The 57,671-nt window shown below is 36.3% G+C and carries 54 protein-coding genes, 2 tRNA genes and 1 riboswitch (2 of these 57 cut by a window edge); of the genes, 33 read left to right on the forward strand and 23 right to left on the reverse strand.

From position 1 onward, the window contains the following. On the forward strand, nt 1-406 hold the 3' portion of the coding sequence (gene greA, locus AC3IS6_RS08015) for a transcription elongation factor GreA (RefSeq protein WP_017497969.1). Its footprint begins 71 nt before the window's first position; the window shows 406 of its 477 coding nt (coding positions 72-477); the start codon falls outside the window, past its left edge; it ends in the stop codon at nt 404-406. A 41-nt stretch (nt 407-447) separates the two neighbouring features. Further along, nucleotides 448-858, forward strand: a complete 411-nt coding sequence (locus AC3IS6_RS08020) for an HIT family protein (RefSeq protein WP_489164415.1) — start codon at nt 448-450, stop codon at nt 856-858. A gap of 70 nt (nt 859-928) precedes the next feature. Here the strand turns inward: AC3IS6_RS08020 and AC3IS6_RS08025 are convergent, their stop codons facing one another. Next, nucleotides 929-2,080, reverse strand: a complete 1,152-nt coding sequence (locus AC3IS6_RS08025; RefSeq protein ID WP_489164416.1) for a sensor histidine kinase — start codon at nt 2,078-2,080, stop codon at nt 929-931. A 159-nt stretch (nt 2,081-2,239) separates the two neighbouring features. Here AC3IS6_RS08025 and AC3IS6_RS08030 point away from each other — a divergent pair, with 159 nt between their 5' ends. From AC3IS6_RS08030 to AC3IS6_RS08045, 4 genes are all read left to right on the forward strand, one after another. Further along, on the forward strand, nt 2,240-3,115 hold the full coding sequence (locus AC3IS6_RS08030) for a flavin reductase family protein (protein ID WP_264526286.1): 876 nt from the start codon (nt 2,240-2,242) through the stop codon (nt 3,113-3,115). A gap of 31 nt (nt 3,116-3,146) precedes the next feature. Next, nucleotides 3,147-3,518: a DUF3127 domain-containing protein gene (locus AC3IS6_RS08035; RefSeq protein ID WP_041516416.1), complete on the forward strand. Its 372-nt coding sequence runs from the start codon at nt 3,147-3,149 to the stop codon at nt 3,516-3,518. Nucleotides 3,519-3,876: 358 nt separating this feature from the next. Beyond that, complete coding sequence (gene aat / locus AC3IS6_RS08040) at nt 3,877-4,515, forward strand: leucyl/phenylalanyl-tRNA--protein transferase (RefSeq protein ID WP_489164417.1); 639 nt, start codon at nt 3,877-3,879, stop codon at nt 4,513-4,515. A 1-nt stretch (nt 4,516) separates the two neighbouring features. Then, entirely contained in the window at nt 4,517-5,311 is a 795-nt protein-coding gene (locus tag AC3IS6_RS08045; protein ID WP_489164418.1) for an MOSC domain-containing protein, read from the forward strand. Here the strand turns inward: AC3IS6_RS08045 and AC3IS6_RS08050 are convergent. From AC3IS6_RS08050 to AC3IS6_RS08095, 10 genes are all read right to left on the reverse strand, one after another. Further along, nucleotides 5,308-6,018 carry a HesA/MoeB/ThiF family protein gene (locus tag AC3IS6_RS08050; RefSeq protein ID WP_489164419.1) on the reverse strand — a complete coding sequence of 237 codons (711 nt, stop codon included), beginning with the start codon at nt 6,016-6,018 and terminating at the stop codon, nt 5,308-5,310. The genes AC3IS6_RS08045 and AC3IS6_RS08050 overlap by 4 nt on opposite strands. A gap of 69 nt (nt 6,019-6,087) precedes the next feature. Then, entirely contained in the window at nt 6,088-7,209 is a 1,122-nt protein-coding gene (gene thiH, locus AC3IS6_RS08055) for a 2-iminoacetate synthase ThiH (RefSeq protein WP_489164420.1), read from the reverse strand. 99 nt (nt 7,210-7,308) lie between these two features. After that, nucleotides 7,309-8,085, reverse strand: coding sequence for a thiazole synthase (locus AC3IS6_RS08060; RefSeq protein WP_489164421.1), 777 nt, complete (start codon nt 8,083-8,085; stop codon nt 7,309-7,311). Then, on the reverse strand, nt 8,066-8,704 hold the full coding sequence (locus AC3IS6_RS08065; RefSeq protein WP_489164422.1) for a thiamine phosphate synthase: 639 nt from the start codon (nt 8,702-8,704) through the stop codon (nt 8,066-8,068). The genes AC3IS6_RS08060 and AC3IS6_RS08065 overlap by 20 nt, the downstream gene beginning before the upstream one ends. Beyond that, on the reverse strand, nt 8,694-9,449 hold the full coding sequence (locus AC3IS6_RS08070) for a hydroxymethylpyrimidine/phosphomethylpyrimidine kinase (protein WP_489164423.1): 756 nt from the start codon (nt 9,447-9,449) through the stop codon (nt 8,694-8,696). The genes AC3IS6_RS08065 and AC3IS6_RS08070 overlap by 11 nt, the downstream gene beginning before the upstream one ends. Next, nucleotides 9,416-10,006 carry a thiamine phosphate synthase gene (locus AC3IS6_RS08075; RefSeq protein WP_489164424.1) on the reverse strand — a complete coding sequence of 197 codons (591 nt, stop codon included), beginning with the start codon at nt 10,004-10,006 and terminating at the stop codon, nt 9,416-9,418. Before AC3IS6_RS08075 ends, AC3IS6_RS08070 begins: the two co-directional genes overlap by 34 nt. Before the next feature lie 112 nt (nt 10,007-10,118). Continuing rightward, nucleotides 10,119-11,942, reverse strand: a complete 1,824-nt coding sequence (gene thiC, locus AC3IS6_RS08080) for a phosphomethylpyrimidine synthase ThiC (RefSeq protein ID WP_489164425.1) — start codon at nt 11,940-11,942, stop codon at nt 10,119-10,121. Between the two features lie 117 nt (nt 11,943-12,059). Next, nucleotides 12,060-12,266 (reverse strand): sulfur carrier protein ThiS, encoded by a 207-nt coding sequence (thiS, locus tag AC3IS6_RS08085; RefSeq protein WP_489164426.1) that lies wholly within the window; start codon nt 12,264-12,266, stop codon nt 12,060-12,062. A gap of 65 nt (nt 12,267-12,331) precedes the next feature. After that, nucleotides 12,332-12,428: riboswitch (TPP riboswitch) on the reverse strand. An 85-nt stretch (nt 12,429-12,513) separates the two neighbouring features. Further along, on the reverse strand, nt 12,514-13,086 hold the full coding sequence (locus AC3IS6_RS08090) for a DNA-3-methyladenine glycosylase I (protein ID WP_489164427.1): 573 nt from the start codon (nt 13,084-13,086) through the stop codon (nt 12,514-12,516). Next, on the reverse strand, nt 13,086-13,763 hold the full coding sequence (locus AC3IS6_RS08095) for a queuosine precursor transporter (protein ID WP_173964138.1): 678 nt from the start codon (nt 13,761-13,763) through the stop codon (nt 13,086-13,088). Before AC3IS6_RS08095 ends, AC3IS6_RS08090 begins: the two co-directional genes overlap by 1 nt. A gap of 169 nt (nt 13,764-13,932) precedes the next feature. Between AC3IS6_RS08095 and AC3IS6_RS08100 the strand changes: the two genes are divergently transcribed. Beyond that, the gene (locus AC3IS6_RS08100) at nt 13,933-16,044 is read left to right on the forward strand and encodes a M3 family metallopeptidase (protein WP_489164428.1); all 2,112 of its coding nucleotides are present in this window, start codon (nt 13,933-13,935) and stop codon (nt 16,042-16,044) included. 218 nt (nt 16,045-16,262) lie between these two features. Here the strand turns inward: AC3IS6_RS08100 and tsf are convergent, their stop codons facing one another. The 6 genes from tsf to AC3IS6_RS08130 form a co-directional block, all read right to left on the reverse strand. Continuing rightward, complete coding sequence (tsf, locus tag AC3IS6_RS08105; protein ID WP_489164429.1) at nt 16,263-17,225, reverse strand: translation elongation factor Ts; 963 nt, start codon at nt 17,223-17,225, stop codon at nt 16,263-16,265. A 137-nt stretch (nt 17,226-17,362) separates the two neighbouring features. After that, nucleotides 17,363-18,145: a 30S ribosomal protein S2 gene (rpsB, locus tag AC3IS6_RS08110; protein WP_173964135.1), complete on the reverse strand. Its 783-nt coding sequence runs from the start codon at nt 18,143-18,145 to the stop codon at nt 17,363-17,365. Between the two features lie 235 nt (nt 18,146-18,380). Next, complete coding sequence (rpsI, locus tag AC3IS6_RS08115; protein WP_017497947.1) at nt 18,381-18,767, reverse strand: 30S ribosomal protein S9; 387 nt, start codon at nt 18,765-18,767, stop codon at nt 18,381-18,383. Continuing rightward, entirely contained in the window at nt 18,767-19,222 is a 456-nt protein-coding gene (gene rplM, locus AC3IS6_RS08120; protein ID WP_026983738.1) for a 50S ribosomal protein L13, read from the reverse strand. The genes rpsI and rplM overlap by 1 nt, the downstream gene beginning before the upstream one ends. A gap of 193 nt (nt 19,223-19,415) precedes the next feature. Then, complete coding sequence (locus AC3IS6_RS08125) at nt 19,416-20,228, reverse strand: ferritin-like domain-containing protein (protein ID WP_173964134.1); 813 nt, start codon at nt 20,226-20,228, stop codon at nt 19,416-19,418. 26 nt (nt 20,229-20,254) lie between these two features. Beyond that, entirely contained in the window at nt 20,255-21,001 is a 747-nt protein-coding gene (locus tag AC3IS6_RS08130) for a ferritin-like domain-containing protein (protein ID WP_489164430.1), read from the reverse strand. A gap of 195 nt (nt 21,002-21,196) precedes the next feature. Between AC3IS6_RS08130 and AC3IS6_RS08135 the strand changes: the two genes are divergently transcribed. Then, a complete protein-coding gene (locus AC3IS6_RS08135) occupies nt 21,197-22,222 on the forward strand; it encodes a LacI family DNA-binding transcriptional regulator (RefSeq protein WP_489164431.1) in 1,026 nt (341 codons plus the stop codon). A 46-nt stretch (nt 22,223-22,268) separates the two neighbouring features. On the opposite strand, the gene AC3IS6_RS08140 is transcribed toward AC3IS6_RS08135, so the two are convergent. Both AC3IS6_RS08140 and polA read right to left on the reverse strand, forming a co-directional pair. Further along, nucleotides 22,269-22,775: a DUF2004 domain-containing protein gene (locus AC3IS6_RS08140; protein WP_489164432.1), complete on the reverse strand. Its 507-nt coding sequence runs from the start codon at nt 22,773-22,775 to the stop codon at nt 22,269-22,271. 23 nt (nt 22,776-22,798) lie between these two features. Next, nucleotides 22,799-25,645 carry a DNA polymerase I gene (gene polA, locus AC3IS6_RS08145; RefSeq protein WP_489164433.1) on the reverse strand — a complete coding sequence of 949 codons (2,847 nt, stop codon included), beginning with the start codon at nt 25,643-25,645 and terminating at the stop codon, nt 22,799-22,801. A 183-nt stretch (nt 25,646-25,828) separates the two neighbouring features. On the opposite strand from polA, the gene AC3IS6_RS08150 reads away from it, so the two are divergent. The 8 genes from AC3IS6_RS08150 (at nt 25,829) to AC3IS6_RS08185 (ending at nt 32,224) form a co-directional block, all read left to right on the forward strand. Beyond that, nucleotides 25,829-27,364 (forward strand): DUF4394 domain-containing protein, encoded by a 1,536-nt coding sequence (locus AC3IS6_RS08150; RefSeq protein WP_489164434.1) that lies wholly within the window; start codon nt 25,829-25,831, stop codon nt 27,362-27,364. A gap of 162 nt (nt 27,365-27,526) precedes the next feature. Continuing rightward, nucleotides 27,527-27,709 (forward strand): hypothetical protein, encoded by a 183-nt coding sequence (locus tag AC3IS6_RS08155; protein WP_489164435.1) that lies wholly within the window; start codon nt 27,527-27,529, stop codon nt 27,707-27,709. A 44-nt stretch (nt 27,710-27,753) separates the two neighbouring features. After that, nucleotides 27,754-27,945, forward strand: coding sequence for a hypothetical protein (locus AC3IS6_RS08160; protein WP_489164436.1), 192 nt, complete (start codon nt 27,754-27,756; stop codon nt 27,943-27,945). Between the two features lie 190 nt (nt 27,946-28,135). Continuing rightward, on the forward strand, nt 28,136-28,810 hold the full coding sequence (locus tag AC3IS6_RS08165) for a response regulator transcription factor (protein ID WP_489164437.1): 675 nt from the start codon (nt 28,136-28,138) through the stop codon (nt 28,808-28,810). 12 nt (nt 28,811-28,822) lie between these two features. Beyond that, nucleotides 28,823-30,160, forward strand: coding sequence for a sensor histidine kinase (locus AC3IS6_RS08170; protein WP_489164438.1), 1,338 nt, complete (start codon nt 28,823-28,825; stop codon nt 30,158-30,160). Nucleotides 30,161-30,266: 106 nt separating this feature from the next. Continuing rightward, nucleotides 30,267-30,434 (forward strand): hypothetical protein, encoded by a 168-nt coding sequence (locus AC3IS6_RS08175; protein ID WP_489164439.1) that lies wholly within the window; start codon nt 30,267-30,269, stop codon nt 30,432-30,434. Nucleotides 30,435-30,611: 177 nt separating this feature from the next. After that, complete coding sequence (locus AC3IS6_RS08180; RefSeq protein WP_489164440.1) at nt 30,612-31,847, forward strand: metallophosphoesterase; 1,236 nt, start codon at nt 30,612-30,614, stop codon at nt 31,845-31,847. Between the two features lie 74 nt (nt 31,848-31,921). Beyond that, nucleotides 31,922-32,224: a thioredoxin family protein gene (locus AC3IS6_RS08185; protein ID WP_068844990.1), complete on the forward strand. Its 303-nt coding sequence runs from the start codon at nt 31,922-31,924 to the stop codon at nt 32,222-32,224. Nucleotides 32,225-32,248: 24 nt separating this feature from the next. Here the strand turns inward: AC3IS6_RS08185 and AC3IS6_RS08190 are convergent, their stop codons facing one another. Further along, a complete protein-coding gene (locus AC3IS6_RS08190) occupies nt 32,249-32,884 on the reverse strand; it encodes a polysaccharide deacetylase family protein (protein ID WP_489164441.1) in 636 nt (211 codons plus the stop codon). A 92-nt stretch (nt 32,885-32,976) separates the two neighbouring features. Beyond that, entirely contained in the window at nt 32,977-36,255 is a 3,279-nt protein-coding gene (locus tag AC3IS6_RS08195; RefSeq protein ID WP_489164442.1) for a glycosyltransferase family 117 protein, read from the reverse strand. A 246-nt stretch (nt 36,256-36,501) separates the two neighbouring features. On the opposite strand from AC3IS6_RS08195, the gene AC3IS6_RS08200 reads away from it, so the two are divergent. Further along, nucleotides 36,502-36,572 (forward strand) — tRNA-Gln (locus AC3IS6_RS08200). A gap of 312 nt (nt 36,573-36,884) precedes the next feature. Continuing rightward, nucleotides 36,885-36,955, forward strand: a tRNA-Gln gene (locus AC3IS6_RS08205). An 87-nt stretch (nt 36,956-37,042) separates the two neighbouring features. On the opposite strand, the gene AC3IS6_RS08210 is transcribed toward AC3IS6_RS08205, so the two are convergent. Beyond that, entirely contained in the window at nt 37,043-37,867 is an 825-nt protein-coding gene (locus AC3IS6_RS08210) for a universal stress protein (RefSeq protein ID WP_489164443.1), read from the reverse strand. A gap of 175 nt (nt 37,868-38,042) precedes the next feature. Between AC3IS6_RS08210 and rimP the strand changes: the two genes are divergently transcribed. From rimP to AC3IS6_RS08240, 6 genes are all read left to right on the forward strand, one after another. Further along, nucleotides 38,043-38,507, forward strand: coding sequence for a ribosome assembly cofactor RimP (gene rimP / locus AC3IS6_RS08215; RefSeq protein ID WP_489164444.1), 465 nt, complete (start codon nt 38,043-38,045; stop codon nt 38,505-38,507). Nucleotides 38,508-38,520: 13 nt separating this feature from the next. Beyond that, on the forward strand, nt 38,521-39,768 hold the full coding sequence (gene nusA / locus AC3IS6_RS08220) for a transcription termination factor NusA (protein WP_099710734.1): 1,248 nt from the start codon (nt 38,521-38,523) through the stop codon (nt 39,766-39,768). 48 nt (nt 39,769-39,816) lie between these two features. After that, nucleotides 39,817-42,696 carry a translation initiation factor IF-2 gene (gene infB / locus AC3IS6_RS08225; RefSeq protein ID WP_489164445.1) on the forward strand — a complete coding sequence of 960 codons (2,880 nt, stop codon included), beginning with the start codon at nt 39,817-39,819 and terminating at the stop codon, nt 42,694-42,696. Nucleotides 42,697-42,840: 144 nt separating this feature from the next. After that, nucleotides 42,841-43,350, forward strand: coding sequence for a DUF4920 domain-containing protein (locus tag AC3IS6_RS08230; RefSeq protein WP_489164446.1), 510 nt, complete (start codon nt 42,841-42,843; stop codon nt 43,348-43,350). A 343-nt stretch (nt 43,351-43,693) separates the two neighbouring features. Continuing rightward, a complete protein-coding gene (locus AC3IS6_RS08235; RefSeq protein ID WP_489164447.1) occupies nt 43,694-44,122 on the forward strand; it encodes a phosphatase PAP2 family protein in 429 nt (142 codons plus the stop codon). A 3-nt stretch (nt 44,123-44,125) separates the two neighbouring features. Continuing rightward, the gene (locus tag AC3IS6_RS08240) at nt 44,126-44,401 is read left to right on the forward strand and encodes a phosphatase PAP2 family protein (protein WP_489164448.1); all 276 of its coding nucleotides are present in this window, start codon (nt 44,126-44,128) and stop codon (nt 44,399-44,401) included. A 127-nt stretch (nt 44,402-44,528) separates the two neighbouring features. Here the strand turns inward: AC3IS6_RS08240 and AC3IS6_RS08245 are convergent, their stop codons facing one another. Next, nucleotides 44,529-44,918, reverse strand: a complete 390-nt coding sequence (locus AC3IS6_RS08245) for an SPOR domain-containing protein (protein ID WP_173964117.1) — start codon at nt 44,916-44,918, stop codon at nt 44,529-44,531. A gap of 219 nt (nt 44,919-45,137) precedes the next feature. Here AC3IS6_RS08245 and AC3IS6_RS08250 point away from each other — a divergent pair, with 219 nt between their 5' ends. The 9 genes from AC3IS6_RS08250 to mprF all read left to right on the forward strand — a co-directional run. Next, complete coding sequence (locus tag AC3IS6_RS08250; protein WP_489164449.1) at nt 45,138-46,466, forward strand: cytochrome c3 family protein; 1,329 nt, start codon at nt 45,138-45,140, stop codon at nt 46,464-46,466. A 32-nt stretch (nt 46,467-46,498) separates the two neighbouring features. Next, on the forward strand, nt 46,499-49,558 hold the full coding sequence (locus AC3IS6_RS08255; RefSeq protein ID WP_489164450.1) for a TAT-variant-translocated molybdopterin oxidoreductase: 3,060 nt from the start codon (nt 46,499-46,501) through the stop codon (nt 49,556-49,558). Between the two features lie 33 nt (nt 49,559-49,591). Continuing rightward, complete coding sequence (nrfD, locus tag AC3IS6_RS08260) at nt 49,592-50,995, forward strand: NrfD/PsrC family molybdoenzyme membrane anchor subunit (protein WP_173964114.1); 1,404 nt, start codon at nt 49,592-49,594, stop codon at nt 50,993-50,995. Beyond that, nucleotides 50,988-51,512: a DUF3341 domain-containing protein gene (locus AC3IS6_RS08265; RefSeq protein ID WP_056245298.1), complete on the forward strand. Its 525-nt coding sequence runs from the start codon at nt 50,988-50,990 to the stop codon at nt 51,510-51,512. Before nrfD ends, AC3IS6_RS08265 begins: the two co-directional genes overlap by 8 nt. A gap of 8 nt (nt 51,513-51,520) precedes the next feature. Beyond that, nucleotides 51,521-52,066 carry a c-type cytochrome gene (locus tag AC3IS6_RS08270; protein WP_173964113.1) on the forward strand — a complete coding sequence of 182 codons (546 nt, stop codon included), beginning with the start codon at nt 51,521-51,523 and terminating at the stop codon, nt 52,064-52,066. A gap of 27 nt (nt 52,067-52,093) precedes the next feature. Further along, the gene (locus AC3IS6_RS08275; RefSeq protein ID WP_489164451.1) at nt 52,094-53,614 is read left to right on the forward strand and encodes a quinol:cytochrome C oxidoreductase; all 1,521 of its coding nucleotides are present in this window, start codon (nt 52,094-52,096) and stop codon (nt 53,612-53,614) included. 19 nt (nt 53,615-53,633) lie between these two features. After that, nucleotides 53,634-54,827, forward strand: coding sequence for a cytochrome c oxidase subunit II (locus AC3IS6_RS08280; RefSeq protein WP_489164452.1), 1,194 nt, complete (start codon nt 53,634-53,636; stop codon nt 54,825-54,827). Nucleotides 54,828-54,858: 31 nt separating this feature from the next. Then, entirely contained in the window at nt 54,859-56,661 is a 1,803-nt protein-coding gene (locus AC3IS6_RS08285; RefSeq protein WP_281923629.1) for a cytochrome c oxidase subunit I, read from the forward strand. Between the two features lie 344 nt (nt 56,662-57,005). Next, on the forward strand, nt 57,006-57,671 hold the 5' portion of the coding sequence (gene mprF, locus AC3IS6_RS08290; protein ID WP_489164453.1) for a bifunctional lysylphosphatidylglycerol flippase/synthetase MprF. 1,962 nt of this gene lie beyond the right edge of the window; 666 of the gene's 2,628 nt are visible here — the first part of the coding sequence; its start codon is at nt 57,006-57,008; its stop codon lies off the right edge, out of view.

Consider the following 57,671-nt stretch of genomic DNA (forward strand, 5'->3'; position numbering starts at 1 on the left):
TGTAATGCGTCCAAAGGCATCTCAAGATATAGCGGAAGCAAGAGATAAAGGTGATTTATCTGAAAACGCCGAGTATGATGCCGCAAAGGAAGCACAAGGTCTACTAGAAATGAGAATTGCTAAATTGGAAGAAGTGTATTCTAATGCGAGATTAATTGACGAATCACAACTGGATGTTTCGAAAGCACTGGTTCTTTCTAATGTGAAAATTAAGAATCAAAGCAACGGAATGGAAATGAAATATACGCTTGTTGCCGAAAGTGAAGCAGATTTAAAGACGGGAAAAATTTCTGTAACCTCTCCTATTGGAAAAGGTTTATTAGGGAAGTCTGTTGGAGAAGTAGCTGAAATCACAGTTCCAAACGGAGTTTTGAAATTCGAAATTCTTGAAATTACCAGAGACTAATTTTTTAAGTTTAACTGTTTGATCGTTAAAACGGTTGAACGATGAACCCAATAAACGAACAAACAATGTCAATATTTACCAAAATAGTAAACGGAGAAATTTCTGCTTATAAAATTGCTGAGGACGATAATTATTTGGCTTTTTTAGATGTGAACCCAAATGCAAAAGGACATACGCTTTGTATTCCAAAAAAAGAAATCGACAAGATTTTCGAGATCGAAGATGAGTTGTATTTAGGGCTAATGAAGTTTTCTAAAAAAATTGCAATTGCTTTAGAAAAAACCGTTCCCTGCAAAAGAGTCGGAATGGCAGTTGTTGGTTTAGAAGTACCTCACGCGCATGTACATTTGATTCCGTTAAATGAAATGGATGAAATGCGATTCCAGAATAAGGTTTCACTTTCTAAAGAAGAATTTGAAGCTCTGGCTAAAAGTATTCAGGCAAATCTTTAAATTTAAAGAGCAGTATAAAATATCGACTTTGTTCGATTTTACATTCAAAAAAAAATGCAGTAAGATTTCCTTACTGCATTTTTTTATTTAGTGAAATCTGGAATGTAGTTCCTTTTCCAATTTCAGAATGTAAAACCTTTATTTTTCCGCCATGATATTCCTCAACGATTCTCTTGGTCAAAGAAAGTCCCAGACCCCAACCACGTTTTTTGGTCGTAAAACCGGGTTCGAAAATAGTTTTGAACTGCTTTTTAGAAATTCCTGTTCCGGAGTCTTTTACATTAATTTTTACATGCTGTGAATCTTCTTCAATTTGAAGGTCCAGAGTTCCTTTTCCTTTCATGGCGTCGATCGCGTTTTTAATTAAATTCTCAATCGTCCAGCTGTGCAGCGTTGGATTTATCATTGCCAAAATACTTTGTTGGGGCGCATGATAAGAGAACGTAACTTGTTTTGAAAAACGGGATTGCAGATATTTATAGGTATTCAGCGTTTCGGCAACAATATCTTTCTCTTCCAAAACAGGAACTGATCCAATTTTAGAAAAACGATCTGTAATGGTCTGCAAACGTTCAATGTCTTTTTCGATCTCAAGGGTAATAGAGGAGTCGATTTCTTCCGTTTTCAAGATCTCAACCCAGCCAATTAAGGATGATAGAGGTGTCCCGATCTGATGCGCTGTTTCTTTTGCCATTCCAGCCCAAAGTTTATTTTGAGTTGCCATTTTGGTACTCCTGTAAAAGTTATAAATCAAAGCACCAAACAAAAAGATAATCAATAATAAGGCAATGGGGTAATACTTCAACTTGTTGATCAATGCCGAATTTCCGTAATACAATTCCTGATGTTTTCCGGGAGCATATTCAATAACGATTGGCTCATTTTCATTTTTTAAATTATTGAGATAGGATAATGTGCTTTTGTCATTTTGAAGAACTTCTTCCGGGACATTTACAGAGCTAATTACCTTATCATACATCGTAAGCATAACAGGAACCGAGGTGTTGTTGTTGATGATTTCAAGTGGTAAATCTAAATCTGTATTTTCATCTGCATTGACGAGTGTCTTTTGTGCATTGGCCCAAAGATTCATTTTCAGGCGTTCTTCGTTTTTAAAGATTTGGAAAAAAGTATAAGTGTTCCAGAGAATCAAAGAAATGATTAAAAAGGAAATAAAAATAATGATCCAACGGGTTGTATTTCTTCTCTCAGAAAAAGACATAAATATTTTTTTGTGGTATAAATATAACGAAATATACACATTTAATATTTTGTGGAGCGTTAAAGATTTTTTGTTTTTAAGTCTGAAACTATTTCTTTGGATTAAACGATTTTTCTATTTTTGTAGCTACGGAAATGAGATTCCATTAAAAAGAAAAATATGATTAGTATTGATCCAAAAGAAATACCGACGGCAAAATTACAAGGATATTTACAAAGCGCTGTAGGGCCGAGGCCAATTGCATTTGCAAGTACAATCAGTGCTAAGGGAATACCAAATTTGTCGCCTTTTAGTTTCTTTAACGTGTTCAGTGCCAATCCGCCAATTTTGGTTTTTTCACCCGCCAGACGTGTACGCGATAATACCGTTAAACACACTTTGATCAATGCTGAGGAAACTCGTGAAGTCGTTATTAATGTTGTGAATTACGATTTGGTGCAGCAAACATCACTAGCAAGTACGGAATATGGCGAGGGTGTAAATGAATTTATAAAAGCCGGATTGACGCAAATTCCGTCTGATTTCGTGAAACCTTATCGTGTAAAGGAGTCTCCGGTACAGTTTGAATGCAAAGTAACTCAGATTATTCCGTTAGGAGATCAGGGTGGTGCAGGAAATTTAATTCTTTGTGAAGTCGTTAAAATTCATATTCACGAAGCAATTTTAGATGAAAACGGAGCCATTGATCAACACAAAATAGATTTGGTTTCGAGATTGGGAAGTAATTGGTATTCCAGATCGAATCAGGGACTTTTTGAAGTGCCGAAACCACTAACGACTTTAGGGGTTGGAGTAGATGTGATTCCGGATTTTATCAAAGAAAGCCCCGTTTTTGACGGAAATGACCTTGGGAAATTAGGCAACATCGAAGCCTTGCCTACCACAGAAGAAGTTAGTATATTTGTGAAAGAAAATTTTTCGGTTAAAGGAGTTTTAAGCTCAGACGATCTCGAAAAAGTACACTTGGAAGCTAAAAAATATCTTAATAAAGACGATATTTCATCGGCCTGGAAAGTACTTTTAGCAAAGCAATAAGAATAGAAACAATAATTAATATAGAAAGAAGATGGAAGTTACAGGAAAAGTAAAAGTGGTGAACCCAGAGCAACAAGTTAGTGCTGCATTCAAAAAAAGAGAGTTGGTTGTTACCACAGATGAGCAGTATCCACAGCATATTTTGATCGAATTTACACAAGATAAATGCGATTTATTAAGTAGCTACAAACAAGGTGAGGCGGTAAAAGTTTCTATCAATTTAAGAGGAAGAGAATGGGTTAATCCACAGGGAGAAACCAGATATTTCAATAGTATTCAAGGTTGGAGAATCGAGAGACTGGCACCGGAAGGTCCTGGACAAACGGCTCCAATGCCAGCTGCAGAAGCTTTTGCACCGGCAACTAATTTGAACGAAGACGAACCGGACGATTTACCGTTCTAAGAGAGTTAACATTTCAATAAAGTAAATTCCAAATTCCAATTCATGAAAGATGTAATTGGGGTTTGGAATTTTGTTTTTAGCCTCGATTTTTGTCAAAGTTCAAGGCTGCAATAAACTTTAATATTACACAGAATAATCCTAATAATTGTCATTTCGACGAAGGAGAAATCCTCGCGAGAAGCTCGACAAAGATTGGGTTTTCGTTGCGGAGTTTCTTACGGAGATTTCTCCTTCGTCGAAATGACAACATTGCGGGAATCTGGAATTTAAGTCTTAGCGATAGCGGAGAGGCGAAGCCATTTCAGTATTGAAATTTCCCAATGGGAATTTGGAATTTAAAAATTTTGGAATTTAAAAAATGTATTACGTAGTTAACGATTTATTTTTCCCACCCGTTTCAGAAGCTGATGAAGAGGGAATTTTGGCTATTGGCGGAGACTTACACCCGGAAAGACTGAAACTGGCCTATAAAAGCGGGATTTTTCCTTGGTTCAATGAAGGAGAACCAATTTTATGGTGGTCACCCGATCCCAGAATGGTTTTGTTTCTGGATGAATTGATCGTATCAAAAAGTATGCGTAATATTTTGAATAGAAAGCAGTTTAAAGTTACTTTTAATCAAAATTTTGTGGATGTGATTTCGAATTGCCAAAATATAAAACGTGATGGTCAGAACGGAACCTGGATTTCAAATGAAATGATTGATTCTTATTGTAAACTAAATGAACAGGGTATTGCAAAATCTGTTGAGGTCTGGCAGGATGAGGTTTTGGTAGGAGGTTTGTACGGTATCGATTTAGGTTATGTTTTTTGCGGAGAAAGCATGTTTTCAAAAGTATCAAATGCTTCAAAAGTAGCTTTCATAGCTTTGGTGAATTATTTAAAAGAAGGAAACTACAAACTTCTGGATTGTCAGGTTCATAATCCTCATTTAGAAAGTTTAGGTTGTCGTGAGATTGATCGTGAAGAGTTTATATCCATTTTAAAAAAGGAATAAAATGAGTGCAGTTCATATTGTAAAAGAGCTTTATATCTATCCTGTAAAAAGTCTGGCAGGAATAAGCTGTCAAAGCGCTTATGCTGAAGAAATGGGTTTTGAAAACGACCGCAGATGGATGCTTGTTGATGCTGAAAACAAGATGCTGACACAAAGAGAATATCCCATCATGAGTCAGTTTTATCCTCAGATTTCAGAAGGTAGAATCAGTATTACATTTAAAGATCAGAATCATGATTTTTTAATCGGAGAACAGTTAAATCAGCCCATTGCCGTTAAAGTGTGGGAGGATGACAGTGATGTCGTTGAGGTAAATAAAAACACTTCTACCTGGTTTAGCGAACATTTGGGTTTCGAATGTAAACTGGTTAAAATTATTAGAAACGGAGATCGTAAACACGAAAGTTCAAAGCTAAAAGAAACCTTTAATGTAAGTTTGGCCGACGGTTATCCGTATTTAATGATCGGAACTGAAAGTTTGGATTTTCTAAATGAAAAACTGGAAGACAAAATTACCGTTTTGCGCTTCCGTCCGAACATTGTAATCAGCAGCCAAAATGCTCATGAGGAAGATGATTTTGTTGCTTTTAAAATCGGAGAAGTACAATTTAGAAACATTAAACCCTGCGGAAGATGCATTATGGTGAATAATGATCCGCAAAAAGGCGTTGTAAAAAAAGAACCTTTAAAGACTTTAAGTAAATATCGAAATGTAAATAATTCGGTCTTATTCGGGACTAATATTGTAAGTCTAAATTCAGGGCTTATCAATGTCGGCGATGAGATTGTTTTTTAAAAGTTAAGTTTTATAAAATCCCAGTTTTTCGTATTAAAAAGCACTAACTCATTGTTTAAAGTTGGTAAATCCAAAATCAATTTAAGAGTTTCATGCGCCATCATTGTACCAATAATTCCGGGTAGAGTCCCTAAAACGCCATTTAGGTTGCAATTCGGGACATCTTTTGGATCCGGCATTTCGGGGAATAAATCGCGTAGATTTTTACTGCCCTCATGATTGAAAACGGCTATTTGTCCTTCAAATTTTAAAATACTGCCATAGACTAGAGGTTTTTGTAGCGCCACGCAAGTATCGTTAACCAGATAGCGGGTTGTAAAATTGTCTGAACCATCGACTATAATGTCGTATTGCTCAATAAAATGTGTTGCATTTTCAGGAGTTAATTTTTCAACAATAGCTTCTGCTTTTATTAATGGATTTAGTTCCGAGACCACTTCTTTTGCAACAAGAGCTTTGAGTTTACCAATTTCATTTTCGGTATATAAAATTTGTCGGTGAAGATTATGAATTTCGATAGTATCAAAATCCATGATGCCAATACAGCCTACACCGGCCGTGGAAATGTATTGTAAAATTGGACAGCCTAAACCACCGGCACCAATGACTAAAACTCTGGCTTTTTTGAGTTTTTCCTGACCTTCGTCCCCAATTTCGGGAAGAATGGTTTGTCTGTTGTAGCGGAGAAATTCTTGTATAATACTCATTTATTGTGAATTGTGATTTGTAAAATGTGAAATGTGGTTTGTGAAACCTGGAACCTGAAACCTGAAACTTTAAATTTGTTGACTAAAACTTTTGTCCCAGTCCTTCCAAACAGGTTCATAGCCTGAATTGGTTATAATTTGTGCAATTTCTTTGGCAGATCGTTCATCGCTAATTTCAAATTGTTCCAGAGATTGCGGATCCACAACATAACCACCGGGATTGGTTTTCGATCCTGCACTCATGCTTGTAACGCCAATTGGTATAATATTATTTCTGAACTTCTCATTTTCACGTGTAGAAATCGAAATTTCCAGATCTTCATTCCACAAACGATAGGCACAAATCAACTGTGTGAGATCTTTATCATCCATAATAAAATTTGGCTCTATAATGCCTTCTGCCGGTCGAAGTCTTGGAAAGGAAACCGAATATTTGGTCTGCCAGTATTTCTTTTGCAGATAATCCAGATGCAATGCATTGAAAAAACTATCGGTTCGCCAATCTTCCAAGCCCAGCAAAACACCTAGTCCCATCTTATGAATTCCTGCAGTTCCAATTCGGTCAGGAGTTTCCAGTCTATAGTCGAAGTTTGATTTTTTACCTTTTGTATGGTATTTTTTATAGACATCCTGATGATAGGTTTCCTGATATACCAAAACAGAATAAACACCAGCCTGATGTAAACGTTCATAATCTTCAGTGGAAAGCGGCTGGACTTCTACGGAGATAATTGAAAATTCTTTTCTGATTAAGGCAATGGCATTTAAAAAATAATTAATGTTTACCGTATAATTTGCTTCGCCGGTAACCAGTAAGACGTGGTCAAAACCAATGTCTTTTAAAGCTTCTACTTCAAGTCTGATCTCAGCATCAGAAAGGGTTTTCCGTTTGATTTTATTGTCTAAACTAAATCCGCAGTAGGTACAAATGTTCTGGCATTCGTTGCTTAGATACAGCGGCGCGTACATTTGAATGGTTTTACCAAAGCGTTTTTTGGTGATTTCATGACATTGCTGTGCCATTTGCTCCAGATAATTTTGTGCAACAGGAGAAATTAGAACCAAAAAATCGTCGAGATTTCGTTTGGTTTTAGACAAAGCGCGTTCCACCTCTTTTGATGTGGTTTGATATATTTTAGATTGAATAGTATCCCAATCATAATTCTCAAAAACCGATTTGAATGTTTTCATAGTTTTTAACCGCAAAGTGCGCGGAGATTTACGCAAGGTTTGCAAAGCTTTGCGTTCTTAGCGCTTTTCTTTGCGAACTTTGCGGTTAAATTGTTTAGTCTACTCATATAAAAAAGAGGTCAAAGGACTGGAAGCCAAAGCATGATTTTGCTGAGGAGCAATTTTAGCTTCAAAGGCTTTTCGGCCAGCAATAACAGCTTCTTTAAAGGCTTCTGCCATTAATCTGGGATTTCCGGCAACCGCAATTGCAGTATTCACCAAAACGGCATCAGCGCCAATTTCCATCGCTTTTGCAGCGTCAGATGGTGATCCAATTCCAGCGTCGACTATTACGGGAACATTACTCTGTTCGATAATAATTTCCAGAAAATCTATAGTTTTTAAGCCTTTATTGCTTCCAATAGGAGAGCCTAAAGGCATAACTGCTGTTGTTCCTGCATTCTCCAGATGTTTGCATAAAACGGGATCGGCATGAATGTAGGGCAGAATAAAAAAGCCAAGTTTGGCCAGTTCCTCTGTTGCTTTTAAAGTTTCTATCGGATCAGGCATCAGGTATTTCGGATCCGGGTGAATCTCGAGTTTCAGCCAATTCGTTTCTAGTGCTTCTCTCGCTAATTGTGCTGCAAAAACGGCTTCTTTAGCATTACGTGCTCCTGATGTGTTGGGTAATAAATGAATGTTCGGATGATTTAAATGTGTTAAAATAGCATCCGTTTCGGTTTCGAGATCGATACGTTTTAGAGCCACGGTTACCAACTCGCTTCCCGATGTCAAAATAGCCTCTTCCATTTCCAGGTTTGAACCAAATTTCCCTGTTCCTAAAAACAGGCGTGAGGTTAAAGTTTTATCTCCTATGTTAAACAATGACGTTTGCATATAACTTTTCGTTTAGTTGTTGAATAAGTTTTCCCTTTTGATCACTTTTTGTAATCATGCCCGAGACTGCAATTCCATGAATCCCGGTTTCCATTAAAGGAGCAATATCGTTTGGCGTGATTCCTCCAATGGCGTAGACAGGGATTTCAAGTTTATTCCTTTTTAGATCCTGTATAATTTTAAAATAACCCGATAAGCCTAGAATTGGACTTAGTTTTTCTTTGGTTGTTGTAAAACGAAAGGGGCCCAAACCAATATAATCGCAGCCATTTTTAATATGGTTTTCAATGTCTTCAAAAGTGTTGGCTGTTGCTCCGATGATTTTGGTATTGCCCAGTATGGCTCTTGCTTCGTCAATTTTCATGTCCGAAAGTCCTAAATGAACCCCGTCTGCGGCGATTTGCTGAGCGAGATACAGATTGTCGTTCACAATAAAATTCGCCAGATACTCTTCGCATAAAAATTTTACGGCTTCAGCCAGAGCAAAAGTGTCTTTTTCAGTTTGATTTTTAAAACGCATCTGTACCCAATCGCATCCGGCATCTAACGCCTCGTGGATATTATACAGTTGCTCTTCTATAGTTTGTCCTTGTGAGATGTATTGCAATTTATGATACATAATGATGTCCAATTAAAGTTGAAGTGGAATTCAAATATTTTTCTATGTAGACCTTAGCATTTCTGCAAGCTTCTTCCAAAGATTGATTCCGTGCAAGATTTGCGGCAATTGCGGCTGATAATACACAGCCTGAACCGTGTTTTTCGAAGCATTTTTTATCAGAAGGCAACAGATCGGTAATTTTGTTTTTCAGAAACAAACGATCAGTTCCGGTTGCCGAAGGATGATGTCCGCCTTTTAATAAAATGGCCGTAGGGATCTTATTTTGAAACCCAGGCTGATTAGTGGTAAAACCCGGAAATAATAATCCGATTTCGTTGTAATTAGGCGTAATCAAATCAATTTTGGATAGAATTTTGTTTAAATCGAAACGATCGTCAATGTTTGTGAATTCAAATTCAGTAGTTGATTTTAAAACCGGATCCCAAACAATTAAAGTATCGGGCGATATTTGCTTTATTACCGAAAGAATCTGGTTCAGATAATTTAAAGATGGAACAATCCCGATTTTAACAGCGTTGATTTTATACCGTTTGAAAAAGGTTTCGACAGAACGAATTATAAAATTCAAATGGGTCCATTGAATTTCAAGAAATTCATTCTCAGTTTGAATGGTATTCGCGGTTAAAATCGCAAAACCGGTTACCTGATGCTGTTCAAATGTTTTGATATCTGCCAAAACACCGGCACCACCCGAGGGATCAAAGCCGGCTATTGAAAGTGTGATTGGACGATTTGCTGACATAATTTGAATTGTTTTACGGGGTTTTCATTTTTCCAAATACTTCCTAAAAGAGCGACATCATCAAAGCCACTTCCGAGCGTTTTTTGGATGTTTTCGGCATCCATTCCGCCTAAAGCGACCACTTTTGTTTTGTGTTTTGTTCTTGACTTTAAAGCTTCAAACAGGTTTGTTCTTGGGTGATAATCTTCTTTGGAAATACTTTTAAAAACAGGACTTAAGAAAGCATAGTCAAACACTGAAGATAAGGAGTTGAAATCTTCGATTGAATGGGTTGATGTCGAAAATGTCCTTTGATCCATATCAATTAAAAAACTGTTTTTCCTTTCTTTTTCTGAAAAGTGAATTTTAGTAATTTCAAAGTCTTCCGCCAAAACGTGATGACTGTGTAAGACTAAATGGCTTCGATATTCAGGTTTTATCTGATGAATGAACCGAGCTATTTCAATTTCAGAAAAATCAGGCTTCCGAATATGAAGTAAAGCCAATCCTTCTTCAAATAGAGAATGAACGATATCTGTTTCATTTTTAATTGGGGAAGGATTGGTAATTACGATCATATTTTTTTTGTAAAATGTTTTTTGTAAAATGTTTTTTGTGAAATGTAAAATGTTAAATGTTTTCTGTGAGATAGGTAATCATCATCTCACATTTCACATTTTACTTCACACACTAGATGTAGATCTCTTTCCCTTGCTCAATAAACTCTTCTGATTTTTCCTGCATGCCTTTTTCAGCAGCAGCTACATCACGAATTTCCTGAGAAATCTTCATAGAACAGAATTTAGGACCACACATCGAACAGAAATGAGCCACTTTTGCACCGTCAGCAGGAAGGGTTTCATCATGAAACTCTCTTGCAGTATCGGGATCAAGTGATAAGTTGAACTGATCTTCCCAGCGGAATTCAAAACGCGCCTTGCTTAGTGCATTGTCACGGTATTGTGCCCCTGGATGCCCTTTGGCCAGATCGGCAGCATGCGCAGAAATTTTATAGGTGATTACACCGTCTTTTACATCTTTTTTATTGGGTAATCCAAGGTGCTCTTTTGGAGTAACATAGCACAGCATTGCACAGCCGTACCAACCAATCATTGCAGCTCCAATAGCAGAGGTGATATGATCGTAACCTGGTGCAATGTCTGTAGTTAGAGGTCCCAAAGTATAAAAAGGAGCTTCGTGACAGTGTTCCAGTTGTTTGTCCATATTTTCCTTGATCATGTGCATAGGAACGTGACCCGGACCTTCGATGAAAACCTGAACATCATGTTTCCATGCAATTTTAGTTAATTCTCCTAAGGTTTCTAACTCGGCAAATTGGGCCGCATCATTGGCATCTGCAATAGAACCTGGACGTAAACCATCCCCCAGAGAAAAAGCGACATCATATTGTTTCATGATTTCACAGATCTCTTCAAAATGAGTGTACAGAAAGTTTTCTTTATGGTGAAACAAACACCATTTTGCCATGATAGATCCGCCACGCGAAACAATTCCGGTAACCCTGTCGGCAGTTAAATGGATGTAACGCAGTAGTACTCCGGCATGAATCGTAAAATAAGAAACGCCTTGTTCTGCCTGTTCGATTAAAGTATCACGGAAAACTTCCCAGGTTAGGTCTTCGGCAATTCCTTTTACTTTTTCCAGAGCCTGGTAGATTGGTACAGTACCAATGGGTACAGGAGAGTTGCGAATGATCCATTCTCTGGTTTCATGAATGTTTTTGCCTGTTGATAAATCCATAATGGTATCGGCGCCCCAACGGCAAGCCCAGACTGCTTTTTCGACCTCTTCTTCAATGCTCGAAGTCACAGCACTATTACCAATGTTGGCATTTATTTTTACCAAAAAGTTCCGTCCGACAATCATCGGTTCACTTTCAGGGTGATTAATGTTGTTAGGGATAATGGCTCTTCCGCAAGCTACTTCGCTGCGAACGAATTCGGGAGTGATTTTGCTTTTGGGAGTATTGGCTCCAAAACTATGACCACCATGCTGGCATTGCATGGCTTTGGTTTGTTCGTTTAGAAGTTCTATTCGTTGATTTTCACGAATAGCAATATATTCCATTTCAGGGGTGATAATACCTTGTTTAGCGTAATACAATTGTGTAACATTTGCTCCGTTTTTGGCTCTTTTAGGCTGATGCAAATATTCAAATCGAAGATGATTTAAGCTTTCGTCTTTCAATCGGCTTTGTCCATAATCAGAAGTGATTTCACTTAGAATTTCGACATCATCACGATCTAAAATCCATTGCTCTCTTAATCTCGGGAGTCCTTTTCGAATGTCAATTTCAATATTGGGATCGGTATATGGACCGGAAGTGTCATAAATCGTTACGGGAGGATTTTTTTCGATTCCGCCGTTTGAAAGTTTAGTGTCGCTCAGCAGAACCTCGCGCATGGCCACCTTGATAGGATGGATTTCACCACTTATATACACTTTTTGGGAGTTAGGAAATGGAGTTCTGGAAATTTGTTCTTCTGTAGTCATAGATTGTAAGTTGTATATTGTAAAATGTTAGATGTAAAAATGTAATTGTAAATTGTAGAGGTGCACGGCAGTGCGTCTACTTCTTGCTAGCCAATTGGAATTATAAAAATTGGAATTTTATCCTCCTTGTGTGGCAGAAATAATTAGAATTTCGTCAGTTTCGGATACAAGCTGTTGGTTCCAGTTGGTTCTTGGAACAACATTATTGTTAATGGCAACGGCAATTCCGTTTTGTTTGTTGGGAATTTCGAGATCGAGCAATGACTGAATGCTTAACGATTCAGTATTGAATTGTTTGATTTGTTGGTTGATTTTTAGTTCCATTCCTTTTGAGTTTAGTATGTAGTTATACTTTAGGAATGGCTACAATTGCGCATAAAAATGCGCGCAGAAGTCATCTTACTTTTCCCTACGCTAGTGTGAGCTAGATCAGGTTCAGAGGGTAAAATCTCAGCCTACAAGTTGTAGACACCCCTAAAGTGTGAAGCAAATATATGTAATTTTTGTTTAAAAGTTTTAGATTTCAAGTTTCAGGTTCAAAAAAACTGAAAACGGTGACTGAAAACTGCGACTATTTCCTTTTTCGGGTAAAGCAATCTTCTACATGATCGTTAACCATTCCGGTGGCCTGCATATGGGCATAAATCACAGTTGAGCCAACGAATTTGAAGCCGCGTTTTTTCAAATCTTTGCTAATTTCGTCTGAAAGAGGAGTAGTGGCAGGAACATCTTTTAAGGTTTTCGGATTGTTGTCGATCGGATTTCCGTTGGTAAACTTCCAAATATAGTCAGAGAAAGTGCCGAACTCTTCCTGTACTTTCAGGAATGCCTGTGCGTTTGAAATGGTAGCACGAATTTTAAGTTTGTTGCGAATAATTCCGGTATCCTGTAATAGAGATTCTATTTTTTCTTCCGGATACTGAGCTATTTTTTTATAATCGAAATGATCGAAGGCAGCTCTGAAATTTTCTCTTTTATTCAAAATTGTAATCCAGCTTAGACCAGCCTGAAAGGTTTCCAGAATTAAAAATTCGAATATAGACGGATCATCATAAATGGGAACACCCCATTCTTCGTCATGGTATTTTTTATATAAATCGCTGGAAGAACACCAGCCGCATCGTATCAGATTTTCGTTCTCCATTATTTTTTATGTTTGGGATTTTTGTGCGCCGGATCTTCGTCTAAGTATTTCTTAATCAAATGATGTCCTGCATAAATCGCCGGAGTTAGTAAAACAGCAACTGACAGTTTAAAAATGTAACCCGTCAAACCTGATGAGATGAATGTATCAAAATCAATTTTTCCGGGTAACCAGAAAGCAATTCCTAGTACAATAAAAGAATCGAATAATTGTGAGATTACAGTTGATCCCGTTGTTCTAAGCCATATTTTTCTTTCTCCGGTGCGTCTTTTGAAAAACCAAAAGATCCAGACATCAATTAGTTGAGAGGCCATGAAAGCGATTAAACTACCGACAATGATCCACATACTTTGTCCAAAAACGGCCCGAAACTGTTCGTCGTTAACAGGACTGATTCCTTTGGCTGCTGGAATTACAATAGCCATAAATAAGATCAGAAAGGCGTAAGCAATCAAACAAGCTGTTATAAAGGATAACTTTTTTACCCCTTTTTCACCAAAATACTCATTGATCAAATCGGTTGTTAAAAAGACAATAGGCCATGGTAAAATACCAATGCTCATGACAAACGGTCCAATCTGAATTAATTTTCCTCCAATAAGTTCGGCCACAACAGCATTTGTTATAAAGATGCCGGCCAGAATTACAAAAACAATTTCTCTGCGGGTTTTAAACATGTGATTTGGTTAATGATGTTTCAAATTTAAACTATTTCTCTATAACTTTTTAGACGAATATTTAAATTAAAGGGTAGTTTTTAGAGGGCTTCAAAGTTAAAATTTTTAAATGAATACTGATTTTTAGTTACATTTGGAACAATAAACTATTTAAAACAAATCAACGATAATGAAAAAATTAATGACAATTTTTCTCATGGGAACAACCTTATTTGCGGCTAACGCACAGACTAATCCGGATAATCCGTTGGTGCAACAATGGACAGGTCCTTATGGTGGGGTTCCTGCTTTTAATGAGTATAAGGTTTCGCAGTTTAAACCTGCTTTTCAATTTGCAATTCAGGAAAAACTAAGCGAAATTGATGCTATTACGAACAATCCGAAAGCACCAACTTTTGAAAATACAATTGCAGCTTTAGAGCGTTCGGGTAAAACAATTTCCAGAATTTATAGTGTTTATGGAATTTATGGTTCTACTTTAAGTACACCTGAATTTAACACTGTTGAAACAGAAATGTCTCCGAAATTATCTGAATTTGCAGATCAGATTGTTCAGAACAAAAAATTATTCGCAAGAATTGAAGCTTTGTACAATTCAAAAGAAAGCAAGAAACTTACCAGTGAACAACAGCGTTTGATTTGGTTATATTATACTGATTTTGTTCGTGAAGGTGCGAAACTGAATGATATTGATAAAGGGAAAGTAGCGAAAATCAACCAGGAACTGGCTAGTCTTTTCACTAAATTCAGTCAGAATTTATTGGCTGAGGAGCGCAATCAATACGTAGCTTTAAAAACGGAAAGTGATTTTGACGGTTTACCGACCGAAGTAAAAAATGCCGCTATTGCCGAAGCAAAAAACAGAAAGTTAGATGTATTGGGCTGTGTGGCCAATACACGTTCGTCTATTGAACCGTTTTTGACTTTCTCGACTCGTAGGGATTTAAGAGAAAAAGCATTTGATATTTTTGTAAAACGCGGAGATAACGGTAATGCAAATGACAACAATGCTACTTTGGTTTCTATTTTGCAATTGCGTACAAAGAAAGCCAATTTGTTAGGATTCCCAACTTTTGCTGATTGGAGTTTGTCTAATAAAATGGCAAAAGATCCTAAGAAGACATTAGCTTTAATGGAGTCTGTGTGGAAACCTGCTGTAGAGAAAGTGCATCAGGATGTCGCTGAAATGCAGAAAATTGTTGACGCAGAAGGAGGTAAATTTAAAATTCAGCCTTGGGATTATCGTTATTATGCTGAAAAAGTTAGAAAGGCAAAATACGATTTAGATCAAAATGAAGTTAAACCGTATTTACAATTAGAGAACTTACGTGAAGGAATGTTCTGGGTCGCCGGAGAATTATTCAATTTAAGTTTCAAGCAAATTACGAATGTTCCTGTTTATCACCCTGATGTACGTGTTTGGGAGGTAAGTAATAAAGTTACGGGTAAAGTGGTTGGTTTGTGGTATTTTGATCCTTATGCACGTGCAGGAAAGCGTTCAGGAGCATGGATGAATGCGTATCGTGATCAGCAGAGAATGGATGGAGAAGTTTTAACCATTGTATCTAACAACTGTAACTTCATTAAAGGAGGTGAAAATGAACCGATTTTAATCTCATGGGAAGATGCTACGACTTTGTTTCATGAATTTGGACACGCGCTTCACGGATTGTGTTCTAATGTAACCTATCCAAGTTTATCAGGTACAAATGTAGCTAGGGATTATGTAGAGTTCCCGTCTCAATTATTAGAGCACTGGTTGGCTACTCCGGAAGTGTTGAATAAGTTTGCTTTGCATTATAAAACAAATCAGCCATTGCCTCAGGCTCTTGTAGAAAGAATCGAGAAAGCGGCTAATTTTAATGAAGGTTTTTCAACTGTAGAAACAATTTCGAGTTCTTTAATTGATATGAAACTTCATTTGTCAACCACTACTATTGATCCTCATAAATTTGAAAAAGAGACTTTGGATGCTCTTCACATGCCGTCAGAAATTGTAATGCGTCATAGAATTCCTCAATTCGGGCATATTTTCTCAGGTGACGGGTATTCGGCAGGATATTACAGTTATTTGTGGGCCGATGTGATCAATGCAGATGCTTATGAGGCTTTTACAGAAGGAAAAGGACCTTATGATAAAGTAGTAGCAAAACGTTTGTATGATACTATTTTCAGTGTTGGAAATACAATCGATCAGGAGAAAGCGTATGAGAACTTTAGAGGAAGAGCTCCTAAATCTGATGCTTTAATGCGTGCCAGAAATTTTCCGATCAAGAAGTAAATAGTTAGATGTGAAATGTGAAATGTGAGATGGAATTAGAAGAAAACTTGAGATTTGCGAAATAATCGAGTTGCTCTGAAGATGAAATAGATTCAGGGCACTATTCTAACTTCTTCATATTTTACATCTCACAAATAACATTTCACAAATAAATATTCCGCATAAAAAAAAGCCCGAATAAATTAATATTCGGGCTTTTTAAATATTGAAATAATATATTAACCTAAAGTAACTCTTTTGAAACCTGTGATTTCAACGTTGAATCCTGTAACGTAATCACCAACTTTTTTACTATCATCTTTGATAAAGTTTTGATCTAACAAAGCTTTTTCCTGATCTAAAGTAGTGTTGTCAGAGATGAAACGTTGAACTTTTCCTGGGATAATTTTGTCCCAAATTTGCTCTGGTTTACCTTCAGCTTTTAATTCAGCTTTAGCATCTTCTTCAGCTTGTTTTAAAACTTCTTCAGTTAATTGAGAGAAAGAAATATATTTAGGAACATTTTTTAAAGTTTTTCCTAAACGTTTTGCTTCTTCATTATCTTTTTCGATTACAGCAATACGAGCAGCAAGTTCAGATTCAACGAAAGCAGGATCAAAATCTTTGTAAGATAATGTATCAGCTCCCATAGAAGCAACTTGCATAGAAACATCTTTAGTTAAAACGTCAGCGTTAGGAATTGCAGCAGAAATTGCAGTTAATGCAGCAATTTTGTTAACGTGAACATAAGATCCAACAAAAGCACCTTCTAAAATTTCAAAACCACCGATTTCGATTTTTTCTCCAATAACTCCAGTTTGCTCGATTAATTTTTCAGCAACAGTAATTCCGTTGAAATCTGAAGCTAAAAATTCTTCTTTAGAAGAGAAGTTAATAGCTTTTTCAACTAATTCTTTAGCTAAAGTTACGAAAGCCTCATTTTTACCTACGAAATCAGTTTCGCAGTTTAAAGTGATGATAGCTCCTTTAGTATTGTCAGCATTGATAAAAGAAACAGCAGCTCCTTCAGAAGACTCACGGTCAGAACGGTTAGCAGCAACTTTTTGTCCTTTTTCTCTAAGGACTTGTATAGCTTTATCGAAATCTCCGTCAGCCTCAACTAAAGCTTTTTTACAGTCCATCATTCCGGCACCTGTAGATTGTCTTAATTTATTTACGTCTGCAGCAGTAATTGTTGCCATAATATTTTGAATTTTAATGTTAAAAGTAAAAATTCCATCTTTTAAATTCTAAACTCCAATTTTATTAAATTATCAACATAACGTTTTTAATTTGTGTTTGGATTTTAGAATTTAAAATTTGGAATTTAAAATTTGATTTATTCTTCAGTTGCAGGAGCAGCATCAACAGCTGGTGCAGCTTCTACAGCAGCAGGAGCAGCTTCTTCTGTAGCTTCAGTTTCTTTTTCAGAACCTCTGTCAGAAAGACCTTCGATTACAGCAGCAGTTACTAAAGATAAAATTTTGTCAATTGATTTAGAAGCATCATCATTTGCAGGAATAACGTAATCAACCTCTCTTGGGTCAGAATTCGTATCAACCATTGCGAAAACTGGAATGTTTAATTTTTGTGCTTCTTTTATTGCGATGTGTTCAGCTTTGATATCTACTACGAACAATGCTGCAGGTAGTCTAGACATATCAGCGATTGAACCTAAGTTTTTCTCTAATTTAGCACGTAGACGATCAACTTGCAAACGCTCTTTTTTAGATAACGTCATGAAAGTACCATCTTTCTTCATTTTATCGATAGAAGACATTTTTTTAACTGCCTTTCTGATAGTAACAAAGTTAGTTAGCATTCCACCTGGCCATCTTTCAGTGATGTAAGGCATGTTTGCAGCTTTTGCTTTATCAGCAACGATGTCTTTTGCTTGTTTTTTGGTAGCTACGAATAAGATTTTTCTACCTGATGCAGCGATTTTTTTCAAAGCTTCGTTAGCTTCTTCAATTTTTGCTGCAGTTTTATATAGATTGATAATGTGAATACCATTACGCTCCATATAAATGTAAGGGGCCATATTTGGGTCCCATTTTCTAGTCATGTGTCCAAAGTGAACACCTGCTTCTAGTAAGTCTTTAACTTCTATTTTGTTTGCCATTTTTGTACTAGTTTACGTTCTGTTGATTAGCAATGTGTTTTTTTTACTTTAGGCACTAAGCATTACGCTATAGGCTTCAAACTTTAAGGCCTTCAGACTTTCGTCTTTCGGACTTTTAACCCATTTAGATGCTAAACTATTTCCTACCTCAATAGGAGAGCAACAACAACTGTGTTTTTTAATTTCAATAAATAATTGATGGTGTCCTGTACCAAATGCACAAGACAGGTAAATATTAACGTTTAGAGAATTGGAATCTCTTACGAGCTTTCTTCTGACCGAATTTCTTACGTTCAACCATTCTTGGATCTCTTGTTAATAAACCTTCTGGTTTCAAGATAGCTCTGTTTTCGATGTTCACTTCACACATTACACGTGCTAATGCCATTCTTACAGCTTCTGCCTGACCAGTTGAACCACCTCCGTAAACGTTTACTTTTACATCAAAGTTACTTGCATTTTCTGTCATAGATAATGGTTGTAAAACTTTGTATTGTAAAGTTGCAGTTGGAAAGTAAGTTGCGAATTCTTTTTTGTTTACAGTGATTTTTCCTGTTCCTTCAGAAACATATACACGTGCAACAGCGGTTTTTCTTCTACCGATTTTGTGAATAACTCCCATTACTTAAGATCGTTTAGGTTAACAGTTCTAGGTTTTTGAGCTCCGTGAGTATGCTCAGCACCTACAACAACATTTAGATTTCTAAAAAGTTCAGCTCCTAATTTGTTTTTAGGTAACATTCCTTTTACAGCTTTTTCTACTAATAATGCAGGATTTTTAGATTGCAATACTTTAGCAGTTAAAGTTCTTTGTCCTCCTGGGTAACCTGTATGACGCATGTAAATTTTGTCATTCATTTTTGTACCTGTAAGGTTAATTTTTTCTGAGTTGATAACAATTACGTTATCTCCACAGTCAACGTGCGGTGTGTAACTTGGTTTGTACTTACCTCTTAAGATCATTGCAACCTTTGAAGCAAGACGACCTAAGTTATGACCTTCAGCATCAACAACAATCCACTCTTTAGTTACAGTGGCTTTGCTAGCTGAAATTGTCTTGTAGCTTAATGCGTCCATAATATTATTTTAATTAAACATTCCATCCCCAATAAAGGGGATGCAAAAGTACAATTAATTATTTTAAAACCAAATACCTGAAAAGAATATTTTATCTGCTGAAAATCAGGACATCAGTTTTTGATTTAAAACAATAAAAAAAAACCACCTTCACAATAACGCGAAGGTGGTTCAATATCTAGAATTGTTTTGACTAAACAATAAATAAATTTGCAATATCAACGACTTGTTGTGTCGTAAGTGGCTCATCATAAGCTTCTGACCCTGCAGAAGCTCCAAATGCAGCTGCCGTGTTGAATCCTGCTTGCACCGTAACGCCTTCACCATCATAAACAGCTTGTGTTGCAGCGGGCATTCCTGCGCCTCGTTCACTATTCGAAATCCATCCTTTTAATCCTCTTAAACGTCGTACTTCAGAAGCATGACGGGCTTCTACGGAGTGAATTTGTAATGCGGCAGTTAATAAATCAGGTGTAGTGATTAAATTTGCTGCCTGACCTTTGTAGGCTCTAACGCCCGTATCTTCAAAGGCTTGTGCTAATGCTAAAAAGGTTGGGTAGTCATGAAATGGATCAAAAGCTCCTCCAACGGTAAAGTCAAATGTAGGTTTGGCAACAAAATTTGCACTTGCTGGTCCGCCCAGTCCTGCTATCAAAAACTTAACGTGATCGGACTCGTGTGCTGCTATTTGCTGAAAAACTTTTAAATCGCGTCCGCCATTTTCTGATGCCGGAATTACTCCGGAATCTAATGCCATAGCATAAAATTCGTTTTCCAGATATTCTAAAGTTAAGGCAAATTGCAAGGCTCCAATAGGAGTTGCGGGTGTTGCGGTAATGTCTTTTGCCAATGCTTTATTTGCCATTGCTGATAATCCGAAAGGGATTGATGCGTAGGCTAATGTTTTTCCAATACTTCCAAACTGATTAAAACTGTCTCTTCTTGAACCAGTGCTTCTCATCAAGCTATCATCAGTAAACGTTTCTATAAATTTTAAAATATTCATAATTTCTAAGTTTTAGCTTGTTAAGATTAAGGTAAATATTTGGCTGTAAATTTTGTTGTAATGAAGCCTCCTGCAATTGGTAGAATTTTTGAAGGATCTTGTGCTGCATCCAAACCTGTTGTTGCGTTTACAATATCATCGCCGGCAAAATCTTTAGAGTTAGGATTAATTAAGCTTCTTATGGCTGATGCGTGTCTGGCTTCTACCGAAACAATTTTTCCTGCTAAAAGTAAATAGTCTGCACTTTTAATTAATTTTCCCGCTCCGTTGTAAGCAGCAACTCCGGTATCTTCTAACGCTTTTGCTGTAGCAAGAACTTCGGTACGACTGTTAAAATTCAAAGAACCGTAGTTAAAAGCTAAGGAAGGAAGTAATTGAGAGCTCGGATCAGGAAGCGCTCCGGTTAAAGCAGCTTTGAAAAAATCTCTGTGAATTACTTCGTGATGATACAGGTCTGTTAGTACCTGCCGTTCGATAGGATTAAAAGTGGCATTAAAGTTTGCTGCGTTTACAACCTTAGTATAAAAGTCGGCTTCCAGCTGTTCTAAAGCATACGCATAGGTTAATACTCCAAAATCACCGGATCCTAAATCAAAGACGCCGTTTCGGATTCCGGGCAACGTAGTGTCTTCCATTTCGTTATCATTGTCATTATCACTGCAACCAGCCATAATCAAACCGGCACCAACTAATGTAAGACCGCTAAGCTTAAGAAAGCTCCTTCTGTTATTCAATGAAGGATCTACTTCATGAATTTTAACTTCGTTTTTCATAATCAAGGACTTTTAAAAGGTTAATAACATGTATTAAGGTATTAACGAAATTTTAGGACTTGCGGTTTTAGAAAAGAAGCTTATTTTAATTTTATTTAAAAAACGCGTTGAAATTTTAAATAGGATAACGTGTTTTTTGTTTTATTTTAGGTAATTCTACTATATTTGTATTAATTACATAAAATTTATTTTTAAATGAAAGCTAAAGCAACTCTAAAACAAATTGCGAAGGAACTGGGTGTTTCTGTATCGACTGTTTCTAAGGCATTGAATGATAGCCCGGAGATTAGTGAGCAAACAAAGGTGAAGATTAAAGAGTATGCCAAACTCAAAAATTATAAACCGAATGTTATTGGTTTGAATTTAAAGAATCGTAAAACCAAAACAATAGGAGTAATTATACCTAATATATTGAACTCCTTTTTCGCAAAGGTTTTTAGTGGTATCGAAAAAGTAGCAGATAAAAAAGGATATAATGTAATCACTTGTATTTCGAATGAATCTTTGGAAAAAGAAGTTCATACGCTTGAAATGTTAAGCAACGGAACTATTGACGGATTTATATTATCAGTATCTGAAGAAGCGCAAAAATTAGAAGAGTATGGTCATTTTTCGGATATTATCAGCGATGGAACTCCTATTGTGATGTTTGATAGAATTGCTGATGGAGTAGAATGTGATAAAGTGGTGGTAGACGATTTTGATTCTGCTTTAAACTCAACACAGCATTTAATTGATTTAGGATGCAGAAATATTGCTCTGATTTCGTCAGTAGACAATTTAAGCGTTGGAAAATTAAGAGCAGATGGTTACTTAAAAGCATTAAAAGACAATAATATTACGATAAATGAGAATATCATTCTTCGTACCGACTCCGAAGAAGATATGAAAGCCAAAATTGATGCCATTTTTGAGCATAAAATTGATGCTATTTTTGCTTTAGATGAAAATGATTCAGTTGCAGCTTTGAGAGTAAGTTTGAAAAAAGGGTATAAAGTTCCTGAAGATATTTCGATTATTGGTTTTGCTGACGGTATTTTGGCTTCAAGACGCTTGTCACCAAGTTTAACAACAGTAAGTCAGCACGGAATTGAAATTGGTGAGGTTGCTGCCAAAAGACTTATTCAAAGACTGGAAGAGCCTGAAGGTGAAACTTCAGATTATGAAACTATCGTAATTAAGACGAAGTTGAAAGAAAGAGAATCGACAAGAAAAAAATAGATAATAAAAAAAACCATCAGTTGCAGCTGATGGTTTTTTTATGCTTTTAACTTTCCCAGGCGATATGATCTAAATCTCCTTTTTCGTTAGTTTTAACTACTAAAAGTTGTTCACAGGGTTCGCCATCAATATCTATCGAGTAATCAAACACAGCATAATAGTTTGTATTATATTTGCCGTCAGGATAAAGTCCAATTCTATTTAATTTTAATTCATTAAGAAGTAGAATTTCTTTTGGAGTGTCTATATCATGAATATCAATTATGTTTGATATTTCATCTTGATCAAGTTCGTCAAAATAAAAATTTATATAATCTTTTGTCTCGCCGTCTCCTTCTGCAAAATCATTATTTATATACAACTTATTTTGCTGATCAAATTTTTTGATGTTTTCAAGAAAAATTTTGATTGTTTGAATTGCATCTTCATCAATAGAATTGTTTTCAAAGTTTAAATCAATGTTTATTTTTCTTTCGTTTAAATCAGTTTTAACGACGTAATACTCTTTTAATTCTTGTGGATTGATTGGTTCAAAGTGTGGTAGGTTTTCCATTCTAAAGTTTTTAAAAAAAATAATTAATGCGCTTCCAACCAATCTTTACCCAAACCAAGTTCAACATCTAAAGGAACACTCATTATAAAAGCATTTTCCATTTCATGTTTGATCATGGGTTGAATTTTTTCAAGTTCGTCGTTGTGCACATCAAACACAAGCTCATCATGAACCTGAAGTAGCATTTTAGATTTCCAGTTTTCTTCTTTTAATTTTTTATGGATGTTGATCATCGCTATTTTAATAACATCGGCAGCACTTCCCTGAATTGGTGCGTTTACGGCATTTCTTTCGGCGGCACTACGAACTACAGCATTTGCAGAATTAATGTCTTTTAAGTAACGACGACGACCAAGAATAGTTTGTACGTAACCTTTTTCGCGTGCAAATTCTATTTGTTCATTAATATAGGAACGTAATCTTGGGTATGTTTTATAATAGGCTTCAATCAAAGCAGTACTTTCACTACGGGATAATGAAGTTTGATTGCTTAATCCGAAAGCAGAAACACCATATATAATACCAAAGTTTACAGTTTTGGCATTGCTTCTTTGTTCGCGTGAAACTTCGTCTAGCGGCACATCAAATACTTTTGCAGCCGTAGCTTTGTGAATGTCTTCTCCGTTCTGGAAAGCAGCAATCATATTTTCTTCTCCACTTAAGGCGGCAATAATTCTTAATTCTATTTGCGAGTAATCGGCAGAGATTAAGGTATGGTTTTCGTCGCGAGCGACAAAAGCTTTACGAATCTGGCGGCCTCTTTCAGTACGAATCGGGATATTTTGCAAGTTCGGATTATTAGAGCTCAAACGTCCTGTTGCAGCAACAGTTTGCATATAATCAGTATGAACGCGTAATGTTTTTTTGTCTACTTGTTCCGGTAAAGCCAGTATATAAGTACTTTGCAATTTCACCATCTGACGCCAGTCCAGAATTTGTTTTACGATCGGGTTATCGTTGGCCAAATAAGTCAAAACCTCCTCGCCGGTTGCATATTGCCCGGTTTTGGTTTTCTTTTGCTTGGCTCCGCCAATTTTAAGTTTATCAAATAAAATATCACCCAGCTGTTTCGGAGAAGCTAAGTTGAATTTTTCTCCGGCAGTTTCGTATATCTGCTGTTCTAAAGATTTGATCTCTACATCCATTTCTTTAGACATTGCATTTAAAAACTCAACATCCAGACGAATTCCTTCGGTTTCCATAGCTGCTAAAACGCTTACTAACGGAATCTCGATTTCGTCAAACAGTTTTTTAGTCTCAGTTTTGTCTAATTCTGTTGTAAAAATTTCTTTTAGCTGCAACGTAATATCAGCATCTTCGGCAGCATATTCCTTGATGTCTTCAAGAGCTACATCGCGCATTGTAATTTGATTTTTTCCTTTTTTACCAATCAGTTCTTCAATCGGTTTAGGGGCATATTTCAAATAGGTTTCTGATAAAACATCCATATTGTGACGCATATCCGGATTGATCAGATAGTGCGCAATCATCGTATCAAAAAGCTTTCCTTTTACGGTAATATCATAATTGGAAAGAATTTTTAAATCGTATTTTAAGTTCTGACCTATTTTTTCGATGTTTTCATTCTCAAAGAAAGGTCTGAATTTTTCAATTAAAGTCTGAGCTTCTTCCTGATTTTCCGGAAACGGAACGTAAAAAGCTTTTCCTTTTTCGTATGAGAAAGCAATACCTACTAACTCGGCATGCAAAGCATCTAAACCTGTAGTTTCGGTGTCAAAACAAACAGAAGTCTGATTTTGCAGGTTTTGCAAAAGTAGTTTTATACCAAGATCTCCCTGAATGGCCTGATAGGAGTGAGGCGTGTTTTCGAGAGTATTGTAAAAAGAAGTTCGGGTTGCTTCGGTATTTTCTTCGGTAGAACCGCCTCCAAAAAGATCAAACTGATCTTCGTTTTTGGGTTGTGGCTTTTTGTATAATTTAGCATCAGAAACCGGAGCTGAAGCTGCTGTTTCATTTCCACTTCCTGTTTTAAACAAATTGTCAAATTGCTCTGCCATTCGTCTGAACTCAAGTTCCTGAAAAATAGCATCGGTTTTTTCAATATCAGGACGAACTAATTCATAATCATCTTCGTTAAAGGTTACCGGGCAATCTAATAAAATGGTTGCCAATTTTTTAGACAACAATCCTTTTTCTTTATTGGCCTCGATATTCTCTTTCATTTTTCCTTTTAGCTTATCAGTATTGGCTAATAGGTTTTCCATCGTTCCAAATTCTTTTAGGAGTTTTTTGGCGGTTACTTCACCCACTCCCGGAAGTCCCGGAATATTATCGGCAGCATCACCCATCATTCCAAGAAAATCGATAACTTGTTCCGGACGCTCGATTTCGAATTTTGCCAAGACTTCAGGAACTCCCCAAATCTCAATTCCATTTCCCATGCGGGCAGGTTTGTACATAAAGATGTTTTCCGAAACCAATTGAGCAAAATCCTTATCCGGAGTTACCATAAAAACTTTATAATTTTCTTTCTCGGCTTGTTTGGCAATCGTTCCAATCAAATCGTCAGCTTCAAAACCTGACACTTCAATAATTGGAATGTGCATGGCTTTTAACAATTCGCAGATATAAGGAACAGCAATTTTAATGGCTTCAGGCGTCACATCGCGATTAGCCTTGTATTCAGGGAATAATTCGTTTCGCAATTGGCTTCCGCCTTTATCAAAAGCTACAGCCAAATGATCCGGTTTTTCACGTTTGATAACATCTAAAAGCGAATTCATGAATCCCATGATCGCTGATGTATCCATTCCTTTGGAGTTGATCCTTGGGTTTTTTATGAAGGCGTAGTAGCCGCGAAATATTAAAGCGTAAGCATCAAGTAAAAAAAGGCGTTTTTGTGACGACATATGTTCAGTTTATCAATTCAATTTTCAAAGTTACAAATATCGATATAATATTAGGACACAAATTAATTTGTTATTTGTTTTTCCTGATTATAGCAGGAAGGATTTAATTTTTTTCTGTGAAGTTTAAAAAAGAACCAAACCAGAAGGAAGGTTTTGTCGTAAGTAAATAAAAAACAATGTGTTATGAGAGAAAATATACGTATGTCGAGATCCATTTTCGTAATGGGATTAATGTCATTTTTTGGAGCCTGTTCTAATGATGACGATAGAACTCCGGTTCCGCAACCTGAACCGGTACCAACACCTGGTATTGCTCCTCCTGTAGACTTTACAGCGCTGACAAATGACAATAAGATTTTTTATTTTAAAGCCAGAGATTTAAAGACTCCTGTTCGTTCTTACGCTATAACTGGATTGCAATCGGGAGAAAATATTATAAGTATTGATTACAGACCTTCAACGGGACAGCTTTATGGTTTGGGCTCTACCAGCAGATTGTACATTATAAATGAAAATTCAGGGTTGGCGACACCGCTCGGAGCAGGACCTTTCACGCCTTTGATCGAAGGGACATCTTCTGCTATCGATTTTAACCCAACAGTCGACAGGATACGTTTGGTGTCTAATAACGGCAAGAATCTCAGGCTGCATCCTGAATTAGGAACTGTAGTAGCGACAGACGGAAGTATAAATGGTGTCGCTAATGCTCAGATTGGAGCGGTTGCTTATACTAATAGTTTCTCAGGTAGTACCACAACTCAATTATTCGATATTGATTACTCTACCGACAAAGTATATCTGCAGAATCCTCCAAATGATGGAAAAATTCAGGAAATTGGAAGTTTGAAAGTTGATTTTTTAGGAATAGGAGGTTTTGATATTGAGGCTGATACGAATTTGGCATTAGCAGTCAATACTAAAAACAATGAATCCAGATTATATACGATTGACTTAATGACTGGCGAAGCAGGTTGGGTTGGAGTTTTTACCCAACAAATTATTGAAATAGCATTTAAGACAAAACCAATCGCTTATGCAACCACGGAGACCAATATTTTGTACAGGTTGAACCCGGTAACGGGAACTTCAAATTCTGTTGCTTTAACCGGGATGGCTACAAGTGAGCAGGTAGTTGGTCTGGATTTCAGACCTGCAAACGGAGCTCTTTACGCATTAACAAATCAAAGCAGACTGTTAACGATTAATATTTCAAATGGTCAGACTACTGCGGTTGGGACTGGATTATCGCCATCGTTATCTGGTCAGAATTTTGGATTTGATTTTAATCCAACCGTCGATAGAATACGTGTGGTGAGTAATACCGGGCAAAATCTTCGACTGCATCCGGATACGGGAGTAGTTGCTGCTACTGATGTTCTTCTTAATCCGGGGACACCATCGGTTACGGCTGCTGCTTATACTAATAATTTTGCACAAGCATCAACTACACAGTTGTTTGTTATTGATTCAGGAACGAATAATCTCTATCTTCAAAATCCGCCAAATAACGGAACTTTGGTGTTGGTGGGTAGTTTGGGAGTAATGACAACAGGAATGAATGGGTTTGATATAGGAGGGACCAGTAATGAGGCGTTCGCAATATTAACTGTTAGTGGTGTACAGTCCGTATATAAAATTAACTTAACATCAGGTGCAGCAAGCAAAACGATTGGCTTTACACCAACTGTTACGGCTATGGCTCTGGGATTAGGTTTCTAAAAACAACATCTATAAAGAAGAAGCGACGGGAGTATTTCCGTCGTTTTTTTATAAAATAAAGTTAAATTTCTAAACGGGTACGATTTCTTCATTTTGTCTTCATATTGCAGGGGTAAATTTGATCTGTAAAATAAAAGGTATTAATATAAAAATTTAGAAATCATGAGAAATTTATTAATGTTACTAGTGGCCGTTTTGGGAACAAGTGTTATGGTAAGTGCATTTCCTGCTAAAGGTATTAAACCGGCTCCTCCTAAAGAAGTAAAAGTTACAAAACATCCTAAACACAAATCTGATAAAAAAGCAAAAGCAGTAAAAACAGAAGCCCCAAAAGAAAAAAAATAAGATAATAAAAGTGTAAAATAAAATATCAATTTAAATCAAAAGTTATGAAAAATCTAATGATGTTACTCGTGGCAGTTTTAGGAACAAGTGTAATGGTTAGTGCACAAACAGCTCCGGCAAAGCCAACTCCTGTGAAAGAAATAAAAGCAACTAAGCACCACAAAAACAAAGCTGATAAAAAAATGAAATCGCAAAAAAGCGAAGCTCCAAAAGCAGAAACAACTAAAATGAAGTAGTAAAAATTGTTTTCGTTTTGCTTGCGAAGAATTGTAAACGAGGCAAAACAGAAGTAATGATTATGAGGAAAGAGGTTGAAAAGAGCTGGTAAAGAAATTTACTGGCTTTTTTTATTCGTTAATTTTTTTAATAATGCGCAACGATGCTTTTTATAATTGCTTAAATTTAGTTGCACTTAAATGCTGTATTATGAATGTTTTGATTGTTGAAGATAATAAAGAACTTGCGGCAGAGGTTTATGACTTTCTGTGTAATGCGGGTTATGTTTGTAAAATTGTTCACAATTGTGGTGACGCTTTAGAAGAAGTAAACAGCAATGACTATGATGCTATGCTTCTGGATCTTGGTTTGCCTGACGGAGATGGGTTTGAAGTGCTGAAAACGGTTCGAAAAACCAAATCGAAAATGGCAGTTATTGTACTTACAGCCCGTGGTGAACTCGATGATAGAATAAACGGCTTGCATTTAGGTGCCGATGATTATTTGACTAAGCCATTTGCTCTAACAGAGCTTAGTGCGCGATTGTTTGCGGTCATTCGAAGGATGCATGGTTTTACTTTGAATAGTTTAAGCATTCATGGTTTTTTACTGCAGCTTCAGGATTATAAAGTGAGTTATGATGAAACGCCCATTAATCTCACCAAAAAGGAGTTTGATATTTTTCAATATTTGGTCCTCAATAAAAACAGAGTGATTACCAGGTTGCAATTGACAGAACATATTTGGGGAGACATTCTGGAGGTCAATTCCGATTCTAATTTTATTGATGTCCATGTTCGGAATCTTCGAAAAAAGTTGGACAAACATACAGAAATTGACTGGTTTGAAACGGTGAGAAACGTAGGGTATCGTATAAACGAATAAATAGTAAGGACTGTGAAAATAAAACATCAATTGGCTATTTTTAATGCGCTGACAAGACTGTTGGTTATTTTGATTTTATGGTTGATGCTGCCTATTTTGGTCGAAAATGTGGTGTACAGGCATATTAATAACGGCTTACTCGAAAAGAAACAGAAATTTATTGAGCATCTGAATCAAAATGAGATTGATGATTTTATTGAAAATTCAGGTGATTCGACCGAAACGTACTCACAGTTTTCAACTCTTCACAGTGAGTTTTTGGTACTCTCTAAGTCTTCTCTGAAACCCGATCAGAAAAAACCTGTTTTTAGTAATGACTATCGGATTATTGAAGGGGAAGAAAATGAATACAGAATTTTGCAGTATCATTTTACTTATGGAAATCAGGGATATCAGCTGGAAATTGGGAGCAGTTTAGGAGAAGTAAAAGACCTTACCTTTATCATTCGTTTTTTTATCATAATTGTTTTTGTAGTTATATTGCTTATTACTTTTTTGGCTGATACTTTTTACATTGAATATTTACTGAAGCCTTTTTATAAAATTATTGACACTAAAATAAGGCGGGTCAATGAACCTGAAGCTTTTGATCATACCCCTATAAAAGCCAGATCGAGGGATTTCAGGGAACTTGATTTTGTTTTAAATCAAATGATGGACCGTATTGCGGAACTTTTTAAAAAAGAGAAACAGTTTATTTCGAATGTTTCCCACGAACTTCTAACGCCAATTGCGCTGCTTAAAAGTAAGTTTGAGAACTTATTACAAAATGAATCCTTAGACGATAATGCATTCGATAAAATCGCAGGATCGCTGAGAACATTAGACATGCTAAAAAAAATCATCAATAACTTATTGTTGATTTCCAGAATAGAGAACAATCAGTATGAAGCAAACGAGTATATAAATTTTCATGAGATTGTTAACGATCTGCAGGAGGACTTGCAAGATCGAATTGAGGACAGAGAAATTCAGTTTGTGAATACGATGCAGCATTATTATGTTTTTACAGGAAATAAAACGCTAATTCATATTCTTATTTATAACTTGGTTACCAATGCTATAAAATACAATAAATCTCAAGGCAGTATTACCATCACGGATGGTTTTCAGAACCATAATTATTTTATTTCGATAGCAGATTCCGGTGTTGGGATGAGTGATTCTCAAATACAGCATATATTCAACAGGTTTGCCAGAATCAGTTCAGATCAGGACGGTCAGGGCTTGGGGCTCACTATTGCCGAGAGTATTGCGTCTTTTCATCATATCGAAATTAAAGTTACTTCTGAAATAAATAAAGGAACAATCTTTACATTGTTGTTTCCGGAAACGGTAAAACATAATTAAACGTTAATTTTTTCAGAGGAGCTCAATCTTCATTTAATCTTCATTTTCCGATAATATCTTTGAGGTATAATAAATGAAGATATTAATAATTATAAAAACTAAAATCATGAGAAAATTAGTAATGTTAGCAGTAGCTGTTTTAGGAACAACTGCAATGGTAAGCGCGCAAACAACCCCAGCGAAATCAGCCCCTGTAAAAGAAGCAAAAGCGCCTAAAAAAGACAAAAAAGCAGATAAAAAAGCGAAAAAAGAAGCGGCAAAAGCTCAAAAATAAAACAACATAGTTTACTATGGTAGACCTGTTGTGGATTATAAAAGGTTTTAAAAAATTTGGTAGAAAAAAAGCTGGTAGAGTAATCTGTCAGCTTTTTGTTATTACCAGCGTTAAATTTTTGATAATAAAAAGCTATACAATTTTCATTCTTTGTTACTTTGTTGAAAACTATAAATAATGATCCTTAAGTTTCTAATTCTTTGCGCTCTTCTTCTATTTATTGAGTTCTATTCGTATCAGGCCTTTCGCACTTTGATCAAATTAAGATGGGTGTTGGTAGGGTATCAAATTATAAGTTTACTGCTTTTAATTTTTATCATGTATTCTTTTTCACAGGTTGACCGCTCCGTTGGACAAACGAGACAGTTTATGTTTACGACCGGTTTGATGCTGTTGGTTTATGTACCAAAAATTGTGCTGACACTAATCATGTTTGGCGAAGATATTTTCAGATTAGGAGCAGGAATAGTAAATTATTTTGTCTACAATTCAAATGGTTCAGAAGCTATTCCGTCAAGGCGAAAATTTATCAGTCAGATTGGCTTGGGGTTGGCAGCAGTCCCTTTTCTTTCTTTGATTTATGGAATTTTTGAAGGAAAATATAATTTTAAAGTAATCAAACAAACGATCTTTTTTCCGGATCTTCCGGATGCTTTTGACGGGTTTAAAATTACTCAGATATCCGACGTTCATAGTGGAAGTTTTGACAATCCGGATAAGATCAATTATGCAATTGACCTGATTAATGCTCAGGAAGCCGATTTAATTTTGTTTACCGGAGATATTGTCAACACACATGCTAAAGAAATGCATCCCTGGCTGGAAACCTTTAAAAGAATAAAGAATTATAAATATGGTAAATTTTCGGTTTTAGGAAACCATGATTATGGTGAATATGTAACCTGGCCTTCTGAAAAAGAAAAAGACGAGAACTTCAAAGAAATTAAGAATCTTTACGGTCAGATCGGATTCGACCTTTTGTTAAACGAACACCGATACATTCAAAAAGGCAATGACAAAATTGCACTGATTGGGGTAGAAAACTGGGGACAGAATTTTAAAAAGGCAGGAGATTTAAACAAAGCCTCTGAGAATGTCACTCAGGACGATTTTAAAGTGGTGATGAGTCATGATCCGACGCACTGGGAATACGAAATTAAAAATCATCCGAAAAAGTTTCATTTAACACTGTCAGGACATACACATGGCATGCAATTTGGGATAGAAATTCCGGGTTATTTTAAATGGAGCCTTGCGCAGTATATCTATAAGCAATGGGCAGGGCTGTATGAAAATGCAGGCCGATACGTTTATGTGAATCGTGGATTTGGTTTTCACGCTTATCCGGGACGTGTAGGGATTATGCCCGAAATAACCGTGATTGAACTAAAAAAAGGGAACAATGTGGCTTAATTCGTTAAAAATGCTACATTTGTATATAATTATCTCTTTTTAAAAGATTAAAAAAGAATTAAATTTTTGGTTTTATGTCAAAATTTGGAGAACTTATAAATGCTCAAGTTCCAGTGTTGATTGATTTTTACACCGATTGGAACGAATCATCTGTATCGATGCATCCTGTAATTAAGGATGTTGCGGCTGCACTTGGCGATAAAGCCAAGGTGATCAAAATTGATGTGGATAAAAATCAAGAATTAGCAGAAGCACTGCGTATTAAAGGACTTCCTACTTTAATGATTTATAAAGAAGGGCAGATGATCTGGAGACAATCCGGAGAGCTTGATGCGAACACGATTATAGGAATTGTCCAGGAACAATTTAATTTATAGAATATTACTTCTTAACGATATTATTTAGTGAATAATATCAAATGTATAACCATTTTCTTTTAAAAAATGTAAGGTTTTAGGCAGGGCAAATTTTAAATTTGGAGATGCTTTTATGCTGTCATGGAATACAATTACACTTCCTGACTTTACATTTTTAGTTACGTTTTCAAGACATTTCTCAGGGGTGATACTCTGATCGAAATCGGCGCTTAGAACGTCCCACATGATAATTTTATACCCTAATTTTCGCAGGATTTTAGATTGTGCCTTTTTGATTTTCCCGTAAGGCGGGCGAAAGATAAGATTGCACGTTTTTTCCTCTTTCAGAACTGCAGCACAATGCTGTACATTTTGAATATAATCATCGGTTTGGCTTTTCCAGCCGTTAACGTGGTTCATGGTGTGGTTGCCAATGGAATGTCCTTCTGTGATTAATTTTTCAAACAGAGACAGGTTGGCTTTTATGTTTTTTCCGATACAGAAAAAAGTGGCTTTTGCATCAAATTTTTTTAATTCGGATAAAACCCAGTCTGTAATCTCCGGAGTTGGGCCATCATCAAAGGTGAGGTATATTTTCTTTTCGTTGTTTGGAATGTCCCAACAATATTTAGAAAACACCTTTTTAATGAATGAATTTGTTTTTACCCAATAAAAGCTCATTTTGTAGTGGTTTACAGATATGTAAAATTAGAAAATGCAGCGCTACTAATCAAGCGGCGCTGCATTTTTTTAATTGCTATGTTTTTCGTAACTTATTCTTTTTCTCTTCCAAAGCGTTCGAAAACATTTACATAAGTATTAAATGTTACCTTATGTTTTTCGTAGAAAGTAAGATCGTTATTTTCTTTCATCACTTGTAATAAGCTTCTGTAGCGTTCGATGTCAGTAATAATGTCAATTGCTAAGTCGGTTTGGTCATTAGGAGTCAGAGTTGCATAATAGTTTAGTTCTTCTTTGTATTTTTGAACTAGTTTGTTAAGCAAATCATGTGCTTTAGCAGTTTCTCCTACTTTGTAATATCCGCCTGCAAAAGGTTCTACTAATGAATAATAGCCAAATTTGTCTACTGGCATTTTTGTCATTGCCAGTTCGATCACTTTTTTAGCTTTATCTATTTTGCCTTCAGTGATAAGCTGATCCATCAAACGGGATAAATTAGTACGGTATGTGATGCTGTTTCTTCTGGTTTCAGGATCGTGATAAATGTTACCATTACTGTTACCCCAGTCCCATTTCATTACAATATTATAAGTTTTGTCAGTATCCATCTGTCCCATATCCATTGGTCCTCCATCTTTTGAAGGTACATTTTTAATAGGAACTAATTTGTAGACCATACCATCCAGTTGTAAATAATCTTTTAGCCATAAATAATCTTCATCGTCAAAAGCACCTCCGCTAAAATAAATTGGTCTTTTCCAATTGTTGTTAGCTAAAATGTCTAACATCATTAAGCGATTTTTGTATAATGCGCTTCCTTTGATGTCAATATCCATATAAGAAACTATAGAATCGTTGTATTTTGGATTTACGACTTTGTTTTTGATAATGACATTTTTGTCTATAGGAACTCTGATTTTGTTCGTAGGATAGAAATGGATTGTTTGTCCGTTTTGTAAGCCTACAGTTGATTTTGGATTTTTAATAAAATCAATAAAGTCCTTGATGTTCCAGCGGGTATCAATTTTTGGGATATGTGCTACATAATCCAATTTGTCACCCACGTACTGATCGTGTGTAAAAGAGATTGGCAACGGGTCAGACTCGTATGCTTTTGCTTTCATTTGGTCGATATACCAATCGGTCATGAACAGGCTGGTGTTTACGATTTTAACGTCTGTTCTAATGTGCTCGATTTCCTGAGCGTACCATAGTGGGAAGGTGTCATTGTCTCCAATGGTAAATAAAATAGCGTCTTTATCGCAGGAGTTCAAATAAGCTTTTGCCATTGCAACAGCGGTATATCTTCCTGATCTATCATGATCGTCCCAGTTTTGAGAAGCCATTAAAATAGGAGCAGCCAATAAACTTGCTGCAATAATAATTGGGCCGGCAATTTTAGGGGCAACATATTTCTGGATGCTTTCGTAAAGTGAATAAACGCCAAATCCAATCCAGATGGCAAATACATAAAAAGATCCTACCAAGGCATAATCTCTTTCACGCGGCTCAAAAGGTCTTTCGTTTAAGTATATTTTTAAAGCAATTCCGGTAAATAAGAATAAAGCTAAAAGAACATAGAAGCTTTTTAAATCTTTATTGGCGTGGTACATTAATCCGATGAGTCCCAAAATAAAAGGCAGGAAGTAATAAACGTTTCTTCCTTTGTTGTTTGTGACGTCAGAAGGTAAATTGTCCTGAGAGCCAAGGTGTAAGGAATCAAGGGCTTTGATCCCGCTAATCCAGTTTCCGTCAATATTATCGTATTTTCCCTGATTGTCACTCTGACGTCCAACGAAATTCCACATCAAATATCTCCAGTACATATATCCGAATTGGTATTCGAACATAAAGCCAAAGTTATCTACAGCAGATGGTTTTTCGATGATTAGGTAATCGCCATAGCTTTTTAAGAATTTCACATAACCTTCATTGTCAATTTGTTTTTGAGCATAGGCTTTTCTGAATTCCGAAACAGTTTTTTCAACTTCATTACGCAATTGCGCAGTAGCTTTACTATATTCCTCTTCGCTTAATTGGCTGGCATCGATTCCGTATTTTCCTAAATCCTGCTCGTAGTCGTAATTTGGGTTAATTCTGAATTGAGGAGGGTTGGAGAAATTGATATAGTTTTGAATGTGTCCTGTTTCGGTACTCCACATTCTAGGCAGAATCGTTTTTTGATTGTCGTCTGTATTTTGCTGAGCGTTTTTAAAATTGTTGGTAATGATATATTTACCTGTTTTATAATCTCTTTCGTAGTTAGGTGCTTTGTCTGAATAAGGATTTTTTGCATCAAGACCAGCAAAAACTTCGGTATACTGCGGGCCGTAAAACAGCGGGTTTACTCCATACTGTTCACGATTGTAATAAGCTAATACTTCAGCAGCATCAGAAGGCTTGTTTTCGTTAATTACAGTGTTGGCGTTAGCGCGAACAGGAAGCATTATCCAGGTAGAGAATCCGATAAATATAAATAGAATACAAAGAATGACAGTATTGTAAAAAATCAATCCTTTTTGTTTGGTGAATTTTAATCCAAAATAGAAGAAAGCGATTAGAATCAACGTTACAAGAATAGTTCCTGAGTTAAAAGGCAGTCCAAAGCTGTTTACCATAAAAACTTCAGTATCTGCAAAGGCTTCCATGGTTAAAGGTAAAAGCAGTTTGAAGATAAAAAGTAAAACACCAATTACCACAACATTGGCAATAAGGAAATTTTTGATCGTAACGTTTTCGTAATGTTTGAAGTAATAAAGGAACCCGATTGAAGGAATGGTTAATAAAGCCATAAAGTGAACTCCAAACGAAAGTCCGATAACAAGAGAGATGATTAACAGCCATTTGTTTCCTTTTGGCTGATCCATATCCTGCTCCCAACGTAAACCAAGCCAGAAAAGCAAGGCAATTAATAAGGAGGCCATGGCGTAAACTTCGGCTTCAACGGCATTAAACCAGAAACTGTCAGAAAAAGTATAGGCAAGTGCTCCAACAAATGAACTTCCTAAAATAACAATTGAATTGTTTTGGTCGATTTCGGCAAAACGCCCTACAATTTTTTTTAAAATCATAGAAGAAGACCAAAACAGAAATAGGATTGTAAACGCACTTGAGAAAACCGACATCATATTAACCATTAAGGCGACATGTTGTGCGTCTGTCGCGAACATCGCGAAAAAAGCACCCATCATTTGAAATAAAGGAGCTCCGGGTGGGTGACCTACTTCTAGTTTAGCTGCGGTGGCGATATACTCTCCGCAATCCCAAAAACTCATAGTGGGTTCAACGGTTAAGGTATAGGTGATTAAAGCGATTGCGAATGCAAACCAACCAACAATAGTATTCCATTTATTGAAATTGAATTGTGCCATATTTAGGTGTTAAAATTTTGTAATTTTTCTATCGTACAAAGAAAATGTTTTTTTGTCTAAAGAAACGAGCATTAACAAAAAAATCTGTAAAAGTATTTGGCTGAAGTAAGGTGTTGTTTGTGAAATACTTGTGTGAATGTTACGAATTTTGAAGAAAAAAAAACAAGAAAAAATGATTTTTTTTCTTCAAAAAGCTTGTGCGAACTAAAAAAAGCTTTAAATTTGCACTCGCTTAACCGCTTTTACTGGTCTATGGTGTAATGGTAACACAACTGTTTTTGGTGCAGTCTTTCTAGGTTCGAGTCCTAGTAGACCAACGTAAAGCCTCTCATTCGAGAGGCTTTTTTTATGCCTTGATGTTTCCGTTTGTTTTAAGATATGAGCGAAAGTTGGGGCTTATAAAAAAAAATAAGCAGGCTGGATAAGAATAAATCTGGGGTTCTTGTTGTTTTGGACAAGAAGTTGATTTTATGAGGTTTGTGTGAGTTTTTGAGGTGAAAAGAAAAACTTGAGAGCGGAAAAAAAGGAAGTGGTATGATTCGCTAATTCTTAAAGATTGATTTTTTTGTTGAAAAAAGTTTGTGTAAACTAAAAAAAGTTTTAATTTTGCACTCGCTTAATCGCACTGCTGGTCTATGGTGTAATGGTAACACAACTGTTTTTGGTGCAGTCTTTCTAGGTTCGAGTCCTAGTAGACCAACATAAAAAGCCTCTCATTCGAGAGGCTTTTTTTATGCTTTAGTTTTTCTGGAAGTGTTAGGTTGTAAATTTTGACAGCTGGATTCTTTTAGATTTTGAAAGTAAGAACTGGTCTGATCGCGTGATTTACTAATCCTTCGCTAATGCTTCCGTTGAAAAAGTGTGCGAAACCGGTTCTTCCATGTGTGCACATTCCGATAATGTCGGCATTGATGCTGTTGGAAAAGTTTATGATTCCTTTTTCGATATTGGTGTCATTGTAGATTTGAGCGGTATAATTGGTTAGGTTGAATTCGGTTACAAAAGTATCTATTGTTTGCTGAACTTCGTGAGTTGGTTTAAAGCTGTTGGGGGTGCAAATGGTTACTAAGTGTATTTTGGAGTCAAAAACTTTAGTGAATTTCAGGAGTTTTTCAAAAGGTATTTTGGCTTCCGGTGAGAAATCTGAAGCAAAAACAATGTCGGAAGCTCTAAAATTAGTATTGTCTTTTTTGATTACAAGGACTGGGATTTCGGAGTTCCGAACTACTTTTTCAGTATTTGAGCCAATTAAGAGTTCTTCGATGCCGGATGATCCGTGTGATCCCATTATAATCAAATCGATTTCGTATTCTTTGCCTATTTGGGTAATGCCGTGGATGGGTTTGTCCATTTTTACAATTTCTGTGATCTGAATCCCGTCCAGATAAGGTTTTGAGGAGACCTGGTCGAGCATTTCGTTGGCTTTTTTCATAAAAAGCATGGTTTCGGGAATGCTTGCGCCGCCCAGAACGGCATCGTTCATTTGGCTTGGTAATTCGAGCATGTGTAGAATGATTATCTCAGAATTGTTTTTCTTTGCAATTTGAGCGGCAACTTTTAAAGCGTCTTCCGCATGTTCGGAGAAGTCGGTAGGTACTAGGATTCGTTTCATAGTGTTTTTGGGCTTGAGTAGTTAAAAAACGATTATTTTAATGCTTTTATAAAGATAAGATTTTTTTTAGGGCAATCTATTTATTTTGATTTATAAAAAAAACACTATATTTGCACCGTTATTTATTAAAATCTAAATAATGAGGGGACTAAGTGTCCCCTCTTTTTATAAAATTATGACATTTAAAGAAAAAGTAAACGGATTAATTACAGAAGCTCTTCTGGAGAAGCCATCGATCTTTTTGATTGATCTGGCTGTATCAGACTCTTTTAAGATTAGTGTTGGTTTAGATGGTGATAATGGAGTGGCGCTACAGGATTGTATTGACGTAAGTCGTGCAGTTGAGAATAATCTGGATCGTGAAGAGCAGGATTTTTCGCTTGAAGTAGCCTCTGTTGGAGTAGGGTCACCTTTGAAAATGACAAGACAATACATCAAGAATATTGGTAGAACGTTGATTGTTACTACAAATACTGAAAAAATTGAGGCAGAATTGGTGGAAGCTAACGATGTTTTTATAATTTTGTCTTGGAAAGCAAGAGAACCGAAAAAAGTAGGAAAAGGAAAAGAAACAGTTCAAAAAGAGCAGCAAATACCTTATACAGAAATTAAAGAGGCAATTGTTACAGTAACATTTTAATTAAAGAATTCGCATGGAAAATTTAGCATTAATCGATTCATTCTCAGAGTTTAAAGATAATAAACTTATTGATCGTGTAACGCTTATGGCAATTTTAGAGGACGTGTTTAGAAATGCATTGAAGAAAAAATACGGTTCTGATGATAACTTCGACATCATTATAAATCCTGATAAAGGAGATATGGAGATCTGGAGAAGGAGAGTAATTGTTGCTGATGAAGATCTGGATTTTGAAAACGAAGAGATTACTTTAACTGAAGCAAGAATGATTGAAGCTGATTTTGAAATCGGTGAAGAGGTTTCTGAAGAGGTAAAATTGATTGATTTAGGAAGAAGAGCTATTTTGGCTTTGCGTCAAAACTTAATATCTAAAATTCACGAACACGATAATACGAATCTTTACAAGCAATTTAAAGATATTATCGGTGATATTTATACTGCCGAAGTACACCACGTACGTCCAAGAGTTGTAATTTTGGTCGATGATGAAGGAAATGAAATTGTGCTTCCAAAAGAAAAACAAATTCCATCTGACTTTTTCCGTAAAGGAGATAACGTTCGTGGAATTATTGAAAGCGTTGAATTGAAAGGAAACAAACCTCAAATTATCATGTCTAGAACTTCTGAGAAGTTTTTAGAGAAATTATTTGAGCAGGAAATTCCTGAAGTATTCGACGGTTTGATTACAGTAAAAAATGTAGTGCGTATTCCGGGTGAAAAAGCAAAAGTAGCAGTAGATTCTTATGATGACAGAATTGATCCGGTTGGAGCTTGTGTAGGTATGAAAGGATCTCGTATTCACGGAATCGTTCGTGAGTTAGGAAACGAAAACATTGACGTAATTAACTATACAAACAATATTCAATTGTTTATTACAAGAGCCTTGAGTCCTGCTAAAGTTTCGTCTATCAAAATTGACGAAGAAAATAAAAGAGCTGAAGTTTTCTTGAAGTTAGAAGAAGTTTCTAAAGCTATTGGTAGAGGAGGTCATAATATAAAATTAGCAGGTCAGTTAACGGGTTACGAGTTAGATGTTATCAGAGAAGGTGATGTTGCTAGTGGCGAAGACGATGACGTTGAATTAACTGAGTTTTCAGATGAAATTGAAGGCTGGGTTATCGAAGAATTTGCAAAAATTGGTTTAGATACAGCTAGAAGTATCTTAAAGCAAGAAGTAGAAGATTTAGTAAGAAGAACAGATTTAGAAGAGGAAACGATTCTTGATGTTATGAAAATACTAAAAGAAGAGTTTGATAGCTAGTTATCTGCTCTAACAACACAACGAAAAAGGTAATAATAAAAAGGTTATATGTCTGAAGAGAGAGTAATAAGAATAAACAAGGTTTTAAGGGAATTAAATATTTCGTTAGAAAGAGCTGTTGATTATCTAAAAGATAAGGGAATTGCTATTGATGCAAATCCAAATGCAAAAATTTCTGATAGCGAATTTAATATCCTACAAAGCCAATTTGCGGGCGATAAGGGGAATAAGGAAGCTTCTAAAGAGGTAGGAGAAGAGAAGAGAAAAGAGAAAGAAGCATTACGTGTTGAACGTGAGAAAGAAATTGAAGACAAACGCAGACAAGACGAGGAGCGCCAAAAACAACAGGAAGTTATAAAAGCGAGAGCTGTTGTAACAGGACCTGTTCAAGTAGGTAAAATTGATTTAAACCCGAAGAAGCCTGCAGTTGTTTCTACTCCTGTTGAGGAACCAGTGAAAGCTGAAGAACCAAAAGTAGTTGTTACTCCAACTCAACCAGAAAAGCCTGTTCAAAAAGAAATTGTACAGCCAGAGCCTGTAGTTGCTCCTGTAGTTTCTGAAGAGAAAAAGGTTGAAAAGCCTATTATTACAGAGAAAAAAGAAGTAAAAGTGGAGTCTCCAAAAGTAGCTCAGGAACCTGTTGTTTCAACTGATCCTGCAACTGCTGAAGAAACAATTACTACACAATATCAAAAATTATCAGGAACTACTCTTACCGGGCAAACAATTGACTTGTCTCAATTCAATAAGCCTAAGAAAAAGAAAGAAGATCCGAAGATAACTCCTAATAAACCAGGAGCTCCGGGAGCTGGAAATAACGCTAACAAAAATAAGCGTAAAAGAATCGCTCCTAAACCGGGAACTCCGGGTGCGCCAAAACCTGCAACAGGTAATGCACCGGGAACTCCAAATCCTAATAAAATTACACCAAATACCGGTGGTGGAGGTTTTAATGCTAACAGAAGTGCAAGACCTGGTTTTGTAAAAGGAAACCGTCCTGCGATTGTGGCAAAAGTTGAGCCTACTGAAGAGGAAGTAAAAAACCAAATTAGAGAAACTCTTGAAAAACTTCAAGGTAAAGGTGGAAAATCTAAAGCGGCTAAATATAGAAGAGATAAAAGAGAAACGCACCGTCAGAAGTCTGATGATGAGCAAAGAGCACTTGATGAAGGAAGTAAAACAATTAAAGTTACAGAATTTGTTACAGTAGGTGAGATTGCAATCATGATGGATGTGCCGATTACTAAAGTAATTGGAACTTGTATGTCACTTGGTATCATGGTTACTATGAACCAACGTTTAGATGCTGAAACTTTAACGATTGTAGCTGATGAGTTTGGTTATGAAGTAGAGTTTATCACGGTTGATATCGAAGAAGCTATTGAGGTAGTTGAAGATAAAGAAGAAGACTTAGTGGTTAGAGCGCCAATTGTTACTGTAATGGGTCACGTCGATCACGGTAAAACCTCTTTACTGGATTATATCCGTAAAGAAAATGTTATCGCTGGAGAGTCTGGAGGTATTACGCAGCACATTGGAGCATACGGGGTAACTTTAGATAATGGTCAAAAAATTGCATTTTTAGATACACCAGGTCACGAGGCGTTTACCGCGATGCGTGCACGTGGAGCTCAAGTTACCGATATTGCTATTATAGTAGTTGCGGCGGATGATGATATCATGCCACAAACAAAAGAGGCAATTTCTCACGCACAAGCTGCGGGAGTGCCAATTATATTTGCAATCAATAAAATTGATAAACCAAATGCGAACGTTGAGAAAATCAAAGAGCGTTTGGCTAGTATGAATTTACTTGTTGAAGACTGGGGTGGAAAAATCCAATCTCATGATATTTCTGCAAAAGTAGGAACAGGGGTAAAGGAGTTATTGGAAAAAGTATTATTAGAGGCTGAGATTTTAGATTTAAAATCAAACCCTAATAAAGCGGCTCAAGGAACTGTTGTTGAGGCGTTCTTAGATAAAGGAAAAGGGTATGTTTCTACAATTTTAGTTCAACACGGAACTTTAAAAGTTGGAGATTATATGTTGGCTGGTAAGCATCATGGTAAGATTAAAGCGATGCATGACGAACGCGGACATATTGTTAAGGAAGCAGGACCTTCGACTCCCGTATCTGTTTTGGGTCTTGACGGAGCTGCAACTGCCGGTGATAAGTTTAACGTTTTTGAAGACGAAAAAGAAGCGAAACAAATTGCTTCTAAGCGTTCTCAATTAATGCGTGAACAATCAGTACGTACACAGCGTCATATTACACTAGATGAAATTGGACGTCGTATTGCTCTTGGTCAATTTAAAGAATTGAACGTGATTCTTAAAGGAGACGTTGATGGATCTGTTGAAGCATTATCGGATTCGTTCTCTAAATTGTCTACAGAAGAAATTCAAATTAATATCATTCATAAAGGTGTTGGAGCAATTACTGAAACTGACGTTATGTTGGCTTCTGCTTCTGATGCGATTATTATCGGATTTAACGTTCGTCCTGCAGGAAATGCGAGACAGCTTGCTGATAAAGAAGAAATCGATATCCGTTACTACTCTATTATCTACGCTGCAATCGATGACTTGAAAGATGCAATGGAAGGAATGTTAGCTCCTGAGATGAAAGAAGAAATTTTAGGAACTGCTGAAATTCGTGAGATTTTTAAAATTTCTAAAGTAGGTTCAATCGCTGGTTGTATGGTGATGGATGGTAAAATCATGAGAACTTCTAAAATTAGAGTTATCAGAGAAGGAGTGGTCGTGCATACAGGAGAACTTGTGGCATTGAAACGTTTCAAAGATGATGTTAAAGAAGTTTCTAAAGGATATGATTGTGGTATTCAGATTAAAGGTTACAATGATATTGAAGAAAGAGATGTTATTGAAGCTTACCATGAAGTGGCAATCAAAAAGAAATTGAAATAATATTCGATACTTATAGCCTAAAGTCCCAACGAGAGTTGGGATTTTTTTTATGAAGGTATTCTAAAGAAAGTTTGAAATTTCTGATTTAAATAATATTTCGTTTATTTCAATTTTAATGCTATTTTTGATTAAAAAAATTTGATTATGAGACAATTTATATATGCGGTCGCTCTTTCTTTGAGTTTTTCTACAATCTCTTTTTCGCAGGAAGCAGTTGAAAAGAGTGCGCCACCTGCGGGGAGTGCTGTAGTGGGAGATTATTATGGAGTCAATGTTTCGAAGGTTTCGGAAAGTAAGGCTATCACAGTCGAGAAGTTAAAAAGTGAATTAGAAAAGGTTAATAAAGCTGAAAATATCTCGGTAAAGGGAGTGGTAACAGATGTGTGTCCGAAGAAGGGTTGCTGGGTTACGGTTAAAACAGAAGATGGTTCTCCTTTTTTTGTAAAAATGAAAGATTATGCTTTTTTCGTGCCAACTGCACTGAAAGGGAAGAGCGTTGTGTTGGAAGGTACTGCCGAGAAAAAAATCACCTCTATTGATGAGTTGAAGCATTATGCTAAAGATGCAAAAAAAACAAAAGCAGAAATTGATGCGATCAGCAAGCCAAAAGCAGAAATACGATTTATGGCGGATGGAATTAAAGTGGTCAATTAAAAAACCTTTTTGATTTGCAATTCGATATTTATATTTTAAAGTCTCAGCGAAAGTTGGGGCTTTTTTATTGGGACAAATTTCAAATGGAATTTATGGATCAGGGTGAAGTGGTTTGGGATGAAATTCGAGAGATTGGTTGTTATTGTGTTTGTATTCATAAAATGAAACAGAAAGACAGCATATTTATGAAAGTTCGGTTTGGGGGAATTGATTTCTTTGTAGGATTATTTTTTATTTTTGTGATGTTGAATATATCTGTATGGATTATATATTTTGTATGAGACTGAAACTATTTCATATGATGACCGTTTTTTGGGGTAAAAGATTCAAGTCTGGGAGGGTTATGCATAAGTTTACAAATGTGGAAGAGATGAGAATGGTGATGCCGGATTTACTGCGAGGCTATCTTTCTGATGAAGAAATGCCAAACAGTTTGCTGCTGTTGACTCCGCCTCCTGAACCAGCTTCTGATACTTTCAAATTTGATTTGAAGTATGCCAGGAGAGTATCGGAATCTAAAGATCAGATTCGTTTTTTGCAGGCGGTTAGCGATGTCAATTTGTCTTTTCCGCATGCGGTCAGATCGTTTGAGGCTGTTTTAGGAATTGATATTGATGAGCTGCTTACGCCTAAGTTGTATACGCTTATGCGTAGAGTGATGACAGATGTGGGGTTGTCGACGTATACGGCAAAGAATTTTTACAATTGCGAACGGCCTTTTGTGGTGAACAAACAAAAAACCTGCACTCCTGAAAAGGAAGATGTCTTATGAAAAGTGGGATCTTTTCCGTCTGGACATGCTGCAGTAGGTTGGGCGTGGGCTCTGGTTTTTAGTGAAATCTTTCCCGATAGAGAAGGGGCAATTCTTGAACGTGGGCATGACTTTAGCGAAAGCCGGGTGGTTTGTAATGCACACTGGTATAGCGACGTGGTGAAAGGCAGGGAAATGGGAAAGGCAACGGTGGACTATCTTCGTGGCAATGTAGCTTTCAATACCGATTTAATACTGGCTAAGGAGGAAGTATTTCAGCTTCTGAAAGCTAAGGGGTGATGCTTCTTGTGAAGAGATATAATTAACTCGTAAAAACGGTTGTTTTTGAAGTTGGATAGGGATATAAAAAAAGGCAATTTCGATTGAAATTGCCTTTTTTTGTGCTGTTTTTCTCTGAATTGGAGAATTACTTCCCAGGCTTTAGTAAAAAGACACTTTTGTATCTCTTTTTGATGTCTGCCAGGTTCTTTTCAGCTTCTATACGGGTCTTAAAATTCCCTACAATTACTTTGTAGTTGGGAGTGTTGAAGATTATGGTTCCGTCAATAGTGTTGTATTCTCTTTTGAAATCCGATAACGTTTTCTTTGCCTCTTCGCTTTTGCCACTGAAGATTTGGATTTTGTAGGTATCGTTTGTACTTATTGCTGTGTTAATTTTGCGTTTGTCGTTCAGTAATTGCTCAAATTTAGGATCCTGATTTAGTGTTAAATTTTGATCCTGAGCATGAATATTATAAGCTAAAGTGAACATTGTTAGGGTGAAGAAAACTCTTTTCGAAGGGGTTAAAATTCTCATAATGTGATGGTTTTTGAGCAAAAATACTATTTAAAATTAGTATGTGAAAATTTGATATTATTTAGAATTGATATAAATTGATATTTAAGACTATTTTAAGGTTTTGAGAATAACACATAAGTCGTATTTTTGTGCAAGTTTTAAAAGAAGGTATTAGTTTTTCGTTGATTTACTATAGAAAAAATCATACCAAAAATTAGTAGATAATTATTATACTATATGAAAAAGGTGGGTAACCATAATTCGATCTCAAGAAAATTGCTGCTTAGCTTATCGCTAACGCTAATTTTCTCCCTAACTTCATTTGCTCAAGATCCTGCTGCTCCTGCGGCGCCTGAAGCTGCCGCTCCGGCTGCAACTGCTGGTGGTGATCCTGTAAAAGGGAAAGAACTTTTTAATGCAAATTGCGCTGCATGTCACAAATTAGATGCCAAATCAACAGGTCCTGCTTTACGAGGAGTTGCTGCAAAGCATGACGTAGCCTGGATCTACAAATGGGTTCACAACAGTTCTGACATGATTAAGTCAGGTGATCCTGTAGCAGTAAAACTTTTTGAAGAAAACAACAAGTCAGTAATGACTTCTTTTCCTCAATTATCAACAGGGGATATTGACAATATTCTTGCGTATACTTCTGAGGTAAAAGCTGAGCCAGCTGTTGCTGTTGGTGGTGCAACTCCTCCTGGAACAAATGTTGAGGGTGGAGGTATTTCTAATAATATTATTTTAGGTGCTCTTGCACTTGTAATGGCTATCTTGGTGGTTATGTTGTTCATGGTGAACAAAGTATTAACTAAAGTAGCACGTAATAATGGTATTGAAGTTGCTCCTAAAGAAGCTTCAACTCCAATCTGGAAAGCATTTGCCAGAAATCAATTTTTGGTGTTAGTGACTGCAATTTTCTTGCTGTTGGCAAGTGGATATTTCGTTTATGGATATCTAATGCAGGTTGGTGTGGATCAAAATTATGAGCCAATTCAGCCAATTCACTATTCTCACAAAATTCACGCTGGTGATAACGAAATCAATTGTAAATATTGCCACTCTGCTGCACGTGTGAGTAAAACTGCTGGTATTCCATCTTTGAATGTTTGTATGAACTGTCATAAAAACATCTCTGAAGTTGCTGAAACTACTGCTACTCCTGAGTACAGCAAAGCGTTTTACGATGCTCAAATCCAAAAGTTATATGATGCTGTTGGTTGGGATAAAGCGAAACAAGCTTATACCGGAAAAACGCAGCCAGTAAAATGGGTTCGTATTCACAACTTACCTGATTTTGTTTACTTCAACCACTCTCAACACGTTACTGTTGGAGGTATCGAATGTCAAACTTGTCACGGTCCTGTGGAAGAATTTGAAATCATGAAGCAATACTCTAAATTAACAATGGGATGGTGTGTTGATTGCCATAGAAAAACTGATGTTAAGATGGAAGGAAATGCCTACTATGATAAAATTCATGCTGAACTTTCTAAAAAATACGGTGTAGAGAAATTGACTGCAGCGCAAATGGGAGGTTTAGAATGCGGTAAATGCCACTATTAATCGAATTATTAAGATTTTAATATTTATATACAATGTCATCAAACAAAAAATACTGGAAAAGTGTTGAAGAACTAGAAAATAGTTCTATTGTTGAGGCGCTTAGAAATAACGAGTTTGTTGAAGAGATTCCTACAGATGAATTCTTAGGGAATGCAGATGCTTTAGCTTCATCTGGAACTTCACGTCGTGACTTTTTAAAGTACGTAGGATTTAGTACTGCGGCAGTTACACTTGCTGCGTGTGAAGGTCCTGTGCACAAGTCTATCCCTTATGTTTTACAACCAGAGCAAATCATTCCTGGTGTTGCAGATTATTATGCAACTACTGTATTTGATGGTTTTGATTTTGCTAATCTTTTGGTAAAAACTCGTGAGGGTCGTCCAATTAAAATTGAAAACAATACAATCGCTGGTGCTAAATTTGCAGCCAATGCGAGAATTCACGCATCTATCTTAGGATTGTATGATAGCGCTCGTTTGAAAGAGCCAAAAGTAGATGGTAAACAAGCTACTTGGTCAGCTGTTGATTTAAAAATTAAATCAAGTTTAGCTGAAGCAAAAGCTAAAAACCAACAAGTGGTGTTATTAACGAATACACTTGCAAGTCCATCTACTGAAAAATTAATCGCTGAATTTATTGCTAAAAATCCAAATGCTAAGCATGTTGTTTATGATGCAGTTTCTTCATCTGAGGCTTTAGATGCTTTCCAAGCTGTATATGGTCAAAGAGCTTTAGTTGATTATGATTTTTCAAAATCTAATTTAATTGTATCTGTTGGTGCTGATTTCTTAGGAGACTGGCAAGGTGGTGGATATGATTGTGGATATGCAAAAGGACGTATTCCGCAAAACGGAAAAATGTCTCGTCATTTCCAATTCGAATCAAATATGACATTATCCGGAGCAGCTGCTGATAAGCGTGTTCCAATGACTACTGCTGTTCAAAAACAGGCTTTAGTTCAAATATATAACATTATTGCAGGTGCTTCTGTTCCTGTTACTTTAGATGCTGCTTCTAAAGCTGAAGTAGTGAAAGCTGCTCAGCAATTAAAAGCTGCCGGATCTAAAGGGGCTCTGGTATCCGGAATCGAAGATAAAAACGCTCAGTTATTAGTTTTAGCTATCAACCAAATATTGGCGAGTGAAGCTTATACTGCTGCAGGAGCAAGACAAATTAGAAAAGGATCGAATGCGGTTGTTTCTCAATTAATTAAAGATCTGAATGCTGGAAGTGTTCATACTTTAATTATGAGTGGAGTTAATCCTGCTTACACTTTAGCTGATTCAGCTGCTTTTGTTTCAGGATTGAAAAAAGTTAAAACATCTGTTGCTTTTTCATTAAAAGAAGATGAAACTGCTTCAATTGTTACTGTTGCTGCTCCGGCTCCTCATTATTTAGAGTCTTGGGGAGATGTAGAAATAACAAGCGGAACTTATAGCTTAACGCAACCAACGATTCGCCCTATTTTTAATACCAAACAATTTCAGGATGTTTTATTGTCATTAAATGGTGCCGCAGGTACTTTTTATGATTATTTAAAAGCTAATTCTTCAACATTTACTGCAGGATCTTCTTGGAACAAAGTATTACATGATGGTGTTGCAGTGGTTGGATCTGCTGCATTGTCTGGAGGTGCTGTTGATGCTGCTGCCGCTGCAAATGCACTTGCAAAATCTAAAGCAGCTGGTGATTTTGAATTAGTATTATATACTAAAACCGGATTAGGAGATGGACAACATGCTAATAACCCTTGGTTACAAGAGTTCCCGGATCCAATTACCAGAGTTTCATGGGATAACTATGTTACTGTTTCTAATGCTGATGCTAAGAAATTAGGTTTATCAAATGAAATCGTTGCTAACGGTGGTTTGAACGGAAGTTATGCTACTATTACTACTGCTGACGGGTTTAACTTAGAAAATGTGCCGGTAATTGTTCAGCCAGGACAAGCTGTTGGTACAGTTGGTTTAGCAGTTGGTTACGGTCGTAAAGCATCTTTAAAAGAAGAAATGCAGGTAGGTTTAAATGCTTACGCTTTATATAAAAATTTCAATAGTGTTCAGTCTGTTTCCATTGTGAAAGCAAATGGAGAGCATGAGTTTGCTTGTGTTCAGGGACAAAAAACATTAATGGGTAGAGGAGATATCATTAAAGAAACTACCCTTGATGTATTTAACAAAGAAAATGCTGAACATTGGAATCCACAGCCAATGGTATCTTTAGATCACCAGGAAGTTAAAGCTACAACAGTAGATTTATGGGAATCATTTGATCGTTCAACAGGACATCACTTTAACCTTTCTATCGATTTAAATGCTTGTACAGGTTGTGGAGCATGTGTTATCGCTTGTCACGCAGAGAACAACGTTCCTGTTGTTGGTAAAGCAGAGGTAAGAAGAAGCCGTGATATGCACTGGTTGCGTATTGACAGATACTATTCTTCTGAAAGCACTTTTGAAGGTGATAACGAAAGAAAAGAAAATATTGCAGGTTTATCAAGTTCATTATCTACATTTAATGAAATGGAAAAACCTGGTGACAATCCACAGGTTGCATTCCAACCAGTAATGTGTCAGCACTGTAACCACGCACCGTGTGAAACAGTTTGTCCAGTTGCTGCAACATCTCACGGTCGTCAAGGTCAAAACCACATGGCATACAACAGATGTGTTGGTACTCGTTATTGTGCAAACAACTGTCCATATAAAGTACGTCGTTTCAACTGGTTCTTGTACAACAAAAACAGTGAATTCGATTATCACATGAATGATGATTTAGGTCGTATGGTATTAAACCCAGACGTAAACGTTCGTTCTCGTGGAGTTATGGAAAAATGTTCATTCTGTATTCAAAGTACACAAGCTGTTATTCTTCAGGCAAAACGTGAAGGTAGAGTTGTGGCAAAAGATGAGTTTAACAATGCCTGTGCTTGTTCTGCAGCTTGTTCATCAGGAGCTATGGTGTTTGGAGATGTAAATGATAAAGAAAGCGAAGTTGCTAAGTTAGCAGAAAGCGAAAGAATGTATCATTTATTAGAGCATGTTGGTACAAAACCGAACGTTTTCTATCATGTAAAAGTTAGAAATACTTAGTAAAATTATTAATTAGAAACAATATAAAGGATTATGTCGTCTCACTACGAAGCACCCATTAGAAAACCTTTAGTTATAGGTGATAAATCTTATCACGATGTAACAGTAGATGTAGCTGCACCTGTTGAGGGGCCTGCAAACAAACAATGGTGGATTGTATTTTCAATCGCATTAATAGCCTTCCTTTGGGGGTTAGGTTGTATAATTTACACTGTATCTACAGGTATCGGAACATGGGGATTAAATAAAACAGTTGGTTGGGCCTGGGATATCACGAACTTCGTTTGGTGGGTTGGTATTGGTCACGCCGGAACATTAATTTCTGCGGTACTATTACTTTTCCGTCAGCGTTGGAGAATGGCTATTAACCGTTCTGCTGAAGCGATGACTATCTTCTCAGTAGTTCAGGCAGGTTTATTTCCAATTATTCACATGGGGCGTCCATGGTTGGCATACTGGGTTTTACCTATTCCAAATCAATTTGGATCTTTATGGGTAAACTTTAACTCGCCATTACTTTGGGACGTATTTGCAATTTCAACGTATCTTTCGGTATCATTAGTTTTCTGGTGGACTGGTTTATTGCCTGACTTTGCAATGCTACGTGACAGAGCAATAACACCTTTCAATAAAAGAGTTTATTCTATCCTAAGTTTTGGATGGAGCGGTAGAGCAAAAGACTGGCAACGTTTTGAAGAAGTATCTTTAGTACTTGCAGGTTTAGCTACTCCACTTGTACTTTCTGTACACACCATTGTATCGATGGACTTTGCTACTTCCGTAATTCCGGGATGGCATACTACGATTTTTCCTCCGTACTTCGTTGCAGGAGCGGTATTCTCAGGATTTGCAATGGTAAACACCTTGTTGATCGTAATGAGAAAAGTTTCTAACTTAGAAGCTTATATTACACTACAACATATCGAGTTAATGAATATTGTAATCATGATTACAGGTTCTATCGTAGGGGTAGCGTATATCACTGAGTTATTTGTAGCTTGGTATTCAGGAGTAGAGTATGAGCAATATGCTTTCTTAAACAGAGCTACCGGACCTTACTGGTGGGCATATTGGTCGATGATGACTTGTAACGTTTTCTCTCCACAATTTATGTGGTTCAAGAAATTAAGAACAAGTATCATGTTCTCCTTTATTATTTCGATCGTAGTAAACATCGGAATGTGGTTTGAAAGATTTGTAATTATTGTTACTTCTTTACATAGAGATTACCTTCCATCTTCTTGGACAATGTTCTCACCAACATTTGTTGATATTGGAATTTTCATCGGAACGATTGGTTTCTTCTTCGTATTGTTTTTATTGTACTCAAGAACATTCCCTGTAATTGCTCAGGCAGAGGTGAAAACAATTTTGAAAGGAACAGGAGATAATTATATTAGAGAAAGAGCAGCAAATAAAGATTCACACCATGAGTAATAAAGTAATATACGCCATTTATAATGACGATGATATTTTGATGGATGCAGTAAAGAAAACCAGAGCTGCTCATCATCATATTGAAGAGGTTTTTACTCCATTCCCAGTTCACGGATTGGATAAAGCTATGGGTTTAGCACCAACAAGATTAGCAATTTGTGCATTTTTATACGGATGTGTTGGTATTTCTGTTGCTACAACTATGATGAGTTATATCATGATTCATGACTGGCCTCAGGATATTGGTGGAAAGCCAAGTTTTAGTTTCATTCAGAACATGCCTGCATTCGTGCCAATTATGTTTGAGATGACTGTATTTTTTGCTGCCCACTTAATGGTTATCACTTTTTATATGAGAAGTAGATTATGGCCATTTAAACAAGCTGAAAATCCTGATGTAAGAACAACAGACGACCATTTCTTAATGGAAGTTGCTGTAAATGATAACGAAGCAGAACTAGTTTCTTTTTTCGAAGGTACAGGAGCTGTTGAAGTTAAAGTAATTGAAAAGAATTAATTGTAGCTATGAAAAGGATATATAAAATAACACTTTTAGTTGGTATAACTATTTTAGTTTCATCTTGCCACAATAATTCGGCACCAAACTATCAGTATTTCCCAAATATGTATGAATCTGTTGCTTACGAGCCATACACAGAAGCAAAAATATTTAAAGGAGGAAAAGAAGGACAACTTCCTGTGGAAGGAACTATCAATAGAGGTTTTGAACCTTACGAGTATGAAAATTCAACTGCGGGTTATGAATTAGCGAAAGCGAATTTAAAATCACCTTTGAGTGAAGCGGATAGAAATTCTGGAAAAGGAAAAGAACTTTTCGAAATTTACTGTATCAGCTGCCATGGTGCAACTGGAAACGGTAAAGGTAAATTGGTTGAAAGAGAAAAATTTCTTGGAGTACCTAGCTACAAAGACAGAGTAATCACTGAAGGAAGTATCTTTCACGTTGAGACTTATGGTTTAAACGCAATGGGTTCACATGCAAATCAATTAAGTGCCCACGAACGTTGGTTAGTTGCTGACTATGTTCTAAAACTAAAAAGCCAATTATAATTGTTGAACAAACTGATCGTAATAGATATGTATACATTTTCAAGTAAATTAAAAACTTTTTCTATCATCCTAATGGTTCTTGGCCTATTAGGAATTGGGTATGGTTTTTTAAGTGCACCTAAAGATATTCAAGAAGTTGAAAAAATACTAGCTGCAGATGCTCATGGTTCTCATGGTGCTGCGCATGGTGAAGCTGCCGAAGCTTCTCATGAAACTGCAGGTCATGAAGCTACAGAAGCTTCACATGAAGGTGCTGCACATGCAGAAACTCCAGCAGCTTCTCATGATACAGCGGAAGCTTCACATGATTCACTTAAAGGTGCAGCGCACGCAGAAACTCCAGCAGTTTCTCATGAAGCTGCAAAAGTTTCACATGACTCACACGAGGGTGGAGAGCATGCGAAAGTTGATGCCGCAGGTGAACATGAAAAACATTTGGAGCATGTATTGCACCAATTGCAAAATAAACCATGGTCAGCATTATATGTTGCTTGTATTTTCTTTTTACTACTTTCTATGGGAGTTTTAGCATTTTATGCTATTCAACAAGTTGCTCAGGCAGGTTGGTCTCCGGTATTGTTTAGAGTAATGCAAGGAATCACAGGTTACTTACCAGCTGGTTCTGTTATATTCTTTGTTATTTTAGTATTTTGCGGATTGCATTTTAACCACATTTTCGTTTGGTTAGGAGAAGGAGTTACAGATCCAAAACATGCTAATTATGACGCTATCATTGCTGGGAAAGCAGGTTACCTGAACTTTCCATTCTGGATCATCAGAGCAGCAATCTTTTTAATAGGATGGAACTTATACCGTCACTATTCAAGAAAAAACTGTTTGGCTCAGGACGAAGCTAATGATGATCTATACTACAAAAAGAACTTTAAGTTATCTGCAGGATTCTTAGTTTTCTTCATCGTATCTGAGTCTATTATGTCTTGGGACTGGATTATGTCATTTGATCCACACTGGTTCAGTACATTGTTCGGATGGTATGTTTTTGCTTCTTTCTTTGTAAGTGGTATTACTACAATCGCATTAGTAACGATCTACTTGAAATCTAAAGGATATTTAGAATATGTAAATACAAGCCACATTCACGATTTAGCTAAATTCATGTTTGGTATCAGTGTATTCTGGACATACTTATGGTTCTCACAATTTATGTTGATCTGGTATGCTAATATTCCTGAAGAGGTTACTTATTTTGTAACCAGAATTCAATTATACAACTTACCATTTTTTGGAGCTGTAGTTATGAACTTTGTGTTCCCATTATTAATATTGATCAATACAGACTTCAAACGTCTTAGCTGGGTTATTGTAATGGCCGGTGTAGTGATCTTATTAGGACACTATGTTGATTTCTTTAATATGATTATGCCAGGTACAGTTGGAGATAAATGGTTTATTGGAGTTCCTGAAATTGCCTCTATTCTTTTCTTCTTAGGTTTGTTTATTTTTGTAGTGTTTACTGCATTAACTAAAGCTCCTTTGTTAGCAAAAAGAAATCCTTTCATTGAAGAAAGTAAACATTTTCATTATTAATATTTAAAGAAGTAAACAGATGACAAGTTTGTTGGTAATTATAGTTTTAGTTTTATTAGCAGTTGCTTTGTGGCAATTGACCAAGATATTTGATCTTACTCAGGTAGGATCTTCTTCGGACGATTCTCAGGTTGCATCGGATAATGATAATAATGTTCAGGGGTATATCATGTTTGGCTTTTTGGCATTCATTTATATCTTTACGATTTACGGTTTACTAAAATGGGGTGGTTTAGCACTTCATACTCCTGCATCAGAGCACGGACTTTTGGTAGATAATTTAATGAATATTACCTGGGTTTTAATTTTTGTAGTTCAGTTTATTACACAAGGTTTATTGTACTGGTTCTCTTTTAAAAACAGAGGGAATAAAGATAAAAAAGCTTTGTTCTTTGCTGATAGTAATAAATTAGAAGCAATCTGGAGTATTATTCCATCTGTAGTGTTGGCTTGTTTGATTCTTTACGGATTGTATGCTTGGAACAACATTATGTTTGTGGATAAAGACGAAGACGTAATTGAAATTGAATTATACGCACAACAGTTTAAATGGACAGCAAGATATGCTGGTCAGGATAATGTTTTAGGAAAAGCAAACGTTCGTTTAATTGAAGGTGTAAATACTTTAGGAGTTGATATGTCTGATCCTAATGCTCAGGACGATATCGTAGTTTCTGAATTGCATATTCCAAAAGGTAAAAAAGTACATTTTAAAATGCGTTCTCAAGACGTATTACACTCAGCTTACATGCCTCACTTTAGAGCGCAAATGAACTGTGTTCCGGGAATGGTTACTGAATTTGCTTTTATTCCAACGTATACAACTTCTGAATATAGAGAATTACCATTTATGGTAGAAAAAGTTGCACATATCAACAAACTTAGAGCTGAGAAAAGCGTTGAGTTAGTTGCTAAAGGAGGAACAGCTTTAGATCCTTATACATTTGACTATTTATTATTATGTAATAAAATTTGTGGGGCTTCTCACTACAACATGCAAATGAAAGTAGTTGTTGATACTCCAGAAGATTATAAAAAATGGTTAAGCGAAAAAACTACATTAGCTCAGGATATTAAAGCCGCTGCTGCTGCAGATGCTGAAAAAAAGGCTGGTGAAGAAGCAAAAGCGAGCACTGATAGTACTGCTAAAGATACTGTGAAAGCAGTTATCGATACGGTTAAGGCAGTTGTAGCTAAAGTGGCTATGAAATAATATTTATTAAGAAAATTTAAAGTACACATATATGTCAGCAGAAGCGCACGGTCACGATCACGGACACGATCACGAGCACGAACATCATCATAAAGACACGTTCATTACTAAATATATTTTTAGTATTGATCACAAAATGATTGCTAAGCAATATTTAATTACCGGTATCATTATGGGTATTATAGGTATTGCAATGTCTTTGCTTTTCAGAATGCAATTGGCTTGGCCAGAAGAGTCTTTCAAAATCTTTAATGTTTTATTAGGAGATAAATTTGCACCTGATGGTGTAATGGCAAATGATATTTATTTGGCCTTAGTTACAATTCACGGTACCATTATGGTATTCTTTGTACTGACGGCCGGTTTGAGCGGAACCTTTAGTAACTTATTGATTCCACTTCAAATTGGAGCACGAGATATGGCTTCCGGATTTATGAATATGATTTCATACTGGTTGTTTTTCTTATCTGCTGTAATAATGTTATGTTCATTATTTGTTGAAGCTGGACCAGCATCTGCAGGTTGGACAATTTACCCTCCATTAAGTGCTTTACCACAAGCAATTCCAGGTTCTGGAACAGGTATGACTTTATGGTTAGTTTCGATGGCTATCTTTATTGCATCTTCTTTAATGGGATCTTTAAACTACATTGTAACAGTTATCAACCTTAGAACTAAAGGAATGTCTATGACAAGACTTCCATTAACAATCTGGACATTTTTCGTAACAGCTATCATTGGTGTTATTTCATTCCCTGTATTGTTGTCTGCTGCTTTATTATTGATCTTTGACAGAAGTTTTGGTACTTCATTCTTCTTATCTGATATCTATATTGCCGGAGAAGTTTTACATTACCAGGGAGGTTCTCCTGTATTGTTCGAACACTTATTTTGGTTTTTAGGACACCCTGAAGTTTACATTGTAATCTTACCTGCTATGGGACTTGTTTCTGAAATTATGGCTACGAATTCTCGTAAACCAATCTTCGGATACAGAGCGATGATCATGTCGGTTCTTGCAATTGCATTTTTATCTACAATTGTTTGGGGTCACCACATGTTTATTTCTGGTATGAATCCTTTCTTAGGATCTGTATTTACCTTTACTACTTTATTGATTGCAATTCCATCTGCTGTAAAAGCGTTCAACTGGATTACAACTTTATGGAAAGGTAACTTACAATTCAACCCTGCAATGTTATTCTCTATTGGAATGGTTTCTACTTTCATCACTGGAGGTTTAACTGGAATTATTTTAGGAGATAGTACTTTAGATATTAACGTTCACGATACTTACTTCGTAATTGCTCACTTTCACTTAGTAATGGGTATCTCTGCACTTTACGGAATGTTTGCTGGTATTTACCACTGGTTCCCAAAAATGTACGGTAGAATGTTGAATAAAAACTTAGGTTACATTCACTTTTGGATAACAGCAGTTTGTGCTTACGGAGTATTCTTCCCAATGCACTTTATTGGATTAGCTGGTTTACCAAGACGTTACTATACAAACACGAACTTCCCATTATTTGATGATTTACAAAATGTGAATGTTTTAATTACAACATTTGCTCTTGTAGGAGGTGCGTTCCAATTGGTATTCTTATACAACTTCTTTAGCAGTATTTTCTACGGTAAGAAAGCTGTTCAGAATCCATGGAAATCAACAACATTAGAGTGGACTACTCCGGTAGAACATATCCATGGTAACTGGCCAGGTGAAATTCCTCATGTATACCGTTGGCCTTATGACTACAGTAACCCAAATCACGATGTAGATTTTGTACCGCAAAATGTACCAATGAAAGAAGGTGAAGAAGTTTTACACCACTAAAAATATTTTAAAAAGACTGTCTGAAAAGACAGTCTTTTTTGTTTATACAAGTTTCTGATAATAAAATTTTCGATCATTTAGTTGATCAATTATAATGCTCGGTTCAAGTTTCAATTGGATAGTGAGAATTTTGAAAGTCTTGTTTTATATGCTCTGTGATAGTACGTTCATATAGTTTCTGATGTGTATGTATTGAGTCTGGGTTTTTATTGGTAAACAGTCTAATCGATCTGCATATATAAAGTGAGAAAAATAGTGTTGTAAGGATTTGAGCGATAGATAATTGTCGTATATTTATAGAGAAGTTAGTCTGATTTTTCATAAGTAAAATATCCCCCAATAACATGAAGGTACTACTGATTTCTAATACCTTTTTGAGTTTTTTTAAGGACCGAAAAGGAGTTTCTTTTTTGCGTGAAAACGATAAGATTATCAGACAGTTTATACTGACCATTTTTTTTATTGGAATCGGAATCTGGTTTATCAAACATGAGCGATCAGAGTTGGGAGAAGTTAAAAGCGCAATTGTAAATGCCAGTTCTTTTTGGGTTTTGTCCGGAGTTGCTCTAGCTTTTATTTATGTATCACTTCAGGCATTAATGTATTTTGCCTCCTTTAAAGCGGTTCAGAGTGAAATTTCTTTTAAACAGGCCGTGATTTTATTTTTGAAACGAAACTTTGTCAGCGTTTTTTTGCCGGCAGGTGGAATTTCTTCTTTAGCCTTTTTTACAAAATCAATTGAAAAGAAGGGAGTAAAACCAACTCAAATTCATTTTGCTTCCATCGTATATGGTTTTGTGGGGATACTTTCGGTTATCATTGTTGCCATTCCCGCTTTGATGTACTCTTTGTTTCAGGGAACTGCCGGATCTGGAGTATGGTATGCGCTGGGAGGTGTCATTGTCTTAAGTTTAAGTATCTTTTTTATTTACGATTCGATTCTGAAAAAAGGAGTATTATATCGTTTGGTCATAAAATTTCTTCCCTCTGCAGTGGTTTTTCTGGATGAT

It is taken from the genome of Flavobacterium sp. KH_035, from assembly GCF_057839565.1.

Coding starts and splice junctions, on each gene's coding strand:
- AC3IS6_RS08285 (WP_281923629.1), top strand. CDS start 54,859: ATGTCAGCAGAAGCGCACGGTCACGATCACGGACACGATCACGAGCAC.
- AC3IS6_RS08020 (WP_489164415.1), top strand. CDS start 448: ATGAACCCAATAAACGAACAAACAATGTCAATATTTACCAAAATAGTA.
- AC3IS6_RS08095 (WP_173964138.1), bottom strand. CDS start 13,763: ATGTTTAAAACCCGCAGAGAAATTGTTTTTGTAATTCTGGCCGGCATC.
- nusA (WP_099710734.1), top strand. CDS start 38,521: ATGGAAAATTTAGCATTAATCGATTCATTCTCAGAGTTTAAAGATAAT.
- rpsB (WP_173964135.1), bottom strand. CDS start 18,145: ATGGCAAACAAAATAGAAGTTAAAGACTTACTAGAAGCAGGTGTTCAC.
- AC3IS6_RS08100 (WP_489164428.1), top strand. CDS start 13,933: ATGAAAAAATTAATGACAATTTTTCTCATGGGAACAACCTTATTTGCG.
- rimP (WP_489164444.1), top strand. CDS start 38,043: ATGACATTTAAAGAAAAAGTAAACGGATTAATTACAGAAGCTCTTCTG.
- AC3IS6_RS08030 (WP_264526286.1), top strand. CDS start 2,240: ATGATTAGTATTGATCCAAAAGAAATACCGACGGCAAAATTACAAGGA.
- AC3IS6_RS08250 (WP_489164449.1), top strand. CDS start 45,138: ATGAAAAAGGTGGGTAACCATAATTCGATCTCAAGAAAATTGCTGCTT.
- AC3IS6_RS08195 (WP_489164442.1), bottom strand. CDS start 36,255: ATGGCACAATTCAATTTCAATAAATGGAATACTATTGTTGGTTGGTTT.
- AC3IS6_RS08125 (WP_173964134.1), bottom strand. CDS start 20,228: ATGAATATTTTAAAATTTATAGAAACGTTTACTGATGATAGCTTGATG.
- AC3IS6_RS08070 (WP_489164423.1), bottom strand. CDS start 9,449: ATGTCAGCAAATCGTCCAATCACACTTTCAATAGCCGGCTTTGATCCC.
- AC3IS6_RS08190 (WP_489164441.1), bottom strand. CDS start 32,884: ATGAGCTTTTATTGGGTAAAAACAAATTCATTCATTAAAAAGGTGTTT.
- nrfD (WP_173964114.1), top strand. CDS start 49,592: ATGTCGTCTCACTACGAAGCACCCATTAGAAAACCTTTAGTTATAGGT.
- AC3IS6_RS08065 (WP_489164422.1), bottom strand. CDS start 8,704: ATGTATCATAAATTGCAATACATCTCACAAGGACAAACTATAGAAGAG.
- AC3IS6_RS08175 (WP_489164439.1), top strand. CDS start 30,267: ATGAGAAAATTAGTAATGTTAGCAGTAGCTGTTTTAGGAACAACTGCA.
- AC3IS6_RS08135 (WP_489164431.1), top strand. CDS start 21,197: ATGAAAGCTAAAGCAACTCTAAAACAAATTGCGAAGGAACTGGGTGTT.
- AC3IS6_RS08235 (WP_489164447.1), top strand. CDS start 43,694: ATGCATAAGTTTACAAATGTGGAAGAGATGAGAATGGTGATGCCGGAT.
- infB (WP_489164445.1), top strand. CDS start 39,817: ATGTCTGAAGAGAGAGTAATAAGAATAAACAAGGTTTTAAGGGAATTA.
- thiH (WP_489164420.1), bottom strand. CDS start 7,209: ATGAAAACATTCAAATCGGTTTTTGAGAATTATGATTGGGATACTATT.
- AC3IS6_RS08155 (WP_489164435.1), top strand. CDS start 27,527: ATGAGAAATTTATTAATGTTACTAGTGGCCGTTTTGGGAACAAGTGTT.
- AC3IS6_RS08060 (WP_489164421.1), bottom strand. CDS start 8,085: ATGCAAACGTCATTGTTTAACATAGGAGATAAAACTTTAACCTCACGC.
- AC3IS6_RS08045 (WP_489164418.1), top strand. CDS start 4,517: ATGAGTGCAGTTCATATTGTAAAAGAGCTTTATATCTATCCTGTAAAA.
- AC3IS6_RS08050 (WP_489164419.1), bottom strand. CDS start 6,018: ATGAGTATTATACAAGAATTTCTCCGCTACAACAGACAAACCATTCTT.
- AC3IS6_RS08230 (WP_489164446.1), top strand. CDS start 42,841: ATGAGACAATTTATATATGCGGTCGCTCTTTCTTTGAGTTTTTCTACA.
- AC3IS6_RS08265 (WP_056245298.1), top strand. CDS start 50,988: ATGAGTAATAAAGTAATATACGCCATTTATAATGACGATGATATTTTG.
- AC3IS6_RS08035 (WP_041516416.1), top strand. CDS start 3,147: ATGGAAGTTACAGGAAAAGTAAAAGTGGTGAACCCAGAGCAACAAGTT.
- AC3IS6_RS08270 (WP_173964113.1), top strand. CDS start 51,521: ATGAAAAGGATATATAAAATAACACTTTTAGTTGGTATAACTATTTTA.
- AC3IS6_RS08180 (WP_489164440.1), top strand. CDS start 30,612: ATGATCCTTAAGTTTCTAATTCTTTGCGCTCTTCTTCTATTTATTGAG.
- aat (WP_489164417.1), top strand. CDS start 3,877: ATGTATTACGTAGTTAACGATTTATTTTTCCCACCCGTTTCAGAAGCT.
- AC3IS6_RS08185 (WP_068844990.1), top strand. CDS start 31,922: ATGTCAAAATTTGGAGAACTTATAAATGCTCAAGTTCCAGTGTTGATT.
- AC3IS6_RS08160 (WP_489164436.1), top strand. CDS start 27,754: ATGAAAAATCTAATGATGTTACTCGTGGCAGTTTTAGGAACAAGTGTA.
- AC3IS6_RS08245 (WP_173964117.1), bottom strand. CDS start 44,918: ATGAGAATTTTAACCCCTTCGAAAAGAGTTTTCTTCACCCTAACAATG.
- AC3IS6_RS08280 (WP_489164452.1), top strand. CDS start 53,634: ATGACAAGTTTGTTGGTAATTATAGTTTTAGTTTTATTAGCAGTTGCT.
- AC3IS6_RS08090 (WP_489164427.1), bottom strand. CDS start 13,086: ATGGAGAACGAAAATCTGATACGATGCGGCTGGTGTTCTTCCAGCGAT.
- rpsI (WP_017497947.1), bottom strand. CDS start 18,767: ATGGGAGTTATTCACAAAATCGGTAGAAGAAAAACCGCTGTTGCACGT.
- AC3IS6_RS08210 (WP_489164443.1), bottom strand. CDS start 37,867: ATGAAACGAATCCTAGTACCTACCGACTTCTCCGAACATGCGGAAGAC.
- tsf (WP_489164429.1), bottom strand. CDS start 17,225: ATGGCAACAATTACTGCTGCAGACGTAAATAAATTAAGACAATCTACA.
- AC3IS6_RS08165 (WP_489164437.1), top strand. CDS start 28,136: ATGAATGTTTTGATTGTTGAAGATAATAAAGAACTTGCGGCAGAGGTT.
- AC3IS6_RS08275 (WP_489164451.1), top strand. CDS start 52,094: ATGTATACATTTTCAAGTAAATTAAAAACTTTTTCTATCATCCTAATG.
- AC3IS6_RS08150 (WP_489164434.1), top strand. CDS start 25,829: ATGAGAGAAAATATACGTATGTCGAGATCCATTTTCGTAATGGGATTA.
- polA (WP_489164433.1), bottom strand. CDS start 25,645: ATGTCGTCACAAAAACGCCTTTTTTTACTTGATGCTTACGCTTTAATA.
- AC3IS6_RS08130 (WP_489164430.1), bottom strand. CDS start 21,001: ATGAAAAACGAAGTTAAAATTCATGAAGTAGATCCTTCATTGAATAAC.
- rplM (WP_026983738.1), bottom strand. CDS start 19,222: ATGGACGCATTAAGCTACAAGACAATTTCAGCTAGCAAAGCCACTGTA.
- thiC (WP_489164425.1), bottom strand. CDS start 11,942: ATGACTACAGAAGAACAAATTTCCAGAACTCCATTTCCTAACTCCCAA.
- AC3IS6_RS08255 (WP_489164450.1), top strand. CDS start 46,499: ATGTCATCAAACAAAAAATACTGGAAAAGTGTTGAAGAACTAGAAAAT.
- AC3IS6_RS08025 (WP_489164416.1), bottom strand. CDS start 2,080: ATGTCTTTTTCTGAGAGAAGAAATACAACCCGTTGGATCATTATTTTT.
- thiS (WP_489164426.1), bottom strand. CDS start 12,266: ATGGAACTAAAAATCAACCAACAAATCAAACAATTCAATACTGAATCG.
- AC3IS6_RS08140 (WP_489164432.1), bottom strand. CDS start 22,775: ATGGAAAACCTACCACACTTTGAACCAATCAATCCACAAGAATTAAAA.
- AC3IS6_RS08075 (WP_489164424.1), bottom strand. CDS start 10,006: ATGATCGTAATTACCAATCCTTCCCCAATTAAAAATGAAACAGATATC.